This window comes from Chitinophaga rupis, assembly GCF_900109685.1.
GTDB classification, from domain to species: domain Bacteria; phylum Bacteroidota; class Bacteroidia; order Chitinophagales; family Chitinophagaceae; genus Chitinophaga; species Chitinophaga rupis.
The window spans coordinates 1461843-1517653 of record NZ_FOBB01000002.1 but is presented as its reverse complement, the minus strand read 5'-3'; the positions used below and the strand labels follow the sequence as shown (position 1 = coordinate 1517653).

The window sequence follows — 55811 nt, the reverse complement described above, 5'->3', positions numbered from 1 at the left end:
AAAAATGAGAACGTAAAATGAGCAATCTGTTAAATGCAACACAAGCAAGCCGGGATTGAGCCTGCAAAAAATGATACCATAAGGTCCAAGCACCGCAGCAACCAGCCAAAATTAGATCCGCAACAAAGGCCAATCCCTTTTTGCTTTCTGCTTTATCCTTTCAGCTCAAAACAATTCCCCTCTCAGATAACAATATTTTCTATAATTTCCGGTCATGAAATTCCTGGCCTCTCTAATCCTCATTGTTGCCCTGAGCTATGCGGGCGGTTTATTCCTGGACTGGTGGTCCGTAGTACTGGCCCCTTTCCTCGTAGCCCTGATCATGCCTATGTCTGCAGGCAAAGGGTTTGTTTATGGGTTCATCTCCATATTCCTCTTATGGCTGGCCTTAGCTTTCTTCCGCGATGTACGTAATGATCATATTCTGGCTAACAGGGTAAGCCTGATCTTCCTGCAAATGCGCAGCCCTATACTAATAGGCGTGGTAAGCTCCTTCATCGGCGGCCTGGTAGGCGGTATGGGCGGTTTAACCGGCAGCCTGCTGCGTAAAGCTTTGCGCCCGCCGGTAGCTGTAGCCAAATAACTAACCATATTTCGTCTAAATGATTCGTTCATTACTCGCCTTTGCCATATTGTTATGTGTTACCTGCTATTGTCAGGCAGGCATTATCCGTGGCCGTATCACCAATGAAAGGGGAGAGGCCCTGCCTTTTGCCACCCTGTTCATAAAGGGTACTACCCAGGGAACTACTACCAATGCTGATGGCCAATACCACCTGGAGCTGCCGGATGGCGCCTATACCGTGGTATGTCAATATATAGGTTACCGTAAAACAGAGAAGTCTGTAACGCTGGCAGGTACCCTGCAGCTGGATTTTCAGCTGCAGCCCGTAAGCATGCAGATCCGCGAAGTGATCGTAAAAGGCAACGGCGAAGATCCGGCCTACGCCATTATCCGGCAGGCCATCAAAAAAAGACCGTTCTATCAGCAGCAAGTACAGGAGTTCACCTGTAATACCTATATCAAGGGAATGTTTAAGCTGCGTAATGTACCGGAAAGGTTCTTAGGGCAAAAGGTAGATAAGCAGGACATTGGCGTAGACTCTACCGGCAGGGGCATTGTGTTCCTTTCAGAATCGCTCACGAAGCTATCGGTTAAGCGGCCGGATAAGGTGAAGCTGCAGGTATTATCCTCCCGCCAAAGCGGTGGGGGCTTTGGTTTCAGCTTCCCGGCCTATATCAATTTCTACGATAATAACGTATCTGCGGTTATTACACAGTTCAGTCCCCGCGGGTATATTTCACCCATTGCAGATAATGCGCTGGCCTACTATAAATATCACCTGGAAGGCGTGTTCACCGAAGATGGTTATACGGTGAACAAGATCCAGGTGATCCCTAAACGTAAATTTGAACCGTTGTTTTCCGGGTATATTTTTATTACAGATGATAACTGGCGCATTCACAGCGCCAACCTGTTATTAACCCGCGATTACCAGCTGGAGCTGATGGATACGCTGCAGATCCGCCAAACGCATGTACCCGTAGATTCCGCCGTGTGGCGCATGAAAGATCAGCTCATCACCATTTCCCTGAAACAGTTCGGGTTTGATATGATCGGCAACTTTGTGAACGTATACTCCAACTACGATATTCATCCCAACTTTCCGCCTAAGTATTTCAACAATGTGCTGATGAAATACGATACCGCTTTTAACGATAAGAAGATCGCTTACTGGGACAGCATTCGCCCCGTGCCGCTGGAAAAGGAGGAAGTAAAGGATTTTCATGAAAAGGACAGCGCCGCACAGGCACGGCGCGACAGCGCAGTATCAGCCCATCACCTGGATTCACTGCGTAAGCACCAGCCGCCCGTTAAGCTGCAGCAGTTCTTCTGGGGCGGTGTAAAACATAACTATTATTTCCGCCGCGATAGCGCTTTGCCTTACCACCAGCTGGCCATGCGCCCACTGCTTACACAGCTGGAATATAACACGGTAGAAGGGCTGGTGCTGAGCGTAGAGCCCAGTCTTACCCTGGACCTTCCAAAGGACCAGGAATTAAAGATCGCACCCTTCCTGCGCTATGGCTTCAGCAATACCCACCTGAACGGCTATACGGAAATTACCTGGGACCAGGAATCGCGCCTTAACCACCGTTATGGCAGTAACACCTGGAAGGCAGCCGGCGGTAAACGCGTATCCCAGTTCAACAAACAGGAGCCCATTGACCCGCTTACCAACGAAGTGTATACCTTATTGCTGAAAGAGAATTATATGAAGCTGTACGAGAACTGGTTCGGCAGCTTCTCTTTCCGCCGCAACTTTGAAAGTAATGCCGCTGTAGATGTAGGATTTTTGTATGAGGATCGTATTCCGCTGGAAAATACCACAGACTTTGTAGTATTTAAGAACAGCAGTAAAGCCTTCCTGCCCAATCATCCCTATGAGCTGGCAGATGTGCCTTTTGTACGCCACCAGGCGCTGATCATGAACCTGAACTTCAGCTTCCAGCCCGGTCAGCGGTACATTGAGCTGCCCGACCGTAAAGTAGCCATTGGCGCGAAATACCCACGGTTTGAGGTAGGCTATACAAAAGGCATTCATGGCTGGGCAGGCAGCGATGTGGATTACGATAAATGGAATGCCCAGGTATCGGACAACATGAACTTTAAGCTGTTTGGCGAGCTGCGTTACCGCCTGGCGGCCGGTGGTTTCCTGAACAGTAAGGAGGTAGGCATACCGGATTACACGCACTTTAATGGTAACCAAACGTTCTACAACATCCGCTACCTCAACAGCTTTCAGCTGGCGCCCTATTATAAGTACAGCAACATAGCCTCTTTTTATACCACGCTAAACCTGGAACATCATTTCAACGGCCTGCTCACCAACAAGATCCCCCTGCTGAACCGTTTAAAATGGAACCTGGTAGCAGGTGCCAACGCATTTTACATTAACAGTGATAATAATTATGTGGAAGTATTTGCGGGGCTGGAGAATATCTTTAAGCTGATAAGGGTAGATGTAATAGCCGGCTACCAGAGTAAAGATGCTACACGCATCGGGGTGCGGGCCGGCTTCGGAGGATTATTGGGCGGCGCCCTGTTCAGACGCAGATAAAGAAAAAAAGCAAAGAGCATGATACTCTTTGCTTTTCTGCTTTTTTAGTTTTTACTCATTTTCCTTTTGCTCACTTCTTTGCTGTCATCATAAAAGAACGCAAGAACGCGATAAGCTAAAAAAGCTATAATGAAGTAAAAGATCGAAAGAAGAATTGTACTCATAAAAATTAACATTTTTGGGTTACACCAGTTTTGCTTGTTGAAAACCAATAATTCAAAAAGAATGCCAAAGCAGGGGGTGTTTCATCAAGCTGGTCATTATCAAATACTTAATAGAAAGGGCGTTAGGGAGATGGCACTGCATAACTGTCAGGCCACCGTGGGAAAAATTACCCCAAAAAAGCCGGAGTGTGGACTTGTTTTGCTAACACCAATGTGTTAATTTTGAGGCGTCATTGTGAAACGTCATAAGCTACTCAGCATTAACCCGAAATACGCCCCTTATGAAACAGAATTTTACTTCATTTATTCCCCAAGCTGTGTATCGTCGCAGCCACAGTCCGTTTCCCCGGAACAAAAAATTAAAGCAGCTCCGCCGGAAAAAGATTGCATTAATAATGTTTATTGTAGGTATGTTACTGGCTGCCATTGCATCTTTAGCAAAAAGCTATGAATGGGCCTATATCCAGGAATCCCTGACCCTTGGTTTTGCAGGATACCTATGTATGATCAGCTCCGCCGCTTACCTGTTGCTTTCATTGTTGCAAACCTGGCGGTGAAGGGGTAATTATGAATTACGAATTAGTCAATTACGAAACGCGAAGCGTTCATGAATGCCATTGAAAGTAATTATGATATGAATAATTACGAATGGATCACCTGGTTTTGAAGACCATCTACCTATGCATTCCTAATTGATAATTCTTAATTCTTCCCCATATGTTCTTCGTATTTCTGCTTTACTCGTTCTAATCATATTCATAATCACCCCTTTCCTGGTTCCGTTGCATTTTAATTCGTAATTCGTAATTGACTAATTCGTAATTAAAAATTGTATCTTTGTTGCCCGAAAAGCACCGGCTTTCCATTTAAATTAAAATGAAATTTTGTTCCACCGGCGTTGGTCCTTAAAATTTCGAGAGTTTATTTATGGCATTACACAACAGGGTGTCTGCAGACGAGCTGAAACAGCGTTTGGCAGCAGAAACGTTTAAAAGAACAACCATCTCCTTTTACCAGTACGCAAAGATCGTTGATCCACAGGCCTTCAGAGATGAGATCTATCAGGCCCTTTCAGAAATCCAGGTATTTGGACGTATTTATGTAGCACATGAAGGCATCAATGCCCAGATCAATGTGCCGGAGCATAACTTTGAGGCGCTCCGTAACTACCTGTATTCTATTCCTTTCCTCAACGGCATCCGGTTAAACATTGCAGTAGATGATGACGGCAAATCCTTCTGGGTGCTGCGCATAAAAGTGCGCCCCAAGATCGTGGCAGACGGCATTACCGATCCTGCCTTTGACATGGACAATAAAGGCCAGTACCTGGATGCAGCAGCATTTAACGAGCTAACCGCTAACCCGGATACCATCATCGTAGACATGCGCAACCACTACGAATACGAAGTAGGACATTTTGACGGCGCCATAGAAGTACCCTCCGATACCTTCCGCGAACAGCTGCCCATGGCAGTAGATATGCTGAAAGACAAAAAAGACCAGCCTATTGTCATGTACTGCACCGGCGGTATCCGCTGCGAAAAAGCATCGGCCTACTTACTGCATAATGGTTTTAAAAATGTATACCACCTTGAAGGCGGTATCATTGAATACGCTAACAAGGTACGCCAACAGGGCATTACCAATAAATTCAAAGGCAAGAACTTTGTATTCGATGAACGCCTGGGGGAGCGGATCACAGAGGACGTGATTAGCCACTGCCACCAGTGCGGGCGTCCCTGTGACACACATACCAACTGCAAAAATGATGGCTGCCATCTGCTGTTCATCCAGTGCGACAGATGCGCCGCACACTACGATGGCTGCTGCAGTGAAGAATGTTACTCAATTGTACAGCTGCCCGCCGATGCACAGCAGGAAATGCGCAAAGGCATTGATAAAGGACAAATGATCTTCAACAAATCCAGGGAGCGCCTGCGTCCCCGCCTTGGCGACAGAGACAGATACTGATGTAATTACGAATTGTCAATTACGAATTACGAATGGGTTGTGTTTTGTTAATGACGATATTTGTTTATTGTAATTCATATTTGAACACAACATCTTCATTCGCTGCATTCAATTCGTAATTCGTAATTGATAATTCGTAATTACCTTTTAAGATATTTGTCCTTCAAGATCCTCTCCATCACCCCATCTTTCAAATGCCGGCTCACAGGGATATTCTGCGCCCCTATCATAATATCATTCCCAATGATCCGCTCTATTTTTGACAGCGCCACAATGTAAGATTTATGCACCCGCAGGAACTGCTGTTCGGGTAAATAATCCTCCACTGCTTTAAATGTAAGATAGGTAACATACCTGCGCTGCACGGTATGCAGCACCACGTAGTTCTGTAAAGCTTCTGCATATAGTATATCGTTAAAGCATATACGCTCTAAACCATTATCACATTTAATAAAGAAGTAGGAGGGAGCTTCTTCCGCTGTGGCAGGGCGTTGCAGCAGCTCGTAGTACGATCGTGCTTTTGACACTGCTTTCATAAAACGCTCAAAGGCCACCGGCTTTAACAGGTAATCAATTACATTCAGCTCAAAGCCCTGCAAGGCATATTCCGGGTAGGCAGTGGTAAATATTACCAGCGGTGGCTGCGGTAAAGAACGAAGCAGATCCAGCCCGTTAATACGGGGCATTTGTATATCCAGGAAAAGTAATTGTACCGCTTGTGTTTGCAGCAGGGTAATGGCTTTTACCGGGCTGTCGCACACAGTTACCGGGTCCAGGAAATCAACTTCTGCGCAGTATTCCTGCAGGCCTTTGCGGGCCATGGGTTCATCATCTACTATCATGCAGTGCAGCTTCATGTAATGCGGATGTTTAAGGTTACCTCAAAGGACTGATCGGTTTCCTGGATCTGTAAGGTATGTTTTTCCGGGTACAATAATTCCAGCCGGCGTTTTACATTAGCCAGCCCAATACCTTTACGGGCGCCGTTTTCAAACGGCAATACTTCCCGTGTATTATAGGTTTGCAGCTGCAGGCAGCCATTTTGCCGCTGTAAGCGGATGGCCACTTTATTGGGCGCCTGTACGTGTGCCGATACATGTTTAAAGGCATTCTCCACAAAAGGGATCAGCAGCAGCGGCGCAATGCTGAAATGCTGCATGGCAGGATCGCAGTAAAAAGAAACCTCGCAGTTATCATTATGCCGCATTTGCTGTATGGCTATATAATTTGCTACATATTTAGCTTCCTTTTCAATGGGGATGGCATCTGTATTACAGTCGTACAGCTGGTACCGCAGCAGGTCTGCAAACTGCATCAGCATATCCCGCGCAGCTTTGTTCTCTTTATCTATCAGGAAATACACCGCATTCAGGGAGTTGAATAATGCATGCGGGTTGATCTGTGCTTTCAGGTACTGCAGCTCCTGCTCTGCGCTGGCCCGCAGCGCACTTTGTAAACGGTGCTGCGTTTTCAGCCGGTCAATATAGAATTGCACCCCCACAATAGCGCCCACCATAAAGAACAGGGGAATATATACATCATACAGCTGCCGGTTCCAGGTTGCATTAGGCCATTGGGTGATCAGCGCGGCGTAGGGTTGTAATACAAGGTTCAGCAGCTGTATCACCAGCCAGCCGGTAGCGCCTATTAAGGCTGTAAAAGCAGCCAGGAAGGCGGCGTACCGCTGTTTATACAATAAGCGGGGTATCAGCACATAATTGGTAAAATATACAGCGCCTGCCAGCGTAGTAACCTTTAACACGCCAGCCCGGATAGTAGCCGGCAAGGCAGGGTAATCATCTATCCGCAGCAGCACCCATACCGCAAAGAAGCCCAGCCACCAGAGTACATGGTGAAGTTTATAACGGGAGAACAGTATGGAATTACGGATTGCCAAATTCAATTACGAATTATTTAATTACGAATTAAGTTTACCACGCGGCAACCTATTCGCTTAAAGCAATTTAGCTGTTAAACCACAGCCAATCCTCATATTTACACATCCTGCAGATTTTCCTTGACCAAAGGCACCCCTATAAATAAAATTACGAATTATCAATCATGAATCCGAAAAGCCCTTCCAGGCCCGAAGTACTGCAATCCGCAGTACTCAATTCGTAATTCGTAATTAAATAATTCGTAATTAAAAAGAATCCGCCCAGCGTTGTTTCTTCTAAGGCCGGGCGGAGTAATTGAGCATGAAACCAGTTCAGGAAGATCCATCTCTTCGAGAGCTGCATTTGCATGTCCATTCTATCAACCTATATGCGAACTAAAACCAGTCAATATTTTTAAGTAGCAAGCCGCCGGCAATCAGTAGTTTCCCTTGTGCATTTTTAACCGGGTCCACTTTCGCTTCCCCTCACTGATCACCGGCAGCTTGCCTGCATAACTTTTATAAAACATCATTTTTGCTCTTATACGCCCCATAGAATATGATGGGGAATACCAGCAGGGTTAGTACCGTAGCGGTGATCAAACCACCAATTACAATAATGGCCAGTGGTTTCTGTGTTTCAGAGCCTACGCCATGGGAGATGGCTGCCGGTATCAAACCAATAGCCGCCATCATGGCCGTCATTACCACCGGGCGTACCCGCGATTCTACTCCCAGCCGTATGGCCTCGTTCAGCGGTATGCCTGCCAGCAGGTTCTTATGGAACACCGATATCAGGATCACCCCATTCTGTATACAGATGCCGAACAGCGCAATGAAACCTACCCCCGCAGAGATCCCGAAGTTGATACCCGTAACGTGAATAGCCAGTATACCGCCTATCAGGGCAAAGGGTACGTTCAGCAATATCAGGCCTGCATCTTTCACACTCCCCAGCATAATAAACAGCACCACGAAAATGGCAACGATACTTACCGGTACCACCTGCGCCAAACGGTTGGTGGCCCGTACCTGGTTCTCAAACTCGCCCGTCCAGCCTACACTGTAGCCCTTTGGCAGCTTCACCGCAGCATTCACCTTATTCTGTGCATCTGCAATAGTGCTGCCCAGGTCACGGTCGCGTACAGAGAACTTGATGCCGATGAACCGCTTGTTACCATCCCGGTATATAAAGGCCGGTCCGGTGATAGTAGTAATGGCAGCAATCTCTTTCAGCGGTACCTTATTGCCGCTTTGCGTAGGCACCATCAGGTTCTGCAGCTCTTCTTCCGTAGTACGGTAGTTGGCATCGTACCGTATGCGGATGTCGAATTTCTTTTCCCCTTCATAGAGCTGTGTAGCGGTTTTCCCGCCTATTGCCATTTCTATCACCGCCTGCGCATCGGCAGTATTTACGCCATACAGCGCCATCTTGTTGTCGTTCAGGTTAATGCTCATTTCAGGCTGGCCAATGTTGCGGATCACACCCAGATCGCGGATGCCCTGCACATTTTTCAGCTGCGCTATCACCTGCTGGGAAAGGCTTTCCAGCTTTTCCAGGTCATCGCCATAGATCTTCACACCATTGGCGGCTTTAAAACCAGCCACAGCCTCCGATACGTTATCACTAATGGGCTGGGAGAAGTTGAGGATAATACCGGGGTATTTCTTCAGCCGTTTTTCCATCTGCCCGATCAGCTCATCCTGCGTGATCTTGCGTTTCCACTCCTTTTTATCAGCCAGGTCAACCTGGTACTGTACAAAGTAAAATCCGTTAGGATCCGTACCATCGTTGGAGCGGCCTACCTGTGACAATACCCGTTTTACTTCCGGGAAACCGCCCAGGTCCTGGCGGATGGCGTGCGCCATTCTTACACTTTCCGTGAGCGACATGCTCATAGGCAGCTCCGTAGTAACCCACAGGGAACCTTCGTTCAGCTGTGGCAGGAACTCCGTACCCATCCAGCGGGCAGAGAAAAAGGTCACCAGCATAAAGCTAAAGGCCAGCACCAGGCTAAGGCGTTTATGGCCATAAGTCCATTTAAAGCCTTTCATCACGATCCTGTCAAAGAAGATCACCACCGGGTTGTGCTTCTCCTTCACATTCTTATTCAGCAAAATGGAGCTGAGCACCGGCACCAGGGTAAGCGTGAATAACAGCGCGCCCAGTAAGGCAAATCCCAGCGTCCACGCCAGCGGCGAGAACATTTTTCCTTCCACTTTCTGGAAAGAGAAGATGGGTATCAGGGAAATGATGATGATGAGTTTAGAGAAGAAGATGGCTTTGGCCAGCTCCCCGCCGGTTTGCTTGATCCAGCCCATTTTGGCCAGCTTGTTAAAGCGCTCCATGCCATAATGTTTCGCCTTATGGTCCAGCATCACAAAAATGCCTTCCACCATCACCACCGCACCATCTATGATAATACCAAAGTCAATGGCGCCCATGGAGATCAGGTTGGCAGTCATGCCCTTCAGGCGCAAACACAGGAAGGCAAACAGCAGTGCCAGCGGAATAATGATGGACACGGTAACGGTAGTACGCCAATCCGCCATGAAAACAAACACAATTACCGTTACGAACAGGATCCCCTCCACAAGGTTATGCATCACGGTATGCGTACAAAACTCCATGAGGTTATCCCGGTCGTAAAAGGTAGCCATCTTGATGTCATTGGGCAAGATAGTCTCGTTCAACTCCTTGATTTTGTCCTTCAGCCGGGCTAATACCTCTGTGGGATTCTCTCCTTTGCGCATGACCACAATCCCTTCCACCAGGTCGTCCTGCTTATCTAATCCTACCTGTCCTACACGCGGCAGGGAGGATTCGCGCACTGTGGCCACATTCTTTACCAGCAGTGGTGTTCCGTTAATATTGTCTAATATTATATTCTCTATATCTGGTATGCTGTTCAGCAGGCCAATGCCTCTTACTACATAGGCCTGCCCGTTCTTCTCTATCACATCGCCGCCTACGTTGATATTGCTTTTCGTAACCGCCTGGTATAGTTCCAGCGGGGTTATATCGTACTTGGCTAAACGAACCGGGTCCGCCGTGATCTCATAGATCTTATCCTGCCCGCCAAAGGCCACAATATCTGCCACCCCAGGTACGCTGCGCAGCTGCCGGTCTATGATCCAGTTCTGATAAGTGAGCAGGTCGCGTGAATTGCGGTGGTCACTTTTCAGGTAATAGCGGAATATTTCGCCTGTAGGGCCGTAGGGAGGTTGTATCTCCGGGTCGGCGCCTTCCGGCAGGGATACACTTTGCAGCATATTATTCACCTGTTGCCGTGCAAAGAAATCTTCCACATCATCATCAAAAATGATCTTTACAACAGACAGGCCGAACATGGTTACAGAGCGTACACTGGTTTTCTTCTGCACCGCATTCATGGCCACTTCTACGGGCAGCGTTACAAAACGCTCTACTTCCTGCGCACTGCGGCCGTTCCATTTGGTAACAATGATGATCTGCGTATTGGTTACATCCGGGAACGCTTCTATAGGCGTGTGCACAAAGGCCACAATGCCTGATATTACCAGCGTTAATGTTGCTATAAAAACGAACAGTTTATTCTTGAGCGAAAAACCTACGATGTTCCTGATGAATTTGTTCATGCTATTGATTCTTTAAGCTAGCCTTTAGCTGTTAGCTGTTAGCTATTGGCTTTTAGCCATTGCCTTCGCTTTTAGCTAATAGCTAAAGGCTAAAAGCTAGTCGTTCAGCGCGTTATAGATCAGCAATTGATTCCGGGAGATCACCTGCTCGCCCGGGTTTAGCCCCTTGCTTAAATATGCCAGCCCGCCGGCTGTTTTATAAGGTTCTACCTCACGTACCTGGATGTTGTATTTATCTTTAAACACCAGCACATAATTCTTGCTGCGGTCAAATATTAATGAGGATGTAGGCACGGCTATCATATTATCTCCCTCATTGTAATGCAGGGTAACTGTGGCAAACATTTCCGGCTTCAGCTGCATATCCTTATTATTCAGCTTAATACGGATCTGCATGGTCTTGGTGGCCGGGTCCAGGAAGTTGTAGATCTTGTCTACCTTGCCATGGAACACCGTATCCGGGTAGCTGATGGTTACGATGTCTGCGTCATAACCTTCTTTCACACGGGCAATATCTGTTTCAAATACATTGGCCATTACCCATACATCGTTCAGCTCAGATACGGTGAAGATGTTCTGGTTATTATCTGTCCGGATCTCCATGTTATTGTTGATGTTCTTTTCAATCACATAACCGGAGATAGGAGCAGTTACCAGGTAGGTGGAGCCTGCGCCGCGGCGGTAAATTTTAAACAGGTCATTCAGGCGGTTCACTTCTGCGCGTGCCTTATCCAGCTCGCCCTGTGCATTCACCACATCTTTCTCTGTGCTTAGCTGGCTGCTATACAGGTCCTGCGCTACTTTCAGCCCTTTTTCCGCTACGGCCAGGTCAGACTTTGCTTCTGCCATCTGCTTTTCATAATCGGCGATCTCACCACTCTGTATCACGGCCAGGATCTGTCCTTTCTGCACAAAATCGCCCAGCTGCACTTTAATATCTTTTACAAAACCACTCACCAGGGGATATACTTTCAGCACCTTACCCACATCCGGAGATACCTTGCCGGACAAACGCAGCTCACTCTGCACGGGTTTTATGCCTGCTGTATCTATATGAATGCTTTGCAACATGGTATCGCTAAGCACAAATGTTTCTTTTTCAGTATCCTCTGCCTGGATATGCTTACAGCTACTCCACCAGGCAGCGCCCAGTACTAACAGGGCCAGGCTTAAAATGCGGTTCATCTTGTTCTTCTTCATTTATCAGTTGATTAATGATCCCGGAGCAGGAGGTAGGAAGCAGGATGTCTGCCGTCTATTGCCAATCTGGTATTCCTACGTTCTACATCCTGCTTCCTACATCTTACATCTTACTTTAGGTTCCTCTTATTTCGTCTTGTTAAATAACTCCGTACCTGTTGCATAATTCAGCTCCTCATAGGCCGTAATACGGTCTAGGATAAGCTTATTGGTATTCTTCACATTATCGCTGTAGCTGTTGAAATAATCGATGAACTGCAGCAGGGAAATATTACCCTTGCGGAAGTTCTGCGCTACTTCAGAGATCAGCTTATTATATTCCAGTCCAAAGCGCTTAAAGTCCAGCATCTGGTATTGTTTGTCCATCAGGTTTATCTTTTGTACCGCCTGCTGTACTTCGGTGCTGATGATGTTATTGCCCTGGGCCAGCGTTTGCTCCTGTACCTTTACCTGGTTGCTTGCAGAGCGTATGTTGCCCTGGTTGCGGTTCCAGAAGGGGAGGTCTATACCCAGGGTAAGCCCTACAAAATTGGGTGCATAGCTACCATTCTTATCGTAGGTAGCGCCTACATGCAGGTCCGGTACTGCCAGTGCTTTTTGCAGGCTGTAGTTCACCTGCGCCTGCTGCAGTTGCTGTTGAGCAACCCGCAGGTCAGGCCGGTTTAGCATTGCGGTGTCTATAAGGGCAGGCAGCGTATAACCTTGTAGGTTATAGTACGCGAGACCGTCCGTATCCACCTGCGGTGCATACTGTTCATTGTTCCCTAGTAACTGTTGTAGGTTTAGCTGTGAGCTGAGCTCCTGTTGTTTAAGATCGGTATAATCATTTGTGAGGCCTACCTGTAAAGCCCGCAGCCGTATGACATCGGCATGGGCCACGCTTCCTTTCTGATCTGCTTCTGTATAGGCATCCACTATTTTCTGTAAGTTGGAAAGTTGTTCCTGTAAGATCTTTTCTGTTTCCTGCAGGAAGTAGAGCTGATAATAATTACCTCTTAGCTGCAGGCGTAAAGTTCGCATCAGTTCAAAGAACTCAGCCTGTGTGGTAGCGGCATTCAGGGAGGCCAGCTGTACCTGTTTGTTTCGTTTACCCGCAAGGGTGATCAGCTGATCTACGCTGTAGGCTGTTTCCCCGCCGTTGCCGCCATAAAAAGGCTGTATCTTATTGGTAGTACCAAATCCCCAGGTGGCGCTAAAGGAAGGATTGCTCCATAAACGCGCCTGCTGGATCTGCGCCTTGTCGGCATCAACCCGGTAACGTTGCGCCAGCAACTGGTAGTTCCGGTTAAGGAAAGTATCTTCTGCTTCCTGTAAAGTAATGGGCTGTATACTTTGCGCCGAGCTTTTAAGTGCGATGATGAACAAGGCTATTGTTATGATCCCGAGCTTCTTTTGCATATAAGTTCCATCTCAATTTCGAGTACAAAGCTCTGAAAGAGGAATTAAAGGGGCCTTTAAGGGGGATTAAAAAGAACTTAAAATTGATGCGGCCCTATGGGCCGCACCAATTTTAAGTTCGTCCATGGTCCACAGTCCATGGTCCACGGCATAGTGCGCAGGAGTAGTATATAATGGTGATGAAGTAGTGAGTATACACGCAAGGTTACAATACGTACAAGGCCGTGGACCGTAGTCTGTGGACCGTGGACTGACTTGCATATCACGAAGTAGAATTTATACGCAGTAGGCTATGGACCATCGACTATTGACCATGGACTGCTACCGCACATTTGAGCGGCCGAAGGCACTCAAATGTGCGGTAGCAATACTGTGAAAACAGTTCCTTTATTAAGTACAGAACTTACAGAAATATGTCCTTTATGCAGCTGTACTATCTTTTTGCAGATAGATAATCCCAGGCCATGGCCGCGGGTTTGCAGGGCATTTTGACCACGGTAAAAAGGTTCAAAAACCTTATTCAGCTCATCGGCGGGTATGCCCATGCCATTGTCCCGGATCTGGATCTGTATGTAGTGGGTTTGGAAATCAATGATCACATAGGCGGTATTATCCGTTGAGAACTTACAGGCATTATCCACCAGGTTCAGGAACAGGATCTTCAATAGTATTTCATTGCCATTACAGGTAAGCTGGGTATCCAGCTCCGGCAGGTTTTCAAACTGTATATCCACCCTGCCATTATGCTTGAGCTTAATAAGGTTGCCCATTTCCAGCAGCAGCTCATCTATCCGTACTTCATAAAAGGAAAAACGTTGCTCGTTCAGCTCCGATTGTGCCATCTGTAACAGGCCATTGGTAAGGTCGGAGAGGTTTTCCGCATCTTCCAGCACAGAGCTGAGCACACTGGCATAATCTTCCTTATTTCTTTCTTTAGACAAGGTTACCTGCAGCTGGCTGATAATAGAGGCCAGGGGAGTACGCAGCTCGTGGGAAGCATTGCTTACAAAGCTCTTTTGCAGATCAAAGGAAGTGCTCAGGCGCTGCAGCATGGTGTTAAAGTTGCTGCCCAGCTGCGCAATCTCATCCCGTCCCCGTACTACTACCTTGGTATCCTGCAGGTTGTTGGCATTAATAGTATCCATTTGCTGCACCAGCTTATCAATAGGCTCCACCATTTTGCGCGAGAAGAAATACCCGATCACGATCAGCAGCACGGCTGCCACGGCCAGCTCAATAAGCAGGATGCGTTTCAGGTTCTGCAGGTTCTGGAAACCGTATTTATCCAGGGAGGATACGATCACGATCACAGAGATCTTACCTTCCGTATAATATACGCCTACCACCTCATCGTTGGCTTTTTCGTAATTATAGGTGCCGTTGCGTTTAATATAATCAAGGCGGCTGCGCAGGGTGCGGATGGTAGTATCTTTCAGGTTGGAGTATAAGAGGTCGTAATTGGGGCTGTATACTAAAATGGTTTCCTGGTACAGGTCCTGGAAAGTGGTTTTATCCAGCTTGCGCAGCAGGTCCACCTTTACTTTATCTTCTTCAATAATTACGTTGGCAATAGAGCGGGCGCGGTATTCCAGGCGTTCCAGGTACTCCGCCTTGCGCGATTGTGCAGAAAAATAATACGCAAGGCTGGCAAAGGATATCAGCAGCACCGTGGCCGATAAGGCATAATAGAGCGCTATTTTGTATTTGATCTTCATGCGTAAATATGCAGATAAAATGCAACAGGCTATTCACACTTCCTATAATCAATACAAATCGATCTCCCCTGCATTTAATTCGTAATTCGTAATTGACAATTCGTAATTCTGATTACTCCTCCGCCAGATAATATCCCATTCCCGTCTTGGTATGCAGCAGCTTATTCTCAAAATCCTTGTCTATCTTTTTACGCAGGAAGTTCATGTACACCTCTATCACATTGGTGCCGGTATCAAAGTCAATATCCCACACTTTTTCCGCGATAGTGAGTTTGGAGATCACCTTGCCTTTGTGCAGGGCCAGGAACTCCAACAGCTGATATTCTTTGGCGGTAAGGGCGATCTTTTTACCGCTGCGGGTTACTTCTTTCTTTTCGCGGTCAATTTCCAGGTCGCCGATAACGATCTTATATAAAGTGCTTTGCTGTACATCGGAGCCCGCGCGTTTCAGGAATACGCGGATGCGGGCCAGCAGCTCCCGGAAGTCAAAGGGTTTTACCAGGTAATCATCAGCGCCCAGCTCAAAGGCCTGCATTTTATCGTCCATGCCGCCCAGCGCTGTAAGCATAATAATGGGTACACGGTTGTTCTTATGGCGGATCACTTCACATACTTCATAACCATTGCTATGTGGCAGGTTCAGGTCCAGTATCACCAGGTCGTAGCTGTTGCTGGATGCCAGGCTTTTGCCCATACGGCCGTCATAGGCTACATCTACATCAAAACCATTCTCCTCCAGGCCTTTTTTAACGGCATTGGCTACCTTAACTTCATCTTCTACAACCAGGATCTTTTGCATTAATTACGAATTGTCAATTACGAATGATGTTGTTCGTTATGAAATGATACGATAAGCTTAGCTATGAATGATCAATTACAAATGACGCAATTCACTTATGAAGCACTATAATAAACAATAATTATTTTTGCGACACAGCCCTTGCATGCTTAACATCCGCAATCACTAATTCACACATGCTCCGGATACCTTCCACACGCACTACTCAATTCGTAATTACTCACATCATAATTATTTTCAATGGCATTCCCCGCTGGACGGGGCAGGCTATGCACCGCTTGGGCGGGGTCGTAATTGAATAATTCGTAATTCTATTCTACCCCTCCAGCTCCATGATCTTCTCAAACACTTCTTCATACTGCTTATTCGCTTTTTCCAGGTCTTGTGTTACCTGTTTGTATTCCGCTTCTATCTGCTGGAACTTGCCTTTATCCCCATAAATATCCGGGTTACCCAGGCTGGCTTCCAGCTGTTGTTTCTTTTCTTTCAGACGGGCCAGCTCGCCTTCCAGCTGCTGGAACTGGCGCTGGTGTTTTTGCAGCTCCTTTTGCGCTTCCTTATTAATAGGGGTGCCTTTTACCGGGGCGCTTGCCGCCGGTATTTCCTTTACTGCAGTGGGTTCCGGCGTATTATTATTGTTGTTGTTACCGCGGTTCTTGCCACGCTCACCTTTGGGCGGTTTGGGGGGTGCGGCAGCAGCAGCCTGCCGTTTCTTCCAGTCTTCATATTCCGCATAGGTACCTTTAAATTCCTTGATCTTCCCGTCCACAATTTCCCAGATCTTATTAGCAGTGCCGCTTACAAAATAACGGTCGTGGGATACGAGTAAAAAGCTGCCTTCATACTTATTCAAAGCATCTATCAGCATTTGTACGGAGTTCATATCCAGGTGGTTCGTGGGCTCATCCAGCAGCATAAAGTTAGCCTGGCTGATGATGGTTTTGGCCAGCGCCACACGCGCTTTTTCACCACCGGAAAGAATGCGGATCTTCTTATACACATCATCCCCCGTGAACAGGAAGCAGCCCAGCAAAGAGCGCAGCTCCATTTCTGTACGGCCGCTGCTGGTATTTTTCAGCTCTTCCAGTATTTCGCTGTCAAGGTGTAATGATTCCAGCTGGTGCTGGGCATAGAATGATTGTACTACGTTGTGGCCGGGAATGCGTTCGCCCTCCATGGGTTCTGTGCCGGCGATCATGCGCAGCAGGGTAGACTTTCCCTTACCGTTGGCGCCAATCAGGGCTATCTTATCGCCCCGGTTAACTTCCACACCGGTATGATCCAGCACAGTAATATCGCCAAAGTGTTTACTTACATCGTTCAGGGTGCATAATATCTTACCCGGTTGTTTATCTACCGTAAAGTTGATGCGTATTTTGGAAGGGCCACCGTCCACCTGCTCCAGGCGGTCCAGCTTTTCCAGCCGTTTCATGGCGCTCTGCGCCTGGGCTGCCTTGGAGGCTTTGGCCTTAAAACGTTCAATAAAACGTTCCTGCTGGCGAATGTATTCCTGCTGGTTTTCGTACGACCGTTGCTGTAACTCCCGGCGCATTTCCTTTTCGCGCTCATAATCCTCATAGTTACCGGCATAGTGGTGCAGCTGCTGCTGGTACAGCTCTACGATCTTGTTCACCATACGGTCCAGGAAAAAGCGGTCGTGCGATACGATGATCACCGCGCCGTTATAGCTCTGCAGGTATCTTTCCAGCCATTCAATGGAGGGAAGGTCAAGGTGGTTCGTGGGCTCATCCAGCATCAGCACATCCGGCTGCTGCAGGATCAGCTTTGCCAGCAGCACGCGCATGCGCCAGCCACCGGAAAACTCGCTATAGGGGCGTTCCAGGTCGGCCGTGCTAAAACCCAGGCCTTCCAGCACCTGGGCTGTTTTATGCCGCATGTTATAACCATCCAGCGCCTCAAACTCATGCAGCTTGTCGGAGAACTCATGCAGCAGGGCCTCCGTTTGGTTATGTTCCAGCTCGTGGGTAATACGTTCTATATCTTTTTCCAGCGCTAAGGCTTTGTCAAAGGCAGTCATGCCTACAGACAGGATGGAGTCGTCCGTTTCAAAGCTCAGCAGGTCCTGGTTAAAGAACCCGAGGCTCAGGTTACGGATCTTGTTCACACTGCCTTTGGAAACAGAGTATTCACCGTTAATAATTCTCAGAAGGGTAGACTTCCCCGTACCGTTCAGGCCTATCAGCCCTACCCGGTCACCAGGTACAATATGCCAGGAGGCATCTTCAACAATAATGCGTGCACCAAATTCAAAAGTTACGTCCTGTAGGGCGAGAAGCATATGAACAATTCTATATAAATGTTAAATAAAGCACACAAAGGTAATAATTAATAGTCCATGGTCAATGGTCCATAGTCCATAGCGTCGTTCATTGGGTAAGTAGAGCGCACCCAGCCGGTTGTATCCACCTGCAATATTACCATTCAGTTAAATGCTGTGACAAGTCCATGGTCGATGGTCCATAGTCCATGGACTTGTTCATTTCGGAGGTTGAGCGTACCCGGCCGGTTGCCTTACCCCGCACTATTCCCCTTACGCTCTATACCATGGACTATGGACCATGGACTGTCCACCAAACACAAACAACTATCAACTTTTTCCTATATCTTTGCCGGGAGAGAATGCTTTTGTGAACGAAACCGTTATCCAATACCTATGAAGACCTGCTTTAGAACAGCCACCTGTCTTTTATTGTCATACGCAAATAACAATAATCATCAGCCCATTTTATTAGCAGGGATCAATCAGTAGAAAAACCAGTAGCGCAAACCGTATCTAAACTGAATTGGGGTTGCCATGAGCTCGTCTAGTCCATATCTTCATCACCTGTTGCGGCATATCGTGCTGCCCGTACTTTGTCTTTTCCATTTTACCATAACGGTTGCCCAGCAAAAATTCACCATCAGCGGTTATGTGCGCGACACTACCAACGGGGAATCCCTTACCGGCGCCACAGTGCACATTAAAGAAAGCCCGCAGGGCATCCAGGCCAATGCATATGGGTTTTATGCTATTAGCCTGCCCGCCGGGGAATACACGCTGGTATGCACTTTCCTGGGATACCAGGAAAAAGAGCAGGTCATTCAGCTGAATGATAACCTGCAGATCAATTTTGCCATGACACCCCGTACCTACCAGGCGCAGGAAGTAGTAATTACCGATAAGCGAAAGAACCGCAATGTAGCCAGTACTGAAATGGGCCGCGTAGAAATGGCTACCGCCGACGCAAAAAAACTGCCTTCATTTATGGGCGAGGTGGATGTGCTGAAAATGCTGCAGCTCATGCCCGGCGTACAGGCAGCAGGGGAGGGCAATGCCGGCTTATATGTGCGCGGCGGCGGGCCGGATCAGAACCTGATATTGCTGGATGAAGCGCCTGTGTACAACACCGGCCACCTGTTTGGCTTCTTTTCCATTTTTAATGCAGACGCCATCCGCAATACCACGCTTATTAAAGGCGGTATGCCGGCTAATTATGGCGGACGCCTGTCGTCTGTAGTAGATGTGAACATGAAGGATGGTAATAACCAGCAGCTGCAGGGAGAAGGGGGCATTGGCCTCATCGCTTCACGGTTATCGCTGCAGGGGCCTTTGAAAAAGGATAAATCCTCCTTTATTATCTCCGGCCGCCGCACCTATATTGACTGGGTAGCCAAACCTTTCGTAAAAAAGAATAGTGACTTCAGCGGCTCCGGTTATTATTTCTATGACCTGAATGTAAAAGCCAATTACATTTTTTCAGATAAGGACCGGGTGTACCTGAGCGGTTACTTCGGGCGCGATGTGTTTAGCTTCAAGAGCGGTACCCGCACCTTTGATGCTACCATTCCCTGGGGCAACAGTACCGCCACCTTACGCTGGAACCATGTGTTCAGCAGCAAGCTGTTTTCCAATACGTCCGTTATTTACAACGATTATAAGTTCAGCTTCACCGGCTTACAGAACAATTTCGATATCCGCCTGGCCTCCGGCATCAGCGATGTTAATGGCAAGCTGGATTTCGACTACTTTGCCAGCAATAAGCACCATATTAAATTCGGCGGCAACTACATTTACCATCGTTTTACACCGTTCTCTATTTCCGGCCGGCAGGATAGTACAGCCTTTAACCCGGATAATGCTTTCCGCAAATACGCCCACGAAGCCGCCCTGTATGTACAGGATGAATGGGAAATATCACCTAAGCTGAAGCTGAATGCCGGCCTGCGTTACAGCGCTTTTATGCAGGTAGGACCCTACACCCGGTATATTAAGAACAATAACGGCGTAAAGATGGATAGCACGGTATATGAAAGCCTGCAGCAGGTACGCTCTTACGGCGGCTTTGAGCCCCGGATGATCCTGCGGTATGCCTGGAACGGGCAAAACTCCATCAAGGCATCCGTTACCCGCAACTACCAGTTCATACACCTGGTAACCAATGCAGGTACCACGCTGCCCACAGACCTGTGGGTGCCCAGTACCTATAAGGTACGGCCGCAGATCTCCTGGCAATACACCATGGGATACTACCGCAACTTTAATGATGATGGCTGGGAAACCTCTGTAGAAGCGTATTATAAGGATATGCAGCACCAGATAGAGTACCGCCAGGGATATACGCCCTCCTTAACCGACCCGGAAGAGGATTTTGTGTTTGGCAAAGGCTGGGCTTACGGGGCAGAGTTCTTTATCAATAAAACCAAAGGCCGCTTTACCGGCTGGCTGGGTTATACCCTGGCCTGGACCTGGCGCCAGTTTCCCAGCCTGAACCAGGGTAAAAAGTTCCCGGCCAAGTACGACCGCCGCCACGACCTGGTGCTGGTAGCCAATTACGAGCTTACTCCCAAATGGCACCTGTCCGGCGTGTTCATTTACGGATCCGGCAATACAACCACGTTGCCCTCACAGTTCTATATGATAGATGGCTCCCTGGTGCAGGAATACAGCAATATTAACGGTTACCGCATGCCAGCCTATCACCGCATGGACCTTTCCGCCGTGTACACGCCTAAACAAAGGCCCGATAAGCACTTCCAGAGCAGCTGGGCATTTTCCATCTATAACGTGTACAGCCGTATGAATCCGTACTTTCTGTACTTTGACCAAACCGGGGGCGTGCTGGGTAATAACCTCACCATCCGCGCAAGGCAAGTGTCTTTATTCCCAATACTACCATCTATTACGTGGAACTTTAAGTTTCAGTAGTTAGTAATTAGCTTTTAGCTATTAGCTTTTAGCTATTAGCTTTTAGCTATTAGCAAAATACAAAACAGCTAAAGGCTAAAAGCTAACAGCCAATAGCTAGTTACTGCATTCCCAATGCACCCCCTGCACTTATTTTTAATACCCGGCGGCTAAAAGCTAACTGCCAATAGCTAACAGCTAATTGCTAAAAGCTAATAGCTAATAAGTAAATTGCTTATCTTCGCAAGCATTTCATTTATTTAAATTTAACGGCTAACAGCAAGGAGCTAAGAGCTTGATATTATGATCAATATTACTTTTCCGGATGGCGCAGTCCGTCAGTATGAACCAGGAGTAACTGCATTAGACATTGCCAAGTCCATCAGTGAAGGATTGGCACGTAAAGTATTGTCAGCAAAAGTGAACGGGCAGGTGATAGACGCCACCCGTCCAATCAACACAGATGCCACCCTGCAATTACTTACCTGGACGGATACCGATGGCAAGGCAACCATGTGGCACTCCTCCGCCCACCTGATGGCAGAAGCCCTGGAAGCCCTGTACCCTGGCGTAAAGCTGGGCATAGGCCCCGCCATTGAAAATGGTTTTTATTATGATATAGACCTGGGCGGCCAGGCCATTACTGACGAGGACCTGAAGAAGATAGAGACCAAAATGGCCGAACTGGCCAAACAGAATAATGTATACGTGCGCAAGGACGTAAGCAAACCCGAAGCCCTGCAGTATTTTACCCAGAAAGGGGACGAATACAAACTGGAGCTGATCAACGACCTGCAGGATGGTACCATTACCTTCTATACCCAGGGCGGGTTTACAGACCTTTGCCGCGGACCGCACATTCCCAATACCGGTTTTATTAAAGCTATCAAGCTTACCAATATTGCCGGCGCTTACTGGCGTGGGAATGAGAAGAACAAGATGCTCACCCGCATTTACGGCATCACTTTCCCCAGCCAGAAAGAGCTGGATGAGTATCTGACCCTGGTGGAAGAAGCTAAAAAGCGCGACCACCGCAAGCTGGGTAAAGAGCTGGAGCTGTTCACCTTTTCAGAAAGGGTAGGGCTGGGCTTACCATTATGGCTGCCTAAAGGCGCTATGCTGCGCGAACGCCTGCAAAGCTTCCTGCAAAAGGCGCAGGTAGAAAGCGGTTACCTGCCGGTAATAACTCCGCACATTGGCAGCAAGAACCTCTACGTTACCTCCGGCCACTATGAGAAATATGGTAAGGATAGCTTTCAGCCTATTCATACGCCGGAAGAAGGAGAGGAGTTCCTCCTGAAACCCATGAACTGCCCGCACCATTGCGAGATCTATAAATCATCGCCCAAGTCGTACAAAGACTTGCCGGTGCGCCTGGCGGAATTTGGTACCGTGTACCGTTATGAGCAGCACGGTGAGCTGCATGGCCTTACCCGCGTACGCGGATTTACCCAGGACGATGCGCACCTGTTTTGCCGGCCGGACCAGGTAAAGGACGAGTTTATTAAGGTAATAGACCTGGTGCTGTACGTGTTCCGCAGCCTGAATTTTACAGATTATACTGCCCAGATCTCCCTGCGCGATAAGGAAGACCGCAGCAAATACATAGGTACCGATGAGAACTGGCACCTGGCAGAGCAGGCCATCATTGAATCGGCCGCTGAAAAGGGACTGAACACCGTAGTAGAATATGGCGAGGCCGCCTTTTATGGCCCCAAGCTGGATTTTATGGTAAAGGATGCCTTGGGACGTAAATGGCAGCTGGGAACCATCCAGGTGGATTACAACCTGCCGGAGCGTTTTGAGCTGGAGTATATAGGCGCCGATAACCAGAAGCACCGCCCGGTAATGATCCACCGTGCACCTTTTGGCTCCCTGGAAAGATTTGTGGCTGTGCTGATAGAACACTGTGCAGGTAAATTCCCGTTGTGGTTAACACCTACCCAGGTAAAAGTGCTGCCAATTAGTGATAAAAGCCTGATCTACGCAGAAAAAGTGGCTGAATTGTTAAAAATTGCTGAAATTCGCGCAGAGATAGACGACCGCAATGAGAAAATAGGGAAGAAGATCCGGGAAGCGGAGCTGGCCAAAGTACCTTACATGCTGGTACTGGGCGAAAAGGAAGCCACCGAGGAGATAGTAGCCGTAAGAAGGCAGGCAAAAGGCGATCTTGGAACCATGAACCTCGACCAGTTTATAGGCCTTGTGAATGATGAGGTAGTGAACCGGAAACCTTTTGAATAATTTTCGATCGAGGTATAATAATTGCTACATATTTAACCTTAAATTTGTAACACTTGTAAAACAGGCCGGTAAAAAACTGATACGCCGGCAGCTTAGGACAATTATTAATTAATTTTATTCTTTTTAATGCAATCACCCAGACCAAATTTTAACCGCGGGAGAAACCCGAACTTTCGCAGGGAACAACAGCAAGAACATCGTACCAACAGAATGATACGTGTACCGGAAGTAAGGCTAGTAGGAGAAAATGTGGAAGTTGGCGTTTATAGAACAGACGAAGCTTTACACATGGCTGAACAACAGGGACTGGACCTGGTAGAAATATCCCCAAATGCTACGCCCCCCGTATGTCGCATCATCGACTACAATAAATTCCTGTACGAGAAGAAGAAGAAGGAAAAGGAAATGAAGGCCAAGGCGCACAAAAGCGAGGTGAAAGAGATCCGCTTTACGCCTAATACGGACGATCATGACTTTGACTTTAAAGCCAAACATGCGGAGAAATTCCTGAAAGATGGCAATAAGGTAAAAACCTATGTACAGTTCAAAGGCCGCGCTATTATGTTTAAAGAGCGTGGTGAGCTGATCCTGCTGAAGTTCGCAGAACGCCTGGCAGAAGTAGGAGCGCTGGAAGGCATGCCTACCATGGAAGGTAAACGTATGATCGCCATTTTTGCACCAAAGGCAGCCAAGAAAAAAGAAAGCGGCCCCAAGGAGCCTAAAGAGCCCCGCGAGCCAAGGGAGAACAGGGAGCAGTCACCTGCACCTGCACCCCGCCCGGTAGAAAGCAAACCGGAAGGAAACAGCTAACAGGTTTATCCTCATATAATTAGCAACAGCAAACCGCTCTGATAGTTCAGAGCGGTTTTTTTATCCCCAGATATGTGCATAATTTATATAAATTATATATTTATATTATTAAATTAAATTATTATATTTGCGATTGTCATGTACTAGCGGGTTTTTCCTTTGACCTGATGACAATGAAAAACAGACTATCCAAGAGAACCTTAAGCGCCAAGATCAGGGATAAAGACAACTTGCGACCACATTGACCCCTTACTATTGAAGTTGCTAACTATTAAATTTTCCTCGTATGTTAAATCTAAGAGACTGTCACGCACTCTTATTTGTCTGTATCACAGCTACGTTGCTTTCTTCCTGTAAAGGAGTAACGAATGAAGAGTATTTTAAGACCAGCTTTTATCAGAATGAAGATAAGCTGAAGCGGTTGAATCACATGATCGATTCGCTGATAGTACCTCAACTTGACCATACTGAATATACCCGGTACATTATTGTGGATTGCGAGAAGGAGGGTGGTAAAAGCCATTCCAATAAGGTTTGCAACCCAATGATCACCGATCTTATGCGGGAGCTGAAAGTAACATCCGTGAACCTGGAAAAAGGTCCCTGTGATGCTACTGACCGTTACAGCCTGTACATCTACAAGCTGAACTCCCAGAATGAGGACAAAGACATTAACCACTATTACTATTATCACGATCTGTGTGATAATAGAACAGAGGCCAAAATGGGTAAGGATTATACGTACATTCCCTTCAGTGACCACTGGTCATTATTTGTTGGGAAGAACTAACGTAAACTCCTGTACGAAGGGAAAGGTAGTTATGATATTTAAAAGGACCGTTCCGCAAAAAGTGCGGAGCGGTTCTTTATGTTGTTAGTGATATATCCTATGAAACCGAGCATGAAACGATGGTTTATTTTAGCAGGCATTATATTAATGCTGATCGATGCCTGTGTGAGCGTGGGGGTGAAGAAACCAAAGCCAAAGCCCAAACCAACAAAGATCAGCGTACGGTACTACCAGGTAGCAGGTGATTCCATGTTGCGGCACGATAGCTGTTTGTCTGAATTGAATAGATTGGCGGTGAAAAGTATTTGATGTTTTTCGGTAAGGCACATAATCCAAACACACCATTGTCATCCACATCAGCGAAACGGCTTATGATGCGCTGGTAGCTGGTTATAAGACCTTACTTAATCAGATCAACCCACTGATCATATTAGAGAATCATATGGATCGGATCCTATCCCATATTGTAAACATTGCAGTATTAATCCTCATAGACTTTATTGTTTACAGAAGTGAAGCCAAGAACCTTATTCAGCAATATCGTAATACAGCGAAGTTAATCCGGACAGGAGTTTGCGTAAAAGGGCTTGTCACAGGATTTGTAAATAAAGAGGACCTTGATCAACATCCACAATATGCTTCGATTGTTGAATTTATTGATAAAAATGGGGACAACCGCCAGGTAACTTCAGACCTCTATGAGTATAAAGAACCAAGAATTAACTCTTTAGTTGACGTCTATTATGATAAAGAAGACCCAGCGGAGATACTGATTGACTCCGGATCAATACTCTTATTTAGATTTTTCTTGCTTGCACTGTTTGTTGCTATCTGGTTAATTATAAATATAGGTATGCTCTATGAGATGTTTAATTAAGTTACTAACCCCAACAGGGAATTTATGAGGATAATAACTTTTCAATTTTTAGCACTGGCATTTATTTTTAGTTCCTGCTCCCCAAAAGAACCAGGAAGAAAAAATGAAACAGATCCTGCAATTGACAGTATTCAATCTAAAGTAGATGATAGCATTGTTAAAGAACATAGTAATTCCTTGGGGGACAACTTTGACAATAGCTACCATGAAAAAGAAATAAAGTGTGCCAAATACCCGATTAATGATACATTACAGGTGACGTTTTTTGAAGATACTATTCAAAATATAAGCTGTGCACTATATCTTAAAAGCGAGCTTGATATTGTTGACCTTACCCGTCAACCACAAAACTATCCGGATGTAATCAATTATTTGAATAACCAGCAAGCCGCTCTTTTAATAAATGGCACTAATATTAGGCTGAATGCAAAAATAGCAGACGCTAAAATTATGCTTCCTGCTACGTTAATCACCTTTAATTCGTCGGATAAGAATTATTTATTAATTGAAATGAATCTTATCTCTTCTATGGGAGGGGATTATTGGTACAACCTGTTACTGGAACTAAGTGCTGACGGAAAAGTTGCTCATCAGGATGGCATTGAAACAACAGGGCACCTTTCTTATGAAGAGCTTAAAACACATATTTTATAAGGCATTTACTAATAAATGGAGGGGTAGATAAATTATGCTTAAACTGATTGCTCTGATAATTGAAACCGGGATCATCGTAGGAATTGCTTACCCTATTTCAGGCATCTTTAATTTCCTTTTCAGAAAGCAAAGCGTGCAGCTCTTACCTAAAGGCCATAACAGAACATTCGCTCTTTTTATATGGCTTATACTGGTAATCCTGAAACTTAATTCATTTTACTTGTATGAAGGAGGGATCGAATACCGGCGGATACCACTTAGTTACCCATATGAGATCCGGGAAACTGAAAGCGGTACCTATCTGTTAAAGAATGGAGGTGAAATTGGTTTAGCTGCAATAGACGAATGTGATATTGCTGCTTTTTCCCTGCAGAAAGACAAGATGATTTTTCAATGCGCCTCACCGGGAAAGGTAAAGGTATTCTCATTTGAGCATGAAAGTCTTACCGAAACGCCGGTTACAGAAGGTATTACCTGGACAACCTTTGGGAAAGAATATTCTATATATCACTATCTCAGGATGGATTTGATGACAATTTTAGTTTTGGCAATACTATATGTATGTCTGATTTTTTATTTCGATCGGCCTCGTAAGAATATGCAAGCATACCACATGGATCACTGAAAGCATTAGAACTAAAAATGGTTCAGCCTGCCAAACATTACTTTTAATTTTTATCTTTTTAACAACCAACAAAATATTTACCTTTGCACACAATAAATATTAACTATTCCTAAATTGTAATTTTAACATTATCTCCCTATATTGCCGTTTATGACAAAGAGAAAAGACTTCGTGTATTCAACCGCAAGCGAGCCGCACCGTATAAGAACCAAGGAAATTCTCAAACAACATCCCGATATCCGTAAACTCATTGGGAAAAATCCGTTGACCATCTTTGCAATTATTGGTTTAGTTAGCTTTCAGGTTGTAGGGGCATGGCTGCTCAGAGATCAGTCATGGTGGCTGGTTTTCGGTGCAGCATACCTGCTGGGTGCCTTTGCAGATCATGCATTGTTTGTAATGATCCATGAATGTGCACACCGCCTGCTGTTCAAGAAACCGGAGGCTAACCGCCTGGCCGGTATCCTGGCAAACATTCCCCAGGTAGTGCCCAGCTCTGTGTCTTTTGAGCGTTATCATATTAAACATCACTCTTTCCAGGGTATCCATGAGCTGGATGCCGACCTGCCTAACCGCTGGGAAGCCAGGTTGATCAATAACTATTTTGTTGGTAAAGTGCTCTGGTTGCTGTTTTATCCTCTGTTCCAGGTGTTCCGTATTTCCAGGCTGAAGGAAATTAAACCTTTTGATGGCTGGATAGCGCTGAACTGGATCGTGCAGATCGTTTTTGTGGCAGCAGTATCCTATTTCTGGGGTCCTAAAGCCATCAGCTTCCTGGTACTGAGCTTCTTCTTCTCCGTAGGCCTGCACCCCCTGGGCGCCCGCTGGATCCAGGAGCACTACCTTACCCATGGCGAGCAGGAAACCTACAGCTACTATGGCGTATTGAATACCGTAGCGTTTAACGTGGGTTACCATAACGAGCATCACGATTTTCCTTCCATTCCCTGGAATAAGCTGCCGCAGATCCGTAAGAACGCTTCCGGCTTTTATAACTCTTTGTATTACCACACTTCCTGGACAAAGCTGTTCTTCCGTTTCCTGTTTGACCAGGAGATCTCTTTGTTCTCCAGAGTAGTAAGAAAAGACCGTGGTAAAGTGCAGCTGACAGACGAATCCAAACCGGATATGGACCTGGTGAAAGAGAAATTCTCTGTGGAGGTTAAGTAATTAATAATACTACAATAGCTTTAATACCTTTTTGGCCCTGGATGTAAATCCGGGGCTATTTTTTTGTGCCAGCTGGTCTTCCAGTACCAGACGCAGCTCCTGTTTAATATCCGGGTATTCTTTGGCAAGATGGGCCAGCACGGTCATGGAAAAAGCCCTTACTGCAACGGTTTCTTCCGGATCGGCCAGAAAGTTAAAACAGTGGTTCATAACCGGGCCATGCAGCTCAGGAGGGATGGGCAGGAATTGCAATACCCTTATTACATTTCGTTTAACCGCTACCGGTATACCCGCATCCTCCATGCGTTGTACCATGGCCGGCAAATGTGGCGCTATTAATTCCGGATGTTCCTGCGCTACATAGCTGATGATCCAGGCCGCCCTTTGCACCACGCGGTACTCATCATGCAGGAACAGGCCTATCAATTGATCCACCCGCGAAGCGTTGCCTCCGATCCAGTCTGTAAGATGGATGATATGATCACGGCTGTTGTCCTTTAAGATCTCAGTGCGCAGATACATGTGCCTATACTATTTACATTTTAATAAAAGTTAATATATTTGCTCCGGTTTTTAATCACACAAGCGTACAATTTATTTATTAAAAATTCCCTTAACCCATGAAAAAAATCATGTTGTTGGCCCTGATCTGTATGGCCAGCCTTAGCTCATTTTCACAAAGTTTCCGTAATGGTCTTGGCGTAAGCGTTTTTTCAGGCAAGCCCGATGGCCTGGATAGCAAGGTAATGGGCGCTATCACCTGGTCGCCGTACCTGAGTTTTATGGAAAAGGATAACCTGTCCTTATCTGTGGGCCTGCCTTTAAGTATGGGACTTTCCGGTACCTACAATTCCAGGGTAGATAAAAGTGAGAACACCCTCAGCTTTATGTTCAATGCTCCTTTGATGCTGAATTTTAACATGGGCGCCGGCTCATCCCGCAAAAACAGGGACCGCTTCGGCTGGTTTGTGGGCGCTGGTTTTGGTTATCATTACCAAACCGGCCTCGATGAGATTGAGATCGATGAGAATGGCGATTATCACACCATTGGTGGCGAGAAAAGCACGGTGGGTCCTGTAGCCAATGCCGGCGTTCGCATAGGTGTAGGCAGCAGCAGCCGTCATAATATTGAGATCAAGGCTTCTTATATGAAAGGTGTTAGCGGCAGCAAAGCCAGTATAATTGGCGTAGGCTGTTTCTTTAACTTTTAATACTGTACATAATAAGAACGGGGCTGATCAAACTATGTTGATCAGCCCCGTTCCATTCCAGGAAAGCCCGGATCGCAGCAAGCAATCCATTACTCCATCTGCACATCAGCTACGCTGCTTTTTTCTCTACGGGCGTTACTCTCAGCTCCAGTACCCGGTTTTGCCGGATCACTTTTATGTGCTGGAACTGCCCGATCTTTTCCCGTCCCAGTTGCCGGAACAGGGCATCGGCGGTTTCTACTTCCTTGTTGTTGAAGGCAATGATAATATCACCATCCTGCAAACCTGCCCTGGCAGCAGGGCTTTTACCTTCCACACCCGTTACGAACAGCGCTGTTTTATTACGCAGTTGCAGGCCGGTGCGTAGCTTGGGCACCAGCGTTATCTGCTGCAACAACACACCCAGGTAACCCTTCACCACTTTACCATATTGCATTAATTCCGCCGCTATCATCTTGGCAGAGTTAATGCTGATGGCAAAACAAAGCCCTTGTGCACCCTGTATCGTAGCGGTGTTCACACCCACTACCTCGCCCTTGTAATTAATGAGCGGGCCGCCGGAGTTACCCGGGTTTAGCGCAGCATCCGTTTGCACCAGGTCGTCCATGGTACGGCCATTACCACTGTGTAAAGAGCGGCCTAATGCGCTCACCACCCCGGCGGTAACCGTATGCTGAAAGCCCAGCGGGTTGCCAATGGCAATTACCAGCTGGCCTATCTGCAAAGCGGCGGCGTCGCCCAGCTGCGCTACCTGGAAGTCAAAGGCAGATGTTTTAAGGATAGCAATATCCGCATCTGTATCTTCTCCTGAAAGAATAGCCGGGTATACGCTGCCATCATGCAGCATTACATTGAAATAACGGCCCTGGTGTACTACATGGGAATTGGTGAATAGATAACCGTCGGAAGAAAAGAAGAACCCTGAGCCGGTCCCGGTTACTTTCCTGTTGGCATCCAGCCGTTCTATTTTAACAACTGATCTGCCTGCGGCTTCCACCGCATTATGGATGATCTCAGAATACGCATCCATAGCACCTCCTTTTTTTATTAAGGATGGCTACGCACAAAACAAGCCAGGGTGTTTAGGGCAGACAAAACGGCAGGGGTTGGATGAAACAGGAGATAAGATGTCCGGAGTGCTGCGTTATTTCATCCTATAAACAAATTCCTCCAATAAAACTTGTTCCCTGTTTAAGCCTTTTTTACTTCTTTTGTAGCTTCCACCAACACCAAAACCATTGCTCCGGAAAGAATTTCGCATTATACTCATCTCACTGCTCGTCAGCTTCCTGTTAACGGTGGCCAAATTCACTGCGTACTTTCTCACTCATTCCGTAGCTATCCTGTCTGATGCGCTGGAATCTATCATCAATGTTGTGGCGGGCGCTTTTGCCTGTTACAGCATTTACCTGACCGGCAAACCGCGGGATGCAAACCACCCATATGGGCATGGTAAAGTGGAGTTTTTTTCCATAGGAGCGGAGGGCGCTATGATCTTTATAGCCGGCTGCCTCATTCTTTTCAAAGCAGTACAATACTTTATTGGTACTTACCAGCTGGAGGATGTGACCCGTGGTATCTGGCTCATTGGCGCCACTACATTAGTAAACCTGCTGCTGGGCCAATACCTGGTAAGGGAGGGGCGTAAGCTGCCTTCCATTACCATTACAGGCAACGGGCAGCATATAATGACGGATGTATACAGCAGTCTGGGGCTGGTGGTCGCCCTCATAGTTATTCATTACACCGGCTGGACCTGGCTGGATCCCGTAGTGTCTGTAGCCATGGGTATCCTGATACTGCGCAAAGGCTATCAATTGCTACGCCGCTCTATATCAGGCCTGATGGATGAAACCGATATGCAGGTGATAGATCAGGTCATTAACATCCTGAACCAGCACCGCCGGCCAACCTGGATAGATGTACATAATATGCGCGTGCAGCAATACGGCAATAATTATCATATTGATTGCCATATTACCTTACCTTATTACCTGGAGCTAAGCCAGGCGCATGATGAGCTAAAAGCGGTGGAAAAGCTGGTGAACCAGGGATTCGCTAATAGTGAAGTAGAGTTCTTTATCCATGCAGATCCCTGCCTGCCGGTGTGCTGCCACTATTGCCAGCTGATGGAATGCCCTGTACGTAAAGAAAAATTCAGTGGTAAGATCACCTGGACCCGAGAGAATGTATTACCGAACCGGAAACACGGGTGAGATTTAATTACGAATCATTCTTCACCTTCCTCATCTCCATCTCCATGCCCCATAATAGCACGGATAGGCTTCACGGCCTGGTAAATACCGCGGTCGTATTTATTACCTAAAATAATAATGGTGGTGCTATCCTGTACCAGCCGGCAGAACACGGTATTATTACCATGCCACCAGCCGTTATGGTATACAATTTTACTGCTGTCGGGGTTTATCATTAAACGCCAGCCCAAACCGTAATTGCGCACGCCTGGTTTCTCATTGCTGTAAGGGGTAAAGGCCTGCTGCAGGGTTTCCGGTTTAAAGAAGCCCGAGTACAAAGCCTGGTCCCATTTCAGCATATCCTGGGCGGTGCTGTACACGCCTTTATCGCCAAAAACACCGTCTAGGTAAGTATCCGGTTCAGGGCGCAGGTTGTATTTATGACTGGTGGTTTGGTGCGGCCGCTTTGTACTGGTAGGGTCAAAAACAAATGTGTTCGTCATGCCCAGCGGTTCAAAAAAGGTATGCCGCATAAAGTCCGGGTACTTTTGCCCGCTGACCCTTTCAATAATAGAAGCCAGCAGCGCAAAATTGGTATTGCAATACTGGAAGTGGGTATTGGGCTGATGTTGTACCGGTGGTTTGTGCTGCTCCATCATACGCAGCAGCTCCGCGTTGGTAAGAAAAATATCCTGGTTCTGCCACAGGCTGTCGCTGAAGTATAAGTAGTTGGGCAGGCCGCTACGATGGTTCAGCAGCATGCGAATGGTAATGCCCATGTAAGGGAAGGTGGGAAAATAGCGCTGCAGCGTATCTTCCAGGTTCAGCTGCCCGCGTTCCATTAACCACAAAATACCCATGCCCGTAAAGGTTTTGGATACTGATGCCAGCTGGAAGGAGGAGCTTTCGCCGATCAGCATTTTGCTCTGGTAATCTTCAATACCATGGTATTGTTCAAAGATCACTACGCCTTTTTTAGCCACCAGCATGGCGCCGTTAAAACCTGTTCTTAATAATTTATGGGAAAAGAAGTCAGAAAGTTCTGCCTGTTGTCTTTTGGTAGTAGGGGAGTTGAGAACGGCTGCTTTTTCCGCAGCAGTTTCTTCAAGATCATATACCGCTTCTCCTGCTGTGTTGAGGGACTTTTTTTCTCGCGCCGCGTTGCTCTGGCATCCGGAAATGTATAATGCAATACCGGATATGGTCAAAATATAAACAAAAACTTTCAATCGCTTCATTGAACAATGACAACTAATAGACTATAAAATATAAAAGAAAGCCCGGTGCTTTCCCTCTTTTTAGCAATAATGGTGAATAATATTCTAAAAACGAAGCAAACTACAGCATATTTTTTGACAATATCAAATTTGCCGGAACCCCTGTTTGATTTCTGCCAGACTTCTGTTAGGTTTGCACCTTGTTTTAGCCCTAAACCACAATTATTAAGCCAATTGCGAATACACAACGTACGCATTAATAATACTATATATATGGAGCAGAAGTTGACAAGCTATCCAAAAGAAAAGATCAATATCCTCTTGCTGGAGAACATCAGTGATGCTGCTGTAGCAGAGTTTACGCACGCGGGCTATGCAAATACCCGCCGGCTGTCGGGGGCATTGGGCGAGGAACAATTGATCAGCGAGATTAAGGATGTGCATTTACTGGGTATCCGGTCCAAAACGCAGATCACCGCTAAGGTGCTGGCCGCGGCTAAAAAGCTGCAGGCCATTGGCTGCTTTTGTATTGGCACCAACCAGGTAGATCTGAAGAATGCAAAAGAGCACGGCATTGCGGTATTTAATGCGCCCTATTCAAATACCCGTTCGGTGGCCGAGCTGGTAATAGGGTTGTCTATAATGCTGATACGCCGTATTCCTGATAAGAATAAAGCTGCACATGAAGGCGTTTGGAAAAAAGAAGCTGCCGGCAGCTATGAGCTCAGGGGTAAAACGCTGGGCATTGTAGGGTATGGGAACATTGGCAGCCAGGTAAGCGTGCTGGCTGAATCTATGGGCATGAACGTAATGTATTATGATGTGGAAACCAAGCTGCCGCTGGGAAATGCTGTACAGCAGAAAACCTTGAAGGACCTGTTTTCCCAGGCAGATATTATCTCCCTGCACGTACCTTCTACCAGGACCACCAGCAATATGATCAATGCAGAAACGCTGAAAGACGTAAAGAAAGGCGCCATTTTCATTAACTACGCCCGTGGCGAGGTAGTGGACCTGGATGCCTTGAAAGATGCGCTGGTAAGCGGGCAGCTTTCCGGCGCAGCCATTGACGTATTTCCCGTAGAACCGGAAAAGAACGGCGCAGCCTTTAGCACACCGCTGCAAAACCTGCCTAATGTGATTTTAACACCGCATATTGGCGGCAGCACAGAAGAAGCGCAGCACAACATCGGGCTGGATGTGAGCAGCAAAATGCTGAACTACCTGGAGAAGGGCGCCAGCTTCGGCTCTCATACCGTGCCTGCTATCAGCATACCGGCGGTGGAAAACACGCACCGCATCCTGCACATTCACCAGAATGTGCCGGGCGTGCTGTCTGAGATCAATACTGCGTTATCCGCAAAGAAGATCAACATCCTGGGCCAGTACCTGAAAACAAACGAGCAGATAGGTTATGTGGTGCTGGACGTAGATACACAATTATCGCAGGAAGCTTTTGCCGCGCTGAAAGAAGTAAAACATACCATCAAAACGCGGTTATTATATTAATATAATCAGCAAACATCACTCAAAAAAAGAAGGAGCTCATTACGAGCTCCTTTCTTTTTTATGTCTGCATCTGAGAGTTTACTTAACCACGTTCACCAGGCCATTCAGTATTACCGGCGGCTCTTTCAGGTCTTTGGTATAGGTTACCCACCAAATGTAGGTGCCTACGTTGGCCTGATGCGATGTATTGTTCATAGAGCCATCCCAGCCTTTCCTGGGGTCTGCATCGCTATACACCAGCTGTCCCCAGCGGTTGTAAATGCGCAGCAGGTAGCCGTACATCATACCGCGTTGTGTTACCGGTCTGAAACGGTCGTTAATACCATCACCGTTAGGGGAGAAGGCATTGGCAAATACCGGTTTGGGATCGCAAACGGTGAAGTTCACGTTTATTTCGTCGGAGGCCTGTCCGCAGTCGTTGGCTACGGTTACGGAATAGGTACCGGATTGTGTAACGGTAAGGGTAGGCTCCGTAGAACCGGTTGACCAGCGGTAGGTCATTACGCCACCGTAGCTGGTACCGTCATTATCTGCCCGCAGGCGGATGGCTTCCCCGTTACAAAGGCTGGTATCATTACCCAGGGCTATTTTCGGAATACCATCGCAGCTAACAGTGATCACCTGTTGAGCGGTAGCGGTATTGCCGCATTCGTCTGTAGCCGTCCAGGTGCGGGTTATCTCGTAGCTGCCGCAGGCGCCCGGGATATTAACCGGTTTCTGTGTTTGTGTACGGCTGATCTTTACACTGCCGCAGTTATCAGTAGCGGTTATGTTGGTAGCCGGCGCGGGTACGTTATCACAATCCACCAGCGCATCTGCAGGCGGCATTACGCTAAATACCGGGCGGGTGGTATCCTGTACGGTAATGGTCTGCGAAACGGTATTACTGTTGCCGCACACATCCTGCGCCAGCCAGGTACGTACTATCTGGTAACCGCAGCTTTTGCCGGGTATAGCTATACGTGTATCCGTTGCCGTTGCAGTGATGCTTGCGCCGGTGCAATATTCGGTAGCGGTCATTACAACCGGTGCAGGTATGGAGCCACATTCTACCAGCGTATCATTAGGCGCTGCAGTGGTAAATGCAGGCGGTGTTAATTCTTTTACCGTGATGGTTTGCACTGCGCTTACACTGTTACCGCAAGGGTCAGTAGCCGTCCAGGTGCGCAGGATCTTATAATTGCTGGCACATGCGCCGGCAATGGCCTGCCGTACATCGGTAGCTGTTACGGTGATCAGGCCTGCGCAGTTATCCAGCGCATCCATGGTAATAGCTACGGGTATGGCGTCACAATTCACCGTTACATCAGCCGGTTTAGGCGTAGTAAATACCGGTGCTGTTTTATCTACAACATTAATGGTTTGTGCTGCTGTGCCGGTGAGGCCGCAGGCATCTGTAGCCGTCCAGGTACGGGTAAGCTTCTGCGTACAGCCGTTCATGATAGTCTGATCGGTAGAAGTTACATTCAGTGCAATAGTGGTATAAGGTGCATGGCTGAACTGCGGTGTGCCGAACAGGGTAGTGTAGTCCTTACCTGCTTCACATTCCACCGTTATGGAATCCGGCACAAAAGTGGCCACAGGCGCTATGCTTACTACGGTTACTATTACAGCTGCGCAACCTGAGTTACCGCATGCGCCGGCGCTTTCCGCACGCACATAGTAGGTAGTGGTTTTGGTTACTGTTGTTGTAAGCGTAAGCCCGGTGCCCAGCGGTGAGCCGGTACCACAGCCATCTGCATACCATACCCAGTTAGCGCCAGTTCCCAGGCTGCCATCCTGTACGGTTAAGGTTACATTATCACCCGCACATACTTCAGGTTTATCTGCAACTACAGTAGTAGGTGCTATTGAAGATGAGGTAACGGTGAGGGAGAACGGTATATCTGTAGCGCAACCCGCACCATCATGTTTAACAGTTAAGTTAAAATCATAAGTGCCGGTAGCCGTAGCAGCAGGGTAGGCGGCCAGCAGCGGAGAAGCCACGAAGGCTGAATCCGTGATGGTTATAAACCCGGGCATTGCATTGGTGGCGGCTGCCGTTACATCATACTTGGTTGGATTATCTGTAGGCGCAGTATAAGGAATGGTAAATGCAGGCTCACTGCTACAGGTATTGGGCACTACACCCAGCGTAACATTAGGCGCATTCTTTTTGCTCAGTATCACGGTATCCGGTTTGCCGGGGCAAACAGCGTTGGATACGGTCCAGGTGAGCATGGCATCCTGTATACCGGTTACAGTAATAATAGTATTCTCTGAATTCAGGTTACCAACAGAGGCGGTGCCTTGTTTTACATCCCAGGTACCAATAGCGCCTGCCGGCGGTGTATTGGCGGCCATGGTAAAGGCATCTGCCGTACCGCACTGGGTTTGGTCAGGGCCTGCCAGGCTGGTAATGGGTATGGCCACGTTCATCAGCACAATAGTATCTGTACTGGTACAACCGGTGTTCAGCGTTTTTTGTACAGACCATACCAGCGTTACTGACTGACCGCTTGCAAGGCCGGTTACAGTTGTCAGCGGGTTTGCAATGTTGCCAATAACAGCGCCGTTGGCAGCGCCTTCAATGGTCCACTTGCCGGTTTCGTCTGCACCCAGGGTGCCGGCCATTGTAAAGTTACCATCGTTACACTGGTACATTGTATCTGTAGCACCGGCATAAGCGGTTGGCATATCCAATACCGTTATGTCCTTATACGTTTTTATTACGCACATGCCGTTAGTTACGGTTACGCCGTAAGTATTAAGCCCCACGGTGCCGGGCGTATCTTTAATATCTGTAACAGCGGTTTCGCCGTTGGGGGTCCAGGCTATATCATACAGGGAAAGGGCAGGGTCTATGCTCAGATCTACCTCTGTGCCAAAGCATACATTGTCGGGGCCTGTAATGCTGTCCACCACCGGGCGGTCATCTACAATTACCACGGCCTGGCCGGTACGCTGGCAGGTACGGCCTGCTCCATAACTTTTATAACCGGTTACAGTGTATACACTGGTTACATCCGGCGCTACCTTCACTTCTTCTGAAGTGGTATCTACCGGCGAATCCCATATATAGGAATCAAAGCCACCGGTGGCTACCAGGGTAGCGGTATCGCCGTTACAAATTTCATTATCAGGCACTACTACCTTCGGGTTGGGCAGCAGCGTTACCTTAATGGGCATGGAGGGTGCAGCGCAACTTTCCGTATTGCCATCCTCATATATATTTAACCGGAAGAACAGGTGTGTGGTGGATACCGGGTCGCCTTCCAGTAACAATGCACCTTCTACAAAGTGCAGTATGTCTGTACCGGTGCCGCTGATACCATCGCCATCCCCGTTAATGGTGGTCCATAAAATGCTGTCTTTACTGTATTCCCAGAAATAATGCGGTATAGTAAAATAACCGGCTGGTGTATACTGGGAGGTAAGGTTGGTGGGAGAGCCGGCACACATGGTGTACTCGCCGCCCAGCTGGTCGGTTTGCCCGTCAAAGAAAGAGTAGATATATGGTGTGCAATAGGAAAAGCTGATATCATCAACCGCTAGGTTGTTACCACAACCGCCGGGCGCATTATTACGGATCTGTACAATTACATCCGTAAGGCCGGGCAGTGTTTTAAAGCTGAAAGCATATTCCTGCCAGCCAAAATTATTAACCGCGGCCTGCAGGGGAATAGAAATATCGTTGGTGTTAAAAGTAGCAACAACCGCATTGGTGGCGGCATTTAATACTTCAAAGGTTACACCGGGGTTTTTATAAGCAGCGCCGCAGCCTGTTTCAAAAAAAGTACGGGTATCCAGGTTCTTAAACCAGGCGCCCAAGCGGTATACCGCACCTTTACAAAGACCGCTCACTGTTCTGCGGAACAGCAGGTTCTTAGTTGCATCTGCATTTACCAGCAGCATGCCGCCATTGGTATTGCGGGTATGGTCGTTGGTGGTTATCCAGTCAGTGCTTTGACCGGTGGTATTGGCCGCTATTACATACTCCTCAGGCCCCAGGGGACCTGTGGTGTTAGCAGTGTATTGTATGCTGCCGCGTAGGGGATCCAGTGGAATTGGGATGGCGGTAGAGCCGAAATCTTCTACAAAACCGGCCATTGGGGTGGTGGTGTTGGCGCCTTTACACACCGGCATGCTACAATCCTTTACAGTTATAAAACTGTTGGCGCTGTAAGGGCCACTTGGAGTATTCATTGTAGCAGAAGCGGTGTAAACGCCGGGCTTTATGAATTCAATGGTCAAAGACCCACGACCCGCCACAGTGGTATTGAGCGTGCCATACAATACTTTAAAGTCCACTCCAACCACACCAGGGGTGATGGTCCACCTGGTATCTGTAACCGTTTCACCGGTTACATCTGCGGTAATGGTGGCATAGCGTTCGGCGTTGGTACCGGCCGTTGTACACACGTTCGCAGGTGCGTTTACAAAAGCTTGTCCAAAAACAGTTTCACCACTCACAAAAGCCATGATCATGCATAGGAAGGCTGATAATCTAATCACTGGTTCGAAGTATTACAAAAAAAATAGGATTCCAATCAGAGAGCGGCTTTTTACCTCTTGAATATTATTGACATTTTAGTGTCCCCCGTAATTTGCATCGCTAACTGTTGTGGTAGAGATATTTCATTTTAATTAATTTTTAAATAAGTGAAAATACTTATGTGTTATTTCAAAAAAGAGGGATTCACGAGTTGGAATCCCTCTTTTTCTGAAAAGTTTGTTATTACCTGATAACGGTTACCTCACCTTTTATAATGTTCGGATTACCGTTTGGCATTTTCTTGTAAGTAAGCCACCATACGTAGGTGCCTATTGTTACCGGTTGGCCCTGATAGCGGCCATCCCAGCCTTTCTTGGAATCATAGCCCAGGTAGATCAGCTCACCCCAGCGGTTGAAGATGCGCAGCTCGTATTCGTACATCGGTCCGCGAACAACCGGGCGGAAGAAGTCGTTCTTACCATCACCGTTCGGTGAGAAGGCGTTCGGGAAGGTCGGTTTCGGATCGCACTGCGTATAGTCTACCGTGATCTGGTCTGTTGCGCTGCCGCAATCATTGAACACGGTTACTGCATAGGTGCCGGCTGTTTTCACATCCAGGTATGGTCCGGTAGAACCATCTGACCACAGCACGCTCTTAATGTTAGCGCCTTCTGCACGTAAGCGCAGCGTTTCTCCGTTACACATTACCGTATCCAGGCCCAGGTCTATTCTCGGCATATCAGCCACTCTCAGGTACACACTGTCATAGAATACGCGGTTACAGAACCTGTCCATTACACCCAGGCGGTATTTACCGGTTTCAAAGAGGTTCTTCACCGGGTTCGGATCACCGTCATCCCACAGGTAGGAGATAGCGTCCTGCGTGGTACCGTCTATCGTGATCTGGCTACCCGGACAAATTTCCTGGTTCGGGCCCAGCTCTACTTTAATGGAAGGCTGCAGGCGTACATTCACCGTGTCTTTGATCATACAGTTATCCCTGCTTACCGTTACCCAGTACTGGCCTGGCTCATTCACCACAATGGAGTTGGTGGTGGCGCCGGTTACCCAGCGGATGTTACCGCCATTGTTCAGGTTTACGGTCAGCATTACGGATTGGTCCGGACAGATCGTAGTATCGCGGTTCAGTGTAATATCCGGCGGCGGATTCACCGTTACATTCACGGTATCGATGGTAATACAACCGCTCTTCACTACCTGCACCCAGAACTGTTCCTGTGTGCTTACCAGGATAGAGGAAGTAGTGGCCCCATTGCTCCACAGGTAAGTGCCGCCATCTACAAAGGCATCCAGCTTCACGCTCTGGCCGCGGCATATGGAAGCATCCGGAATATCTACCAGCGGCATGGGTATTACGGTTACCTGTATGGTATCTGTAGTGGTACAGATGCCGTTGGTTACAGATACCCAGTATTTACCGGCATTGGTGATGTTGATACGCTGCGTGGTTTCGCCGGTTGACCAGCGGATGGTGTAGGCGAAGTTACCTGCACCTGCATCCAGTATCAGGCTGTTGCCACCGCATATCGTTGTATCACGGCCCAGGTTCACCATAGGAGAGGTGTTGTATTGCAGGTTATATACCACGGTATCGGATATACAACCGGTTACGCCGTCTCTTACCACAAAGCTGGCCTGGGTGGCGTTATTCAGGTTAAATGTGCCGTTCTGCTGTGACCATGGTACCTGTACCGCGTTGGCCGGTACCACACCTACCAGTATGTAGGTTGGGTTAGTCACATTATTCAGCGTTTTAATAGTAAAGGTCGGGTTGTCGGAGCAGTTCACCGGCAGGGCAGGGTCCAGCACCGGTTTCGGACAGGCATTTACTACAATGCGCTGTATTACTTCCGTTGCCTGGTTACCACATGCATCCGCTACTCTCCATCTTCTGATGATGGTATAACCGGAGCACACATCTTTCACATACGGATCTTCTGTCATAGTAGCCTGTTTCGGGAAGGCCGGATCACAGTTATCAGTAGCGGTTAAGACAGGTGCTGCAGGAATAGCATCGCCACAGTTCAGCACCACATCCGCAGGCGGAGCGGCAATTACAGGGCGGGTAGTATCCTGTACGGTGATCACCTGGCGCCATACAGCCTGGTTACCACATTGGTCTATTGCTATCCAGGTGCGGATCAGGCGGTAGTTGCTTGCGCAGGCGCCTGGTATGTTTTCGCGTACCTGTGTGCGGCTCAGCTTCACAGTACCGCAGGCATCAGTTGCCACCACATTATTCGGCGGTGCAGGTACCGCATCACAATTCACGGTAGTATCAGCCGGAGGCCTTACTGTGAACACCGGTCTGGTGGTATCCTGTACGGTAATGGTCTGCGTCATGGTAGCGGTGTTACCACAGTTATCTGTTGCTTTCCAGGTGCGTACCAGGCGGTAGTTGCCGGCGCAGGCAGGCTGCGTTGCAAATTTCTGCTCGCTGGTCATTACCGGTACATTGGCAGTACAGTTATCTGTTGCGGTGATGGCCGGCCATGAAGGCACTTTATCACAATCTACGGTCACATTTGCCGGTTGTGGCATTGAGAACACCGGACGGGTAGTATCCTGTACGGTAATGTTCTGTACCAGGGTGGCTGCGTTGCCGCATTCGTCCATAGCTATCCAGGTACGTACTATCTGGTAGTTATCCGTACACACGGCGCCCGGTATATTCTTACGTACATCCGTAGCCGTTACTGTTATAACACCCGGCGTACAGTTGTCCATAGCCGTTAATGGTGCTGCAGGCGGTACAGCGTTACAGTTCACGATGGTATCTCTCGGAGCTGCGCTCGTGAACACCGGCGGTGTTTTATCCTGTACGGTGATGGTCTGTGTCAGCGTTACACGGTTGTTACAGCCATCTACAGCGGTCCAGGTACGTATTAATTTGTAGTTGTTCGCACATGCACCCGGTATATCCTGTCTGGTTTCAACCGGTGTTACTGACATGTTACCGAAACAATCATCTACTGCATTCAGGTTCACTGCTGCCGGGATCTTATCACATTCTACGGTTACATCGGCAGGTTTCTGAGAGGTGAACACCGGTGCAGTTTTATCTACCACGGTAATGGTCTGTGATGCAGTGGTTGTCATACCGCAACGGTCAGTAGCTGTCCAGGTGCGGGTAAAGGTCTGCGTACAACCATTTACGGAATTTGCATCCGTGAAGGTAACCGTCAGCGGCATATTCGTATACGGTGTGTGGCTGAACTGCGGTGTACCGAACAGGGTGGTGTAATCCATACCCATTCTGCAATCTACCGTCATCGGGCCAGGCACAAAGGTTACTACCGGCGGTTTGTTTATCACTGTTATCTTCACTGCATTGCTGGTTACACTGGCGCAGAAGCCGGATGTTACTACTCTCCTGTACCAGGTATCCTGTGTTAACAGGCCCGGTGCATAAGTTGCGGCAGTGGCGCCCGGTATGCTCACAAAACCAGCGGTAGCGCTTGTGGTGCTGCTCTGCCATTGGTAGGTATAGGTACCATTACCGCCGGTAGGCGTAGTGCCGGTTAAAGCGGCCGGTGTTTCTGTTAAACATACTGTTTGATCGGCGCTGATGGTATTGTTTGTTATCAGGTTGCGGTTAGCGATCACCACATCATCACTGGTCATAGCACAGGTTCCGTTGGTGATGGTCCAGCGCAGGGTTACCGTATTACCCACGGCTACCGTTACTGTGGTTGTTGGATTATGAATGTCTGCAATAGTAGCAGTACCGCTTACAATGGTCCAGGTGCCTACTGCGCCGGTCACACCCGGTGCATTGGCCCTCATGGTAAAGCTGGTGGTATTGCTGCACATATCCTGGTCAGGACCGGCATTGGCTATAGCCGGTGTTCTGTAATTCACCAGTACTACATCGTCACTGGTGGCAGGACAGTTACCGTTGCTGATAGTCCAGCGCAGGATCACGGAATCACCCGCAGCTACCGTTACCGTAGAGGTTGGGCTGGTAGGAGCGGCGATGGTAGCAGTACCATATATTACTGTCCACCTGCCGGTACCCACGGTCGGCGTATTACCTGCCAGGGTAAAGGATGTTACGTTACACATTTTCTGATCTGCACCTGCTGCTGCAATAGTCGGCTGACGGTAGCTTACTAATACTACATCGTCACTGGTGGCAGGACATGTACCGTTGGTAATGGTCCAGCGCAGTATTACAGAGTCGCCAGGTACAACCGTTACTGTGGTGGTTGGGCTGGTAAGATTAGCAATTACCGGTGTACCGTAAATAATGCTCCAGGTACCTTTAGCTGTAGGCACACTTGGTGTGTTGGCAGCCAGGGTAAAGGAGGTTACGTTACACATTTTCTGATCCGGGCCTGCAAGGGCAGGAGCGGCTGTTTTGTAGCTTACTAATGTTACATCATCAGTGCTCGGCGGACAGTTACCGTTGCTAATGGTCCAGCGCAATATCACGGAGTCGCCTGCAGCTACGGTTATAGTAGAAGTCGGGCTGTTCGGATTTGCGATAACCGGGTTACCATATATTTTAGTCCACACACCTTTACCTACTGTTGGTGTATTACCAGCCAGGGTAAAGGAGGTTACATTACACAGTTTCTGATCAACACCTGCTGCGGCAATGGTCGGCTGCGCGTAGCTTACCAGTGTTACATCGTCCATAGAAGCCGCACAGGTACCATTCGTGATAGTCCAGCGCAGTATTACGGAATCACCCGGGGTTACCGTTACAGTCGATGTGGGGCTCAGCGGGTTGGTAATGGCTGGTGTGCCATAAACCACGGTCCATCTGCCTGTACCTACTGTTGGCGTGTTACCTGCCAGGGTAAAGGAGGTTACATTACAAAGTTTCTGGTCAGGGCCTGCTGCGGCTACTGTCGGCGTCTTGTAGTTCACCAGTATCACATCATCTGTGCTGGGTACACAAGTACCGTTAGAGATAGTCCAGCGCAACACCACAGAGTCACCTGCAGCTACGGTTACCGTAGAAGCCGGGCTGGTGGGGGTGTTGATAGTGGCAGTACCATATATTACGGTCCACCTGCCGGTACCCACGGTTGGCGTGTTACCTGCCAGGGTAAAGGATGTTACGTTACACAGTTTCTGGTCAGGACCAGCGGCTGCTACTGTCGGCATCCTGTAGCTTACCAGCGTTATATCATCGGTGCTCGGCGGACAAGTGCCGTTAGCAATGGTCCAGCGCAGTACGATGGCATCACCAGGTACTACCGTGATGGTAGAGGTGGGGCTGGTCAGGTTAGCCGGAGCTTTACCACCGTAGATGGTGGTCCAGTAACCGTTACCTGCACCTGCGGCCGGTGTGTTAGCGGCCAGCGTAAAGGAAGTAACATTACACAGTTTCTGGTCAGGGCCAGCGGCTGCCACAGTCGGCGTTCTATAGCTTACCAGTGTGATATCATCGGTGCTCGGCGGACAATTACCGTTAGCAATAGTCCAGCGCAGGATAATAGAGTCACCCGGTGCTACTGTAATGGTAGAAGTAGGGCTGGTCAGGTTAGCCGGAGCTTTACCACCATAAATAGTGGTCCAGTAACCATTACCTGCACCTGCGGCCGGTGTATTAGCCGCCAGGGTAAAGGAGGTTACGTTACACAGTTTCTGGTCAGGACCAGCAGCTGCCACGGTAGGTGTTTTATAGCTTACCAGTATTATATCATCGGTGCTGGGCGGACAAGTACCATTGGCAATGGTCCAGCGCAGTATAATAGAATCACCCGGTGCTACCGTGATGGTAGAAGTTGGGCTGGTCAGGTTAGCCGGAGCTTTACCACCATAAATTGTGGTCCAGTAACCGTTACCTGTACCTGCGGCCGGTGTGTTAGCAGCCAGGGTAAAGGAGGTTACGTTACACAGTTTCTGGTCAGGGCCTGCTGCGGCCACAGTCGGTGTTCTATAGCTTACCAATGTTACATCATCAGTGCTTGGCGGACAGGTGCCGTTAGCAATAGTCCAGCGAAGGATAATGGAATCACCCGGTGCTACCGTAATGGTAGAAGTTGGGCTGGTCAGGTTAGCCGGAGCTTTACCACCATAAATAGTGGTCCAGTAACCGTTACCTGCACCTGCGGCCGGTGTGTTAGCCGCCAGGGTAAAGGAGGTTACGTTACACAGTTTCTGGTCAGGACCAGCAGCTGCCACAGTCGGCGTTTTATAGCTTACTAATGTTATATCATCGGTGCTGGGCGGACAGTTACCGTTGGCAATAGTCCAGCGAAGTACAATGGAATCACCAGGTACTACAGTAATGGTAGAGGTGGGGCTGGTCAGGTTAGCCGGAGCTTTACCACCATAAATAGTAGTCCAGTAACCGTAACCTGCACCTGCTGCCGGTGCGTTAGCAGCCAGGGTAAAGGATGTTACGTTACACAGCTTCTGGTCAGGGCCAGCTGCTGCGGTGGTAGGCGTTTTATAGCTTACTAATGTTATATCATCGGTGCTCGGCGGACAGGTACCATTAGCAATAGTCCAGCGCAGGATAATAGAATCACCTGGTGCTACTGTAATGGTAGATGCCGGATCTGTCAGGTTAGCCGGAGCTTTACCACCATAAATAGTGGTCCAGTAACCGTTACCTGCACCTGCGGCCGGTGTGTTGGCAGCCAGGGTAAAGGAGGTTACGTTACAATCCTTCTGATCCGGGCCGGCAGCTGCAACCGTAGGCGTTATATAGCTTACTAAAGTTACATCACTGGTGCTGGGCGGACATACGCCGTTGGCGATGGTCCAGCGCAGTACGATAGAATCACCAGGAACAACTGTAATCGTAGAAGTTGGGCTGGTCAGGTTAGCCGGAGCTTTACCACCATAAATAGTAGTCCAGTAACCGTAACCTGCACCTGCTGCCGGTGTATTGGCAGCCAGGGTAAAGGAGGTTACGTTACACAGTTTCTGATCCGGGCCAGCAGCTGCCACGGTAGGCGTTTTATAGCTTACTAATGTTACATCATCAGTGCTTGGCGGACAGGTACCGTTAGAGATGGTCCAGCGCAGTACCACAGAGTCGCCCGGTGCTACCGTAATGGTAGAGGTTGGGCTGGTAAGGCTGGCAATAACCGGCGTACCATATAAGATGCTCCATTTGCCGGTGCCTACATTTGGCGTGTTGGCAGCCAGGGTAAAGGAAGTTACATTACACAATTTCTGATCCGGACCGGCAGCAGCCACTGTGGGCTGTTCATAGCTTACCAGTACCACATTATCACCATTAGACGGACAAAGCAAACCGTTGCTGATAGTCCAGCGCAGTACTACTGAATCGCCCGGAGCTACCGTTACGGTAGAAGTGGGGCTCAGCAGATTAGCAATAACCGGCGTACCATATACAATGCTCCATGCACCAGTACCAATGGCCGGGGTATTAGCCGCCAGGGTAAAGGATGTTACGTTACACAGTTTCTGGTCAGGGCCAGCAGCTGCAAGGGTTGCAGATTCGTAGCTGATCAGCGTTACATCGTTAGTGCTTACGGCACAATTACCATTGGTAATAGTCCAGCGCAGGATCACAGAATCACCCTGGGCAATGGTAACATTGGAGGCGGGGCTGGTAGGAGTAGCAATATTAGCCGTTCCATACACAACGCTCCATCTGCCGGTACCTGCATTTACAGCAGGGGTGTTAGCCGCCATAGTGAAGGAAGTAGTATAACACAGTTTCTGGTCGGGACCAGCAGCTGCGGTAGTAGGCATTAAATAACTTACTAAAGTTACATCACTGGTGCTGGGCGGACAGTTGCCGTTGGCAATGTTCCAGCGCAGGATGATGGAATCGCCCGGTGCTACCGTAATGGTAGAGGTGGGGTTGGTCAGGTTAGCCGGAGCTTTACCACCATAAACAGTGGACCAGTAACCATAACCGATTGTTGGCGTATTGGCTGCCAGGGTAAAGGATGTTACGTTACAATCCTTCTGGTTAGGTCCGGCAGCTGCTACGGTAGGTGTTCTATAGCTTACTAAAGTTATATCACTGGTGCTGGGCGGACAGTTACCGTTGGCAATGGTCCAGCGCAGAATGATGGAATCACCTGGTGCTACCGTAATGGTAGAGGTGGGGCTGGTCAGGTTAGCCGGGGCTTTACCGCCATAAATAGTGGTCCAGTAACCATAACCTGCACCTGCTGCCGGTGTATTAGCCGCCAGGGTAAAGGAGGTTACGTTACAAGCCTTCTGATCCGGGCCGGCATCAGCAACCGTAGGTGTTTTGTAGCTTACTAAAGTTACGTCATTGGTGCTGGGCGGACAGTTGCCATTGGCAATGTTCCAGCGCAGGATAATGGAATCACCCGGTGCCACTGTAATGGTAGAGGTGGGGCTGGTAAGGTTAGCCGGGGCTTTACCACCATACACAGTAGACCAGTAACCATAACCGATTGTTGGCGTATTGGCAGCAAGGGTAAAGGATGTTACGTTACAATCCTTCTGGTCCGGACCGGCTGCTGCAACAGTAGGCGTTTCATAGCTTACTAATGTTATATCATCGGTGCTGGGCGGACAGGTACCGTTAGCAATGTTCCAGCGCAGTATAATAGAATCGCCCGGTGCTACTGTAATAGTAGAAGTGGGGCTGGTCAGGTTAGCCGGGGCTTTACCGCCATAAACGGTGCTCCAGTAACCATAACCGATTGTTGGCGTATTAGCTGCCAGGGTAAAGGAAGTAACATTACACTGTTTCTGGTCAGGACCAGCAGCTGCTACAGTTGGTGTTCTATAGCTTACTAATGTTATATCATCGGTGCTGGGCGGACAGTTACCATTAGCAATAGTCCAGCGCAGGATGATGGAATCACCCGGTGCTACCGTAATGGTAGAAGTTGGGCTGGTCAGGTTAGCAGGGGCTTTACCACCGTAAATAGTGGTCCAGTAACCATAACCTGCACCTGCGGCCGGTGCGTTAGCCGCCAGGGTAAAGGATGTTACGTTACACAGTTTCTGGTCAGGACCAGCAGCTGCTACAGTTGGCGTTTTATAGCTTACTAATGTTACATCACTGGTGCTTGGCGGACAGTTACCGTTAGCAATAGTCCAGCGCAGGATAATAGAGTCGCCCGGTGCTACCGTAATAGTAGAGGTAGCGCTGGTAAGGTTGTTCGGAGCTTTACCACCGTAAATAGTGGTCCAGTAACCATAACCTGCACCTGCGGCCGGTGTATTAGCCGCCAGGGTAAAGGACGTTACATTACAATCTTTCTGATCCGGGCCGGCATCTGCAACAGTAGGCGTTTTATAGCTTACTAATGTTACATCATTGGTGCTTGGCGGACAAGTGCCGTTGGCAATAGTCCAGCGCAGGATAATGGAGTCACCCGGTACTACTGTAATAGCAGAAGTGGGACTGGTAAGGTTGGTTGGAGCTTTGCCACCATAAATAGTAGTCCAGTAACCATAACCTGCACCTGCTGCCGGTGCATTAGCCGCCAGGGTAAAGGAAGTAACGTTACACAGTTTCTGGTCAGGACCGGCAGCTGCCACAGTAGGCGTTTTATAGCTTACTAATGTTACATCATCAGTGCTGGGCGTACAATTGCCGTTAGCAATGGTCCAGCGCAGGATGATAGAATCACCCGGTACTACCGTAATGGTAGAGGTGGCGCTGGTAAGGTTGTTCGGAGCTTTACCACCATAAATAGTGGTCCAGTAACCATAACCTGCACCTGCGGCCGGTGTGTTGGCAGCCAGGGTAAAGGAGGTTACATTACACAGCTTCTGGTCAGGACCAGCGGCTGCTACAGTCGGTGTTTTATAGCTTACTAATGTTACATCATCAGTGCTGGGCGGACAAGTGCCGTTGGCAATGGTCCAGCGCAGGATGATAGAATCACCCGGTGCTACCGTAATGGCAGAGGTGGCGCTGGTAAGGGTAGTCGGAGCTTTACCACCGTAAATAGTGGTCCAGTAACCATAACCTGCACCTGCGGCCGGTGTATTAGCAGCCAGGGTAAAGGATGTTACGTTACACAGCTTCTGGTCAGGACCAGCGGCTGCCACAGTAGGTGTTTTATAGCTTACTAATGTTATATCATCAGTGCTGGGCGGACAAGTGCCATTGGCAATGGTCCAGCGCAGTATAATAGAATCACCCGGTGCTACCGTGATGGTAGAAGTTGGGCTGGTAAGGTTAGCCGGAGCTTTACCACCGTAAATAGTGGTCCAGTAACCGTAACCTGCACCTGCGGCCGGTGTATTGGCTGCCAGGGTAAAGGAGGTTACGTTACACAGCTTCTGGTCAGGACCTGCAGCTGCTACGGTAGGCGTTTTATAGCTTACCAGTGTTATATCATCGGTGCTGGCCGGACATACGCCATTGGCAATGGTCCAGCGCAGTATAATAGAATCACCAGGAACAACTGTAATGGTAGAAGTTGGGCTGGTAAGGTTAGCCGGAGCTTTACCACCATAAATAGTGGTCCAGTAACCGTAACCTGCACCTGCGGCCGGCGCATTAGCAGCCAGGGTAAAGGAAGTTACATTACACAGTTTCTGGTCAGGACCTGCAGCTGCGGTGGTAGGCGTTTTATAGCTTACCAAAGTAACATCATCAGTGCTGGCCGGACATACGCCATTAGCAATGGTCCAACGCAGTACAATAGAGTCACCCGGTACTACCGTAATGGTAGAGGTGGGGCTGGTAAGGTTAGCCGGGGCTTTACCACCATAAATAGTGGTCCAGTAACCGTAACCTGCACCTGCGGCCGGTGTGTTAGCCGCCAGGGTAAAGGAGGTTACGTTACACAGTTTCTGGTCAGGACCAGCAGCTGCGGTGGTAGGCGTTTTATAGCTTACCAGTGTAATATCATCGGTGCTGGGCGTACAAGTGCCGTTGGCAATAGTCCAGCGAAGTACTATTGAATCACCCGGTACTACAGTAATAGTAGAAGTGGGGCTGGTCAGGTTAGCCGGAGCTTTACCACCATAAATAGTAGTCCAGTAACCGTAACCTGCACCTGCTGCCGGTGTGTTGGCTGCCAGGGTAAAAGATGTTACGTTACACAGCTTCTGGTCAGGACCAGCGGCTGCCACGGTAGGTGTTTTATATGTTACCAATGTTACATCACTGGTGCTCGGCGTACAGGGGCCATTGGCAATGGTCCAGCGTAATATAATAGAGTCGCCGGGTGTTAAGCCGGTAACTGTAGTGGTTGGGCTGTTAGGGTTGGTGATCGTACCGGCGGTACCATATACCCTGCTCCATGTACCTGTACCAATGGTGGCCGTATTAGCCGCCATAGTAAAGGATGTTACATTACACAGTTTCTGGTTGGCGCCAGCTGCAGCTACTGTAGGTTTGCTATAGTTGGTCAGCACTACCTGGTCACTTGTAGGAGGACATACACCATTGCTCACAGTCCAGGCCAGTGTAGCAGTAGCGCCATTGGGCACTGTTACATTGGATGACTGGTTGGTGGGGCTGGCTATAACAATACTAGCCACAGGCACAGAAGCGCTGATCACGCTCCAGGTACCTGTTGCGCTGGCCGGTGTAGCGGCAGTAGCAGCCATCAGGAAAGTAGGCACCTCGCAATGATCCTGGTCAGGACCTGCTGCAGCAGCTGCCGGTTGCGGTAATACTGTTACCGTTACAGAGGCACAGGTAGAGTTGCCGCAAGGGCCGGCGCTTTCAGCACGTACATAGAATGTAGTGGTGGATGAGATGGTGCCGGTAGTAATGCTCGGGCCGGTACCTAAAAACGCACCACCGCAAGCACCTGCATACCATCTCCAAACAGCGCCTGTTCCCAGAGAGCCGCCTTGTACGGTTAAGGTAACAGTACCGCTAACGCACAATTGCGTTTTGTCGGCCAGTATACCTGTAGGAGGAGTGGAAGGCGCCTGTACCACAACAGAGAATGGTTTGGTACGGTCGCAGCTCAGCGTAGTATTATGCAATACCAGGTTAAAGGTATAAGTGCCTGGCGCAGTACCTACCGGGTAAGTTACCGTAATAGGAGAGGCGGGCAGCACCTGGTTCATAACAGCTGTAAAACCGGGCATCGGGTTACCGGGGGCGGTCACCACATCGTAACGCGTGGGATTATTTACAGCCCCGGTGTACGGAATGGTAAAGGAGCCACTGGTGCGGCAGCTGGCAGGAATAGAGCCGATAGTTACATCGGGCAGATCCCGCACAGTTACGGTTCTGCTATCAGAAACCGAACATGTACCATTTGTTACGGTAACGCCATATGCTTTTGATCCCGGTGTAGTGGGAACATCGTGTATAGAAGTAGTGGTTTCACCATTCGGCGTCCATAAGATGTCATATCCTGCATTCACCGGATCTATGCTCATATCCACGGCCTGGCCTAAACAGATAGTGGCCGGTGTGCTCATGGTAAGGTTGGGCACCGGCATATCATCGACTATTACAGGAGCATCGGCAGTACGGTAACAGGTACGGCCACTACCGTAGTCTTTTCTACCAGTTACAGTATAAACAGTAGTGGTAGTGGGAGCAACGGTTATATTATCACTTTCCGTGGCTGCGGGATCGTCCCAGGTATAACTATCGTATCCGCAACACGCTGTAAGCGTGGCGCTGGAGCCGATACATATTTGCGCCCCCGCTACCGATATTTTCGGGTTGGGGAGCAATATTACCTTTATCGGGACCGAAGGCTGGGCACAGCTGGTGGTGTTCCCGTTCTCATAGATCATCAAACGGAACCATCTTTGCGTGATCACGGTTGGGCTGCCCTGAAGTAGCAATGCATCTTCTGCAAAGTGTAATGTGCCGGTAGCGGAACCGGTTAAACCATCACCGTCACCGGAAATGGTGGTCCAGGTCAGGTTATCATCACTGTACTGCCAGAAATATTGAGGATTGGTAAAATAATCTGCAGGGGCGTATACAGAGGTAAGATTGGTGGCTGCACCCGCACACATCGTATACTCGCCACCCAGCTGGTCTGTTTGTCCGTCAAAGAATGAATAAATATAGGGAGCACAATAAGAGAACGCGATATCATCTATTGCAATATCGTTACCGCAGCCACCGGGATTATTGTTCCGGATCCTTACAATAACATCACTCACACCCGGAGGTGTTTTAAAGCTACCACCATATTGCTGCCAGCCGCGGTTTATGGGATTGGCCTGCAACGGGGCAGATACATCATATGTATTAAATGTCTGTAATACTGCATTGGTAGTTGCGTTCACAATTTCAAACGTCACGCCGGCATAGATCATACCCCCTGCGCAAGCGCCTTCCATTACACCTTTACCATCCGCATTCCGGAACCAGGCGCTGAAATTATATACGGCACCCGTACACAAACCGTTTACACGGCGGGAATAGAATAGTTTTGGATCATAGGCGGAGTTAGCCACCAGCATGGCGCCGTTGGTATTACCAGTGTGATCCGATGAAACATCCCATTCAGGGCGTTCCTGCAATATATTGGATATCGTATAATATTCATCGTTCAGGCTACCAGTAGGCTGGTAAATATATTCAATGGTACCCCTGGCAGGGTCCAGTGGTATACGGGTAGTGGTTTGACCAAAGTCTTCCGTAAAACCAGCCATCGTGGTGTTCTGACCTTTACAAATGGTCATAGGGCAGTTAACCGCCACTACATTTTTATTAATCGTGGTGGTAGTACCATTAGCATTTGTGATAACTGCCCGGATCCTATAGGTGGCAGGTTTCAAAAATTCAATGGTAACAGAACGGTTGCCGACCGAGTTAGGGGCGCCACCGGTTGAATACGTGCCTACTACGCCATATAATACATTATAATCCACCCCGGCAACAGACGGAACACCACCTACCGAAACGGTCCAGGTGGTTCCCTGCATGTTACTAACGCTGAGGCTCATGGAGGCCCACCGTTTATTAGTGGCGTCAGGTGAAATACAAACAGTAGCCGGCGCGTTCATGGTCTGCGCAATGGCAGTACCTGTCGTAAAGGCAATTAGTAGATATAGGAGAGCTAGTAGCTTTTTCATTTTTTCTGTAATCCAATTGAGTGAAAAAAGTATCATTTTGATAAGGGTTCAAGCCCGCCAAAATGCTGTTGATTTACAGGGTTTTGCAACCAAAAAAAGTACTTGCCTCCTTGTCTGGCCGGCCTCTTGAGTTGTGTAAACTGGTTTCATAGGCATCGCTTAATCGTTCGGTTAATAATATATGATACGGCTAAAATATGAGACTATTTTAAAATTAAAATTAGTAATAATATAGAAAATAAAAAATGTGTATATGTCAAAACGGCATCTACACAAACGTGTTAGTACATAAAAAGGCAGAAGGTGGATTTGATAGTCAATTGTTTACCGAAGCCTAAAAAATTGTAAAAAAGTGTTAAAAAGTTATCCACATGACAAGTGGGGAATCTGGAAGTGGATAAAATATTTGAAGTGACTGCGTTATGTTTAAATTATTTCCCTACCTTTGCAGACCAAATTCGTATTTAAGATGCCTAAAGTAAAGACTCATTCCCGTGCGAAGAAAACGTTTAAGGTGACCGGGAGCGGACAGATCAAAAGGTACAAGGCTTTTAAAAGTCACCTGCTGACTAAGAAAGCTACCAAGAGAAAACGCAGCCTCAGAGGCAGCACGCTGGTTAGTGACGCTAACCTGAACCTGGTAAAGCGGCTGCTTTGCCTCCGTTAATTATAACTTATTTATTAATCTGATCAAAAAAGCAGCATATGCCTCGTTCAGTAAACGCCGTTGCTTCCCGTGCCCGCAGGAAGAAGATCTTAAAACAGGCGAAGGGCTTTTACGGTAAAAGAAAGAATGTATATACCGTAGCCAAAAACGTATTGGAAAAAGGGCTTACTTATAGCTATGTTGGCCGTAAGCTGAAGAAAAGAAATTACCGTCAGCTGTGGATTGCACGTATCAACGCTGCAGTACGCGCAGAAGGTATTACTTATTCTGAATTCATTCACAAGCTGTCTGAAAAGAAGATTGACCTGAACAGGAAAGTACTGGCAGACTTAGCGATGAATGAACCCGCAACTTTCAAAAGCCTGGTGGCTTCTGTAAAGTAATCACGCAACTCAGATTATTTCAAATACGCGATAGCTGGCGTCCCACAGGATGCCGGCTATTTTGTTTTTGCCAAAAATGCCCACCATGGCAGATCCGCTGCCACTCATTGTTGCATATAAAGCCCCTGCTTCATATAACTGCTCTTTTATTTCCCTTAATATGGGATGCGCGCTGAACACCGGCGCTTCAAAATCATTTGTAATAAGATCTTTCCAGGAAGTTACCGGCTGCAGAATGCTTTCCTGCAGCGATAGCTCCGGCTGCTGCGGTGTAATTTGCCCGAATGCCCAACCGGTATTTACATGAATACCAGGATGCACTAATAACATGGAATACCCGCTCAGGTCCAGGTCCAAAGGCTGCAACACTTCACCACGGCCGGTTGCAAAACAGGGCTGGTTAGGGATAAAGAAAGCGCAATCGCTTCCCAGCTGTGCGGCATAATTTATTAATTGGGTTGCGGATAATTCTAAACGGAACTTATCATTCAGCAGCTGCAGCATAAAGGCAGCATCTGCAGAACCGCCGCCCAGACCGGCTCCTATGGGAATATGCTTATGCAGGTGAATATTTACAGCAGGCAGGTCCGGAAAATCTTTTTTCAATAAATGCCAGGCCTTCAAGCACAGGTTATCAGCAGCATTACCGGGCACGGTGATACCACTGCTGTTAAAGTGCAGCTCCCCATGGGCTAATACTTCCAGCGCATCTTTTATTTGTACAGGATAAAAGATGGTTTCCAGGTCATGAAAGCCATCGGCCCTGCGGTGTAGGATGTGTAAGCCTAAATTTATTTTGCAATTGGGAAAAACGATCATGCGATTAGTCCATGGTCCATGGTCCACAGTCCATGGCGATTATCGTTTGTATTATGGGAGATATCTGATACCTGCAGAAATTCTTTGCCTGAAAAATGCCATGGACCACTGACTATGAACCATGAGCTGTTGCTTACCGGCCTGCCTTGCGGCTGTTGATCTCATCGCGGATGGCAATGGCGCGAATATAATCTTCCTGCTCCAGCACATCCTGTAACAGGGTGCTCAGCTCTTCTACGCTCATCGCTTTCAGATCGTCTTCTGCGCCTTTTTCATGTTCTGAAATAGTAGGCGTAGTAGGTTTATTTACTTTTTTACCGGTAGGATCATCCAGCAGGATGCCGGCGCTGTTGAGGATATTTTCGTATGTGTAAATGGGGCAGCCAAAACGTACTGCCAGTGCCAGCGCATCAGAAGTACGGGAATCTATTTCTATGGTTTCATCGTTATTGTGGCAGATCAGTTTTGAGTAAAAAATGCCCTCCTGCAGGTTGCTGATAACTACCTCTGAAAGCTCTATATTAAAAGCATTCATGAAATTCTTCATCAGGTCGTGCGTTAAAGGGCGGCTGGGTTGCATTTTCTCAAGTGCCACAGCAATGGCCTGCGCTTCAAAGCCTCCAATAACAATAGGCAATCGGCGCAATCCGTTCACTTCTCCCAATACCACGGCATACGAGTGTGTTTGCGTAATGCTGTGTGATAAAGCAACTATTTCCAGTTCTATTTTTCTCATATTTGTTATCTGTCTCGCGTTGTCGGCTGATAATTTTGTAAGACCGTGAAGTTAGAAAAATATTTCCTGATCTAAAAACAAGCCGGTAGTTTGTTAGCCTGCCGCCAGGCAGCACCGGTACCGCTATTTTGTTAAAAATAGCGCTGCCGGACCGCCTGGGACCAACTATCAACTTATTATCTTAGTTTTTTAACAGCTTCCGTGATCTTAGGCACTACTTCAAAAGCATCGCCCACAATACCATAATCGGCTGCTTTAAAGAAAGGAGCTTCCGGATCTTTATTGATCACCACGATCACCTTGCTGCCGTTTACGCCCGCCAGATGCTGTATAGCGCCGGAAATACCAATAGCTATATACAGGTTGGGGCGTACGGTTAAGCCGGTTTGGCCTACGTGCTCATGATGCGGGCGCCAG

General features: G+C 48.1%; 34 protein-coding genes (1 of these 34 only partly in view). 18 read left to right on the top strand and 16 right to left on the bottom strand.

All coding sequences use genetic code 11. The annotated features are described in order from the left end of the window. Positions 1 to 214: 214 nt before the first annotated feature. The 4 genes from BMZ54_RS13135 to trhO all read left to right on the top strand — a co-directional run bounded on the left by BMZ54_RS13135 (position 215) and on the right by trhO (position 5257). Positions 215 to 583 carry a hypothetical protein gene (locus BMZ54_RS13135; protein WP_089911755.1) on the top strand — a complete coding sequence of 123 codons (369 nt, stop codon included), beginning with the start codon at positions 215 to 217 and terminating at the stop codon, positions 581 to 583. Positions 584 to 602: 19 nt separating this feature from the next. Then, positions 603 to 3122: a DUF5686 and carboxypeptidase regulatory-like domain-containing protein gene (locus BMZ54_RS13130; RefSeq protein WP_089911753.1), complete on the top strand. Its 2520-nt coding sequence runs from the start codon at positions 603 to 605 to the stop codon at positions 3120 to 3122. Positions 3123 to 3681: 559 nt separating this feature from the next. Then, on the top strand, positions 3682 to 3843 hold the full coding sequence (locus tag BMZ54_RS32935; protein WP_156093014.1) for a hypothetical protein: 162 nt from the start codon (positions 3682 to 3684) through the stop codon (positions 3841 to 3843). A gap of 370 nt (positions 3844 to 4213) precedes the next feature. Continuing rightward, positions 4214 to 5257, top strand: a complete 1044-nt coding sequence (gene trhO, locus BMZ54_RS13120) for an oxygen-dependent tRNA uridine(34) hydroxylase TrhO (RefSeq protein WP_089911746.1) — start codon at positions 4214 to 4216, stop codon at positions 5255 to 5257. A gap of 140 nt (positions 5258 to 5397) precedes the next feature. Here trhO and BMZ54_RS13115 read toward each other — a convergent pair whose 3' ends face one another. From BMZ54_RS13115 to abc-f, 8 genes are all read right to left on the bottom strand, one after another. Beyond that, complete coding sequence (locus BMZ54_RS13115) at positions 5398 to 6114, bottom strand: LytR/AlgR family response regulator transcription factor (RefSeq protein WP_089911743.1); 717 nt, start codon at positions 6112 to 6114, stop codon at positions 5398 to 5400. Continuing rightward, entirely contained in the window at positions 6111 to 7160 is a 1050-nt protein-coding gene (locus BMZ54_RS13110; protein ID WP_089911740.1) for a sensor histidine kinase, read from the bottom strand. Before BMZ54_RS13110 ends, BMZ54_RS13115 begins: the two co-directional genes overlap by 4 nt. A 492-nt stretch (positions 7161 to 7652) precedes the next feature. Continuing rightward, a complete protein-coding gene (locus BMZ54_RS13105; RefSeq protein WP_089911738.1) occupies positions 7653 to 10751 on the bottom strand; it encodes an efflux RND transporter permease subunit in 3099 nt (1032 codons plus the stop codon). Positions 10752 to 10847: 96 nt separating this feature from the next. Beyond that, the gene (locus tag BMZ54_RS13100; RefSeq protein WP_202909223.1) at positions 10848 to 11951 is read right to left on the bottom strand and encodes an efflux RND transporter periplasmic adaptor subunit; all 1104 of its coding nucleotides are present in this window, start codon (positions 11949 to 11951) and stop codon (positions 10848 to 10850) included. Positions 11952 to 12077: 126 nt separating this feature from the next. Then, positions 12078 to 13349: a TolC family protein gene (locus BMZ54_RS13095; RefSeq protein ID WP_089911735.1), complete on the bottom strand. Its 1272-nt coding sequence runs from the start codon at positions 13347 to 13349 to the stop codon at positions 12078 to 12080. Between the two features lie 350 nt (positions 13350 to 13699). Beyond that, the gene (locus tag BMZ54_RS13090) at positions 13700 to 15064 is read right to left on the bottom strand and encodes a sensor histidine kinase (protein ID WP_089911732.1); all 1365 of its coding nucleotides are present in this window, start codon (positions 15062 to 15064) and stop codon (positions 13700 to 13702) included. 112 nt (positions 15065 to 15176) lie between these two features. After that, positions 15177 to 15863 (bottom strand): response regulator transcription factor, encoded by a 687-nt coding sequence (locus tag BMZ54_RS13085; protein WP_089911728.1) that lies wholly within the window; start codon positions 15861 to 15863, stop codon positions 15177 to 15179. A gap of 316 nt (positions 15864 to 16179) precedes the next feature. Beyond that, positions 16180 to 18162: a ribosomal protection-like ABC-F family protein gene (gene abc-f / locus BMZ54_RS13080; protein ID WP_089911725.1), complete on the bottom strand. Its 1983-nt coding sequence runs from the start codon at positions 18160 to 18162 to the stop codon at positions 16180 to 16182. A gap of 516 nt (positions 18163 to 18678) precedes the next feature. Here abc-f and BMZ54_RS13075 point away from each other — a divergent pair. From BMZ54_RS13075 to BMZ54_RS13030, 9 genes are all read left to right on the top strand, one after another. Next, positions 18679 to 21069, top strand: a complete 2391-nt coding sequence (locus tag BMZ54_RS13075) for a TonB-dependent receptor (protein WP_089911723.1) — start codon at positions 18679 to 18681, stop codon at positions 21067 to 21069. 282 nt (positions 21070 to 21351) lie between these two features. Next, a complete protein-coding gene (gene thrS, locus BMZ54_RS13070; protein ID WP_089911720.1) occupies positions 21352 to 23292 on the top strand; it encodes a threonine--tRNA ligase in 1941 nt (646 codons plus the stop codon). A gap of 126 nt (positions 23293 to 23418) precedes the next feature. Next, a complete protein-coding gene (gene infC / locus BMZ54_RS13065) occupies positions 23419 to 24102 on the top strand; it encodes a translation initiation factor IF-3 (protein WP_089911718.1) in 684 nt (227 codons plus the stop codon). Between the two features lie 286 nt (positions 24103 to 24388). Continuing rightward, the gene (locus BMZ54_RS32755) at positions 24389 to 24892 is read left to right on the top strand and encodes a hypothetical protein (protein ID WP_143080995.1); all 504 of its coding nucleotides are present in this window, start codon (positions 24389 to 24391) and stop codon (positions 24890 to 24892) included. A gap of 111 nt (positions 24893 to 25003) precedes the next feature. Continuing rightward, positions 25004 to 25201, top strand: coding sequence for a hypothetical protein (locus BMZ54_RS13050; protein WP_143080994.1), 198 nt, complete (start codon positions 25004 to 25006; stop codon positions 25199 to 25201). Between the two features lie 133 nt (positions 25202 to 25334). Continuing rightward, complete coding sequence (locus tag BMZ54_RS13045; protein ID WP_089911707.1) at positions 25335 to 25769, top strand: DUF3592 domain-containing protein; 435 nt, start codon at positions 25335 to 25337, stop codon at positions 25767 to 25769. A gap of 24 nt (positions 25770 to 25793) precedes the next feature. Further along, positions 25794 to 26423 (top strand): hypothetical protein, encoded by a 630-nt coding sequence (locus tag BMZ54_RS13040; RefSeq protein WP_089911704.1) that lies wholly within the window; start codon positions 25794 to 25796, stop codon positions 26421 to 26423. A gap of 34 nt (positions 26424 to 26457) precedes the next feature. Beyond that, the gene (locus BMZ54_RS13035; RefSeq protein WP_089911702.1) at positions 26458 to 27048 is read left to right on the top strand and encodes a hypothetical protein; all 591 of its coding nucleotides are present in this window, start codon (positions 26458 to 26460) and stop codon (positions 27046 to 27048) included. Positions 27049 to 27198: 150 nt separating this feature from the next. Continuing rightward, a complete protein-coding gene (locus BMZ54_RS13030) occupies positions 27199 to 28218 on the top strand; it encodes a fatty acid desaturase (RefSeq protein WP_089911699.1) in 1020 nt (339 codons plus the stop codon). Between the two features lie 9 nt (positions 28219 to 28227). Here the strand turns inward: BMZ54_RS13030 and BMZ54_RS13025 are convergent, their stop codons facing one another. Further along, a complete protein-coding gene (locus BMZ54_RS13025) occupies positions 28228 to 28740 on the bottom strand; it encodes a hypothetical protein (protein ID WP_089911696.1) in 513 nt (170 codons plus the stop codon). A 98-nt stretch (positions 28741 to 28838) separates the two neighbouring features. Here BMZ54_RS13025 and BMZ54_RS13020 point away from each other — a divergent pair, with 98 nt between their 5' ends. Continuing rightward, positions 28839 to 29429 (top strand): outer membrane beta-barrel protein, encoded by a 591-nt coding sequence (locus BMZ54_RS13020; protein WP_089911693.1) that lies wholly within the window; start codon positions 28839 to 28841, stop codon positions 29427 to 29429. Between the two features lie 109 nt (positions 29430 to 29538). Here the strand turns inward: BMZ54_RS13020 and BMZ54_RS13015 are convergent, their stop codons facing one another. Beyond that, positions 29539 to 30459, bottom strand: coding sequence for a S1C family serine protease (locus BMZ54_RS13015; protein ID WP_089911690.1), 921 nt, complete (start codon positions 30457 to 30459; stop codon positions 29539 to 29541). Between the two features lie 208 nt (positions 30460 to 30667). On the opposite strand from BMZ54_RS13015, the gene BMZ54_RS13010 reads away from it, so the two are divergent. After that, a complete protein-coding gene (locus BMZ54_RS13010; RefSeq protein WP_089911686.1) occupies positions 30668 to 31645 on the top strand; it encodes a cation diffusion facilitator family transporter in 978 nt (325 codons plus the stop codon). 14 nt (positions 31646 to 31659) lie between these two features. On the opposite strand, the gene BMZ54_RS13005 is transcribed toward BMZ54_RS13010, so the two are convergent. Beyond that, positions 31660 to 32862, bottom strand: a complete 1203-nt coding sequence (locus BMZ54_RS13005) for a serine hydrolase domain-containing protein (protein ID WP_089911684.1) — start codon at positions 32860 to 32862, stop codon at positions 31660 to 31662. A 252-nt stretch (positions 32863 to 33114) separates the two neighbouring features. Here BMZ54_RS13005 and serA point away from each other — a divergent pair, with 252 nt between their 5' ends. After that, the gene (gene serA, locus BMZ54_RS12995) at positions 33115 to 34350 is read left to right on the top strand and encodes a phosphoglycerate dehydrogenase (protein WP_089911677.1); all 1236 of its coding nucleotides are present in this window, start codon (positions 33115 to 33117) and stop codon (positions 34348 to 34350) included. A gap of 78 nt (positions 34351 to 34428) precedes the next feature. On the opposite strand, the gene BMZ54_RS12990 is transcribed toward serA, so the two are convergent. Together BMZ54_RS12990 and BMZ54_RS12985 are read right to left on the bottom strand one after the other, a co-directional pair. Further along, positions 34429 to 38844: a T9SS type B sorting domain-containing protein gene (locus BMZ54_RS12990; protein ID WP_143080993.1), complete on the bottom strand. Its 4416-nt coding sequence runs from the start codon at positions 38842 to 38844 to the stop codon at positions 34429 to 34431. A gap of 223 nt (positions 38845 to 39067) precedes the next feature. After that, entirely contained in the window at positions 39068 to 52789 is a 13722-nt protein-coding gene (locus tag BMZ54_RS12985; RefSeq protein ID WP_143080992.1) for a T9SS type B sorting domain-containing protein, read from the bottom strand. Positions 52790 to 53258: 469 nt separating this feature from the next. On the opposite strand from BMZ54_RS12985, the gene rpmI reads away from it, so the two are divergent. Further along, positions 53259 to 53456, top strand: coding sequence for a 50S ribosomal protein L35 (gene rpmI / locus BMZ54_RS12975; protein ID WP_089911997.1), 198 nt, complete (start codon positions 53259 to 53261; stop codon positions 53454 to 53456). Positions 53457 to 53494: 38 nt separating this feature from the next. Then, positions 53495 to 53839, top strand: coding sequence for a 50S ribosomal protein L20 (gene rplT, locus BMZ54_RS12970; RefSeq protein ID WP_089911666.1), 345 nt, complete (start codon positions 53495 to 53497; stop codon positions 53837 to 53839). A gap of 9 nt (positions 53840 to 53848) precedes the next feature. Here the strand turns inward: rplT and ispE are convergent, their stop codons facing one another. The 3 genes from ispE to BMZ54_RS12955 all read right to left on the bottom strand — a co-directional run. Further along, on the bottom strand, positions 53849 to 54685 hold the full coding sequence (gene ispE, locus BMZ54_RS12965) for a 4-(cytidine 5'-diphospho)-2-C-methyl-D-erythritol kinase (protein ID WP_238386571.1): 837 nt from the start codon (positions 54683 to 54685) through the stop codon (positions 53849 to 53851). Positions 54686 to 54791: 106 nt separating this feature from the next. Next, positions 54792 to 55394, bottom strand: a complete 603-nt coding sequence (locus BMZ54_RS12960; protein ID WP_089911661.1) for a bifunctional nuclease family protein — start codon at positions 55392 to 55394, stop codon at positions 54792 to 54794. Positions 55395 to 55570: 176 nt separating this feature from the next. After that, on the bottom strand, positions 55571 to 55811 hold the end of the coding sequence (locus BMZ54_RS12955) for an electron transfer flavoprotein subunit alpha/FixB family protein (RefSeq protein WP_089911658.1). 725 nt of this gene lie beyond the right edge of the window; only the last 241 of its 966 coding nucleotides appear in the window; its start codon lies off the right edge, out of view; the stop codon is at positions 55571 to 55573.

Coding starts and splice junctions, on each gene's coding strand:
- BMZ54_RS13135 (WP_089911755.1), top strand. CDS start 215: ATGAAATTCCTGGCCTCTCTAATCCTCATTGTTGCCCTGAGCTATGCG.
- BMZ54_RS13130 (WP_089911753.1), top strand. CDS start 603: ATGATTCGTTCATTACTCGCCTTTGCCATATTGTTATGTGTTACCTGC.
- BMZ54_RS32935 (WP_156093014.1), top strand. CDS start 3,682: ATGTTTATTGTAGGTATGTTACTGGCTGCCATTGCATCTTTAGCAAAA.
- trhO (WP_089911746.1), top strand. CDS start 4,214: ATGGCATTACACAACAGGGTGTCTGCAGACGAGCTGAAACAGCGTTTG.
- BMZ54_RS13115 (WP_089911743.1), bottom strand. CDS start 6,114: ATGAAGCTGCACTGCATGATAGTAGATGATGAACCCATGGCCCGCAAA.
- BMZ54_RS13105 (WP_089911738.1), bottom strand. CDS start 10,751: ATGAACAAATTCATCAGGAACATCGTAGGTTTTTCGCTCAAGAATAAA.
- BMZ54_RS13100 (WP_202909223.1), bottom strand. CDS start 11,951: ATGAAGAAGAACAAGATGAACCGCATTTTAAGCCTGGCCCTGTTAGTA.
- BMZ54_RS13095 (WP_089911735.1), bottom strand. CDS start 13,349: ATGCAAAAGAAGCTCGGGATCATAACAATAGCCTTGTTCATCATCGCA.
- BMZ54_RS13090 (WP_089911732.1), bottom strand. CDS start 15,064: ATGAAGATCAAATACAAAATAGCGCTCTATTATGCCTTATCGGCCACG.
- BMZ54_RS13085 (WP_089911728.1), bottom strand. CDS start 15,863: ATGCAAAAGATCCTGGTTGTAGAAGATGAAGTTAAGGTAGCCAATGCC.
- abc-f (WP_089911725.1), bottom strand. CDS start 18,162: ATGCTTCTCGCCCTACAGGACGTAACTTTTGAATTTGGTGCACGCATT.
- BMZ54_RS13075 (WP_089911723.1), top strand. CDS start 18,679: ATGAGCTCGTCTAGTCCATATCTTCATCACCTGTTGCGGCATATCGTG.
- thrS (WP_089911720.1), top strand. CDS start 21,352: ATGATCAATATTACTTTTCCGGATGGCGCAGTCCGTCAGTATGAACCA.
- infC (WP_089911718.1), top strand. CDS start 23,419: ATGCAATCACCCAGACCAAATTTTAACCGCGGGAGAAACCCGAACTTT.
- BMZ54_RS32755 (WP_143080995.1), top strand. CDS start 24,389: ATGTTAAATCTAAGAGACTGTCACGCACTCTTATTTGTCTGTATCACA.
- BMZ54_RS13050 (WP_143080994.1), top strand. CDS start 25,004: ATGAAACGATGGTTTATTTTAGCAGGCATTATATTAATGCTGATCGAT.
- BMZ54_RS13045 (WP_089911707.1), top strand. CDS start 25,335: ATGGATCGGATCCTATCCCATATTGTAAACATTGCAGTATTAATCCTC.
- BMZ54_RS13040 (WP_089911704.1), top strand. CDS start 25,794: ATGAGGATAATAACTTTTCAATTTTTAGCACTGGCATTTATTTTTAGT.
- BMZ54_RS13035 (WP_089911702.1), top strand. CDS start 26,458: ATGCTTAAACTGATTGCTCTGATAATTGAAACCGGGATCATCGTAGGA.
- BMZ54_RS13030 (WP_089911699.1), top strand. CDS start 27,199: ATGACAAAGAGAAAAGACTTCGTGTATTCAACCGCAAGCGAGCCGCAC.
- BMZ54_RS13025 (WP_089911696.1), bottom strand. CDS start 28,740: ATGTATCTGCGCACTGAGATCTTAAAGGACAACAGCCGTGATCATATC.
- BMZ54_RS13020 (WP_089911693.1), top strand. CDS start 28,839: ATGAAAAAAATCATGTTGTTGGCCCTGATCTGTATGGCCAGCCTTAGC.
- BMZ54_RS13015 (WP_089911690.1), bottom strand. CDS start 30,459: ATGGATGCGTATTCTGAGATCATCCATAATGCGGTGGAAGCCGCAGGC.
- BMZ54_RS13005 (WP_089911684.1), bottom strand. CDS start 32,862: ATGAAGCGATTGAAAGTTTTTGTTTATATTTTGACCATATCCGGTATT.
- serA (WP_089911677.1), top strand. CDS start 33,115: ATGGAGCAGAAGTTGACAAGCTATCCAAAAGAAAAGATCAATATCCTC.
- BMZ54_RS12985 (WP_143080992.1), bottom strand. CDS start 52,789: ATGAAAAAGCTACTAGCTCTCCTATATCTACTAATTGCCTTTACGACA.
- rpmI (WP_089911997.1), top strand. CDS start 53,259: ATGCCTAAAGTAAAGACTCATTCCCGTGCGAAGAAAACGTTTAAGGTG.
- rplT (WP_089911666.1), top strand. CDS start 53,495: ATGCCTCGTTCAGTAAACGCCGTTGCTTCCCGTGCCCGCAGGAAGAAG.
- BMZ54_RS12960 (WP_089911661.1), bottom strand. CDS start 55,394: ATGAGAAAAATAGAACTGGAAATAGTTGCTTTATCACACAGCATTACG.